Raw genomic sequence first — 56,907 nt, forward strand, 5'->3', positions numbered from 1 at the left:
CTCGACAACAGGTAGGGCCCGCCGCCGCGAGTCCCGCATCCCACCGCTGCGCCGCCGCACCCGCCACTCCCCACCAGAGTTGTGGCAAAGTGCGGCGCGCGCGCTCACGAACAGCACCGCGCCACAACTCTGCTCGGACTCCGGCGGCGGGATGCGGCGGCGCAGCGGTGGGATGCGGGACTCGCGGCGGCGGGCCCTACCTGTTGTCGAGCTTCCTGCGGGCGCTCGCGAGCATCACGGCGATGCCGATCGCGATCGCGAGGGCGCTGATCGCAGCCACGAGCGCAGGCGACGAGTCGACGCCGGTCTGCGCGAGCTCCCCGGTGGCCACTGGAGTCGAGGTCGCACTCGTCGCCACGGGAGTGTGGGTCTCGACTCCGGGAACCGGCACCGCCGTCGGCGTGACCGGGACGGCAGTCGACGTCCGGGTCGGCGTCGGAGTCGGCGTCGGCGTCGGCGTCGGCGTCGGCGCGGGCAGCGCTGCGAGGAACGCGGCCGCGTCGACGAGCCCGGACCCGGCCGAGTCCGCGACGCTGACGAACTCATGGATGCTGCCGATAGGTTCGGCAGTTGCCGTGATCGCGGCCCGCAGCTCCTGCTCCGTGATGCCCGGGCGGAGCTGCATCCCGAGCGCCGCAACTGCTGCCGCTGACGGTGCAGCAGCCGAGGTGCCGGTGAACGAGTAGACGCCCTCAGCGCCCTGGACTGCGCTTCCGAAGAAGTTCGTCCAGCCTCCGTCGAGCGAGGTGAGCGTCGGCGCACCAGAGATGGGCTCGGGCAGCGCGTCTGTGCTCGGGAACGCTTCGAAGTACAGCGTCATGGGCCCGGTGCCGCTGAAGTTCTCGAGCTCCGTCGGCGTGGCAGCGTTGGCGGCCGCGACGCTGAACGCTCGGGGCGTGCCGGCGTGTCCGTAGATCGAGGGCCCGACGATGTCGCCGCCGGTGCCCGCGGAGTACTCGGCGGCCCGGAGGTAGCTGCTCGGGAAGATCGTCTTCACCCGCGGGTTGAGAGCCGGTACACCATCGCTGGTGTCTCGAACGATCGTGTAGTTGTAGTCGCCGCCGGTGGGCTGGAAGCCCGCGAGCTGCACGGGCGAGCCTGCCGCGGGGAGGGGGCTGCCCGCGACGAGCTCGCCGGCGGCGTCGGTGACGGCGACCACGAGGCGGCTGGTGGCGGCCCCAGCGGGTTCAGCCCACTGCAACATGAACAGGGCGTTGACGTCGTAGGCGGCGAGGTCCGGGTAGGTCAGCGTGTTCGTGGGGTCCTCGCCCGCGCCCGGGTCGAAGTCCATGCAGTCGGCGCTGGTGATGTCGAACTGGTCGAGGTTCTCGGCGACAGCAGCCGGGCAGGCCGTCGGCCGGTAGGCGGGTGCCTCCCATGAGGAGATGACGCGACCTTCGCTCTCGCCGAGGCTGCCGACGATCGTGTCGTTGCCAGCGGCGGTGAAGAAGGGGATGCCGAGCGCAACCGCATCGTTGACGGAGTTGGCGGCGACTCCGTCCTGGAACATCGTCTCGTCGTAGTATCCGAGGTCGTCGACGATGATGTCGGCCCCGGCCTCTGAGAGACGTTCGACGGCGTTTGCGAAGCCAGCCTGCCCTCCGCTGCCGGACGCGAACAGCAGCGTCGAGCCGGGTGCGATGGAGTGGACCAGCTGGGCCATGCCGCGCCCCTCGTCGGTGCTCGGGGCCGCGCTCTCGACCACGACCTCAACGGGTTGCGTGTAGCCGCACGGGTTGCCGGCTCCCGGGAGCAGGCCCGCGGCCACATCCTCGTCCGGTGTCGACGGCAGCGTCACGGTCGCATGGTCGTACGAGTCGGAGATGATCCCGATGCGCACCCCCTCACCATCCACGCCATACAGGTCTCGCGCGAGGGGAACATTGAGGGGCTCGGTGAGGTTGGCCGGCACCGCGCGGCAGGTGTCAGCGGATGCGCTGGGGTCCGCATCCGGTTCGGTGGTGGGTTCCACAGCGGGTCCCGTCGTCGGCTCCGCCGTCGGCTCCGCCACCGTCAGAGCGTTGGCCGCATCCCACGCGGAACCGCTGGACACCGGCGAGAGAGTCTCCTGCACCGACTGCACGTTCGCAAGCCCTGCGACGGCTTCGAGATTGCCCGCCGGAACCGTCGCTCCAATCACGAGGTACTTCGCGGCGACCGCGTCGATGGTGCCGAGCGCAGCGAGTGCGTCGATATCGGCGGCCAGCGGGGGTGTCGAGTAGTAGACGGTGACCGCGACGCTGCCGCCGCTCAGCTGCAGGCTCGCCGGGCCAGACTCCGGCAGCGCGAGCTGCGTCGGCGTGGCCGCTGCGAGCTGCTGTTCCGCTGCCGCAGGGTCAGCGGACACGTCGACGGCCGCAAGGGCGGTCAGCCTTCCCGACAGCTTGTCGCTGTCATCGGTCGCCGGGGCAGCCGACGCTGCTCCTACCCCGAATCCGCCGAAGACGAGTCCGGCAGCGACGACAGCAGCTGTGAGGCGCGGGAGAGTACGAGCAGAATTCACCAAGTCACCTCAGGGAGTAGGCACTGAAACAGGAGCGGGGGCTGGAACAGGAACTGATGGTGCTGATGGAACTGGAGCCAAGAATGGCAGATGCGGCGGCACTTCCGCTACTGGAAGGCGCGGGCGAAAGCGCGCACGCCTCGCCGAGATCCGCGGGCTCGTCGCGGGCCGGGAAACGCTGGCCTCGGCGGTCGCTGTCGACGCCGCCCAAGAGCCGCGCTCCCCCTCTTCCCGACTTGACACCGACGTCCACACGAGCAAAAGTACAACTGGTACAGACCAGTGAGCAGGACCGAACAGACGGAGCGAGCAGAATGATCGTCAGCGCCGCGAACGTCATCACGCCGCACAGCCACCTCTCGCCCGGGTGGGTGCAGATCGAGGGAACCGTCGTGCAGCGTGTGGGCTCGGGGCGGCCCCCCTCGGACTCCGGCGACATCGTCGAACTCGGGGAAGCGACGATCGCGCCCGGCTTCGTCGATGGCCACGTGCACGGTGGAGGCGGCGCGGGGTTCGACGACGCCGGCGCGGGCGACGGACGCGGCGCACTCGCGGCGAAGACAGCGGTGCGCACGCATCTCGAGCAGGGCACCACCTCGCTCGTCGCGAGCCTCGTCACCGACGAGATCGGCGCGATGTGCGACTCGGTCGCGGCGCTCGCGACCCTCGTGGAGGAGGGCATCCTCGCGGGCATCCACCTCGAGGGGCCATGGCTGAGCCGCGAGCATCCAGGCGCCCACGCGCAGCAGCACCTCATCGAGCCGAACAGTCGCGATCTCGCTGCGCTGCTGGCGGCAGGGCGCGGGCAGGTGCGCATGGTCACGCTCGCACCTGAGCTGCCCGGTGGTCTCGACACCATCAAGGCGCTGACCGACGCCGGGGTCGTCGCCGCCATCGGACACACCGACGCCTCCTACGACATCGCCCGCGAAGCGCTCGACAACGGTGCAACGGTCGGCACGCACCTCTTCAATGCGATGCGCGGACTGCACCACCGCGAACCCGGCCCCGCCACAGCATTGCTCGAGCACCCGGATGCGGTGATCGAGCTCATCGCGGACGGCACCCACGTGCATCCTGCGGCCCTCCGCCTCGCCGCAGTCGCGAAACCGCACCAGTTCATGCTCGTCACCGACGCGATGTCGGCCGCGTGCATGCACGATGGCGACTACACGCTGGGCTCGCTCGACGTCGAGGTGCGCGGCGGGGTCGCCCGCCTCACGCAGGGTGGCGCGATTGCCGGATCGACGCTCACGATGGCGCGAGCGGTGCAGTACGCGGTGGCCGTGGCCGGACTGCCGCTCGTCGACGTGGTGCGGGCCGCGTCGACAACGCCGGCGACCGCCCTCGGCCTCGAGAAGGTCGGGTCGTTGCTGCCGGGATACTCGGCGGATCTCGTCGTACTGGACCAGTCGCTCGGCGTGCAGCGGGTCATGCGTCGCGGCGAGTGGATTCGCTGAGCGACGCCCGCCCCCACCCACGCAGCGGTGGCCGCCGGCGCTGCAGGCACCGCAGGCACCGCAAGCACCGCCCTGCCGCCCTGCCGCACCTGCCAGCGGTGATCCTGCCGTCCCTGCCACCTTCGCGCTGCGTCGGCGGCGACCCCCGTCATCCTGAGGCGCGTGATGGGTTTTGCCGACCGTGATGGGTTTCTACCCATCACCGGTCGGCAAAACCCATCACGCGCATCCGAGAAACCCATCAGCGTCGCGAAAACCCATCAGCGTCACTCGACCACGCGCGACCTGCCGCGTCAGAGCAGGCAACGGATGCACCGCAGCCGTTTCCCGCCCAGGGAGCGCAAGGCCGCGAATGTCCCCAGGCTCTCGCCCAGCCGAGGAAGCCGAATGCCGCAGCCGTCCCCGGATGTCCCCAGGCTCTCGCCCAGCCAGCCGAATCAGCCGAGTGCCGCAGCTGTCCCCGGATGTCGCCCCACCGAGGGAGCAGTGAAGGCCGCAGCTGCCACCCGAATGTCACCCGGTCGCAGCCGCCGAAAAGCCGAGGTTCCAACCCGTGCCACCTTCGCGCTGCGTCGGCGCGACCCCCGTCATCCTGAGGCGCGTGATGGGTTTCGGCGACCGTGATGGGTTTTTACCCATCACCGGTCGGCAAAACCCATCACGCGCATCCGAGAAACCCATCAGCGTCGCGAAAACCCATCAGCGTCACTCGACCACGCGCGCCAGAGCAAGCGACGGATGCGCCGCGGCCGCATCCCCGCCGAGAGGCCGATAGGCCGATAGGCCGACGATAAGCCGAGGTTTCCGCGACGCCACGTTCGCGACGCCGACGGCGAGCCTCGTCGCAGCGGACGATAGGGCGCGGCGGCCGCCTTCGAGGGCTACGCCTCGGGCTGGACGCCGGCTCGGTGCTCGACCGTGTACCGGTAGTAGTCGGCCATGGTGAGCTCGGCGGCCGCGGCCTCGTCGATGACGATCGTCGCCCGGCGGTGCAGCTGCAGCACGGAACCCGGCCACATCGAGGAGACGGGCCCCTCGACCATCGCGGCGACCGCGCGCGCCTTCGACGCACCCTGCGCGACGAGCACGACACTGCGCGCGTCGAGGATGGTGCCGAGCCCCTGCGTGAGGCAGTGCACCGGCACGTCCTCCGGCTTGTCGAAGAAGCGTGCGTTGTCGGTGCGCGTCTTGGGGGCGAGCGTCTTCACGCGTGTGCGGGAGGAGAGCGAGGACGTGGGCTCGTTGAATCCGATGTGCCCGTTCGCCCCGATGCCGAGGAGCTGCACGTCGACGCCTCCAGCGGCGGCGATCTTGGCCTCGTAGTCCTCGCAGGCGGCGTCGAGGTCGGCCGCGAGGCCATCCGGCACGTGCACCCGCGCGGGGTCGAGGCCGAGCGGCTCGACCACCTCACGGCCGACCACGGCGTGGTACGACTCGGCGTGCGACCTGGCGATGCCGACGTACTCGTCGAGGGCGAAGGCGCTCACTCGGCTGAAGTCGAGGCCTTCAGCGCGTCGGGCGGCGAGCGAGCGGTAGATCTCCAGGGGGCTGGAACCGGTAGCGACGCCGAGCACCGCTTCCGGATTGCCCGCGACGACGTCCGCGATTCGTCCAGCTGCAAAGGCGCCGACCTCTGCCGGCCCGGCCATGATGACAACTTCCATGCGCTGCTCCTAGAGATCGAAGGCGATCGGGGCGCCTCAGTCCAGTCTGGACGTGCGGCCGAATCGGCGAGACGTGTTGCGCATCACAATACCGGGAAACCGATGCGTGGTCTAGTCCACCAAGGGCAGCGGGGTGGGCTGCCGATCCGGCAGCCCACCCCGCTGATCAGAGCGCGAACTCAGTCCTGACGCAGCCTCAGCTCGACGTCGCCACCCCCGAGCACGATGACCGGAGTCACGGCAGGATGCCCAGCCGCGCGGATGGCGTCGAGGTCGAACCGCAGGAGTGGCGTGCCCTCCACGACCTCATCGCCGACAGCGACAAGCGTCTCGAATCCCTCACCCTTCATCTCCACGGTGTCCACACCGACGTGGACCAGCAGCTCGGTGCCATCACGGAGCTTCAACGCGACCGCGTGACTCGTCGGGAAGACGTGCGCGACGGTGCCGTCTGCCGGCGCCCACACGGTGTCGCCCGTGGGCTCGACCGCGACCCCAGAACCCATGATCCCCTGGGAGAACGTCGCATCCGGAACCTCGGAGAGCGGAACGACGCGACCGGCAACCGGCTGGCGCACGGTGAGCACGGTCTTCGTGGCGACGCCACCCTGCGACGGCGCGGCCACCGCGGCATCCGCCACCGCGACGGGCGCGGAAGGCGCCTCGACTCGGCCTGCGATGAGGTCCTCCATCGCATCCTTCACGAACTGCACCTCGAGGCCGTAGATGACCTGCACCGACTTTCCGCCCGGCTTCATGATGCCGGCAGCACCAGCACGGCGGATGGCCGCATCATCCACCTTCGACACGTCGGCGATCTCCATGCGGAGCCGCGTGGCGCAGTTGTCGAGCTCGAGCACGTTGTCCTTGCCACCGAGCCCCTTGAGGATCGCGGATGCCTGGTTGAGGAACTTCGACGACCCTGTCGATGTCTCATCCACTTCGACTTCCTCGTCTTCGCGACCCGGCGTCTTCAGGTCGAAGCGCTTGATGATGAAGTAGAACGAGACGAAGTAGATGACGAACCAGATGGCGCCGGCCAGGAAGATCGCCCACGGATTCTGCGCCAGGGGGTTGACCCAGCCGAGCATGAGGTCGATGAACCCGCCGGAGAACCCGAAGCCCATGCGCACCGGCAGCAGCGCCATGATGAACATCGAGATGCCGGTGAAGATCGCGTGGACCACGTACAGCGCTGGCGCGAGGAACATGAACGCGAACTCGAGCGGCTCGGTGACGCCGACGAAGAACGACGCGAAGGCGCCGGACAGCAGGATGCCGGCGGTGACCTTGCGGCGGTTGGTCTTGGCCGTGAGGTACATGGCGAGCGCCGCACCGGGCAGACCGAACATCATAATCGGGAAGTAGCCGGTCATGTACTGGCCGGTGACGCCTGCCGTGCCCGTGCCGTTCAGGAAGTTGCCGAGGTCGTTGATGCCGGCGACGTCGAACCAGAACACCGCGTTGAGCGCGTGGTGGAGGCCGAGCGGGATGAGCAGGCGGTTGAAGAAGCCGTAGAGGCCGGCGCCGACCGGGCCGAGCCCGACCATCCACTCACCGAACGAGACGAGGCCACCGAACAGCACCGGCCACACGAAGTAGAGCGCGAGTGCGACGACGAGGGATGCACCGGTCGTGACGATCGCGACGGAGCGCTTGCCCGAGAAGAACGACAGGGCGGCCGGCAGCTGGACGTCCTTGAACTTGTCGTAGCAGTACGCGCCGATGAGACCGCAGATGATGCCGACGAAGGCGTTCTCGATGCGCCCGAAGCCGATGTTGACATCCTCAACCGGGATGCCCTGCAGCGTCGCGACCGTCTCAGGACTGAGGAGCCGCGTGACGACGAGCCACGACACGAGCCCCGCGAGCGCGGCGGTACCGTCTGGCTTCGATGCCATTCCGATTGCCACGCCGAGCGCGAAGAGCAGGGGCAGGTTGTCGAGCAGCGCGCCACCTGCAGCGGTGAAGAAGGCCTGAACGAAGTTCTCGCCTGCCGTGTTGAGGATCCAGTACCCGATACCGGACAGGATCGCCGCTACCGGCAGGACAGCCACCGGCAGCATGAGCGACTTGCCGAGTTTCTGGAGATATTTCATGGCGTGACTCCATGGTCAAAGGAAAAGTTAGGGGGACTCTACTTGGAAAATCCGCCCTGGTATAGACCAGAGTTCGCCGGTGGTTCGGTTTGCGTCAGGAGAAGGGCAGCGTGAGGCGCTCCTGGAGCGGGAACGTGAGCTCGAAACGATCCGCGGGGAACGTCGCACGTGAGTACGACATGGGCAGGCCGCGGGCGATCGCGGCGCGAGTGAGACGCAGGACCGGGTAGCTCGCGGCGATGCCGAGCACCTCGATCTCCTCGGGGCTCGGCAGCGTGGCCGTGACGACCTCGACCCCCTCCGTCGGCAGCAGATCGAGCGTCTCGAGCATCTCGTAGAGGCTCCCCTTGGCCGTCTCCTCGTCGAGCTGCGGCACCAGGGCCGCGGGCAGCCACTCGTCCTCAAGCGCGAGCGGACGGTCATCGCCGAGTCGCAGCCTGCGCAGGTGGATGGTCTCAGCTTCCGGCGGGAGCTGCAGGTGCTCTTCCACCTCGTCCGGGCGCTCCGTGCTCCGAACGAACGAGAGCACCCGCGTCTCGGCGCGCATCCCGTGCTCGCGGACGGCGCTCGCGAACGACCGCAGCCGAACCTGCAGGGAGACGGGCGGGGCGAGCTTCTCGGTGCCGATACCGCGCTTCGTGCGGACGAGCCCCTCACGCTCGAGGACATCGATCGCCGCTCGGACGGTCATGCGAGCCACCCCCAGCTGTGCTGAGAGCGTGCGTTCCGACGGCAGCAACTCGCCCGGGGAGAGCGATGCGGCGAGGGCGCGAACGCCCTCGAGAGCTGTTGAACCACTGACGCGTGCCATCCCGCCAGTATCCCATCGCGTCCGGACCCGGGTACGACGACCGCAGCGCCTCGCCTCGGCACGCCCTCGGCACGCCTCGTGATCTCACCGCCCCGAAGAGGTCATTTTGCGCCCATCCCCAGCCCTCGGAAGGGCGGAAAGTGACCTTTTCGCGGGATGGCGGGATGAAGCGGCGGGGCGCGGCGGGGCTCGGCGGGGCTCGGCGGGTCGGCGGATGGGAACCAGCGCCGGATCGACCGACCCTAGGCACCACCGCCGACGAGGCCGGCGCGGTGCGCGAGGATCACGGCCTGGACGCGATCGCGGAGCTCGAGCTTCGCGAGGATGCGTCCGACGTGCGACTTCACGGTCGACTCGCTGAGGAACAGCTCGACCGCGATCTCGGGGTTGCTCAGGCCCTGGCCGATCGCGATGAGCACCTCGAGCTCTCGCGGCGAGAGCACACTCAGCTCGGGTGCCCCGCCGGGAGGAAGCGTGCGAGCGGCGTCGGGGTCTGTGAGCTCCCCGACGTCCCGCGCCAGCGCCGGGGGCAGCACGAAGTCGCCCGCGTGGACGTCGCGGATGGCCTGCATGAGCTCGGCCGGGCGCACATCCTTCAGCAGGAAGGCGCTCGCGCCGGCGTGCAGCGCCTGCGTGACCGAGGAGTCGCTGTTGAACGTGGTCAGGACGATCACTCGGACCGGGCTGTCACGGACGATCATTCGGGTCGCGGCGATGCCGTCGAGGTCGGGCATCCGCACATCCATCAGCACGACATCCGGCCGCGTTCGGGCGGCGAGCGCCACACCCGCGCGGCCACCGGACGCCTCGCCGACGACGGTGAAGTCGCCGTCCGCTTCGAGGACGAGGCGGAAGCCGGTTCGGACCAGGTCCTGGTCATCGACGAGAGCGACGCGGATCTTCACGACGGGAGCCCCTTCCCCGCAGAGGCGGCGACGGACGGGATCACGGCCCGAACGCGCCAGCCGGAATGATGCGCTCGGGGGCCCGCCTCGAGCATGCCTGCCACGATGTCCAGCCGCTGCCGCATCCCGATGAGGCCCGAGCCCGAGCCGCGGCTCGCTGCGCCGAGCGGCGCTCCGCTCGGCGGCCCGTCGTCGACGACCTCGAGAAACGAACCGGACGGCGAGTGGGTCAGCGTCACATCGACACGAGCGTCGCGACCGGCATGGCGGAGCGTGTTCGTGAGCGCTTCCTGCGTGACCCGGAAGGCGACGAGCTGGCGCGTGGCGTCGAGATCAGGAGTGCCCTCTTCCGTGAACCGCACGTCGAGCCCGGCGTCGCGGGAGCGATCGATGAACTCCGGCAGCGCGTCCAGCGACGGCTGCGGTGCAGGGGCGGCCGGAGTCTCGGCATCGTTGAGCAGCGAGAACACGGTGCGCGCCTCGCGCATCGAGCGTCGCCCCGTGTCGGAGATGGCGGCCAGCAGCCCTCGAGCCTGGTCAGGGTCGCGGTCCAGGACCGCCGAGGCGCCGTCGGCGCTGCTCACGATCACCTGGAGGCCGTGCGAGAAGATGTCGTGCACCTCGCGGGCGATGCGGGCTCGCTCGGCGTGCGTCGCGAGCTGAGCGGAGCGGTCCCGTTCGATAGTCAGCTCCTCGGCGAGCTGGATGAGGGAGGCGATGAACCTGCGGCGCATCCCGACCGCGAGACCGATGAGGAGGGCCGCGACCCCGACGCCGAGGATGAGGAGGAGGTCGACCTGCCAGCGTCCGACGAGCGGCGGATCGTCGACGACGAGCCGGAGGGTGGACGCGCTGATCGCGGCGACGAGGCTGAGGCCGACCCACGAGAAGATCCCCACGCGGGGCGTGCCGCCCGCCGCGATCGAGTAGGTCACGACGGCGAGCACGAAGAGGTCGGCGGGGAGCTGCAGCGGCACCGCCAGCGCGAAGGTGAGGGCCGCGGCGGAGATCGCGACGGCGGGCGCGGCGCGGCGCAGGGAGATGGCGATGCACCCCACCGCGAGCATGACGAGCTCGGGAGCGAGAGCACCCACGGGGATGCCGACGTACAGGGCCTGCCACCCGAGGATCGACCCGTTGAAGAGCACGTACACGGCCAGGAGCGCGGCGTCTCCGAGCGTGAATCGCGACGCCCTGGTCGGCTGCCCCTCGCTGGGCTCGGTCACGAAAGCACGCTCACGGGCAACACCGTAGCGCGGGCTCGTTCGGCGGGAATGAGAGCCTGTCGCACGAGGACGCCAGCCAGCCAGACGACCCCGACGGTCATGGCGACGAACTCGAGGGTCGCGCCGAGATCCGTCCGGAACCGCAGGAGCGAGAGGGATGCGCCCGCGGCCGCGACGAGGCCGGTCGCGCCCGCAGCTCCCCAGGCGACGAGCCGCGTCAGGCGCGGGAGCGAGCTCGTCGCGAGCTGCACCATGACGACAGCAGCCCCGGTGAAGCCCGTCGCGGCGAAGACGATGTGAACGAGGTCCTGCAGCGTCGAGCCCGGCGTGAACGGGATGGGGCAGCCGTACGTGCAGGTCACCTGGGATGCCCCCACGAACGCCAGCGCCGTGGCGACGAGGGTGCCGGATGCGCTCCAGCTCAACCAGCGCAGCCGTGATCGGATGCCGTGCAACGACGGGGCCCCGAGGAGCGCGCCAACGCCGATTCCGAGCAGAGCGGTGTTGAAGACGTCGGCCGTTGGCATGCCCGTGGCACCTAATCCGCTGACATACACCTGCTCCGTCACCTGCGATCTTGTGAACCAGATCGTCGCGACGCTCACGAGGAGGATCGCGGCCGCCAGCCACATCGCGGTCGGCGTCGTGGGGGTCCGCTCTGCTTCGGTGAGTCTGTGCGCAAGCATCCCCTCACGCTAGGAATTCGCGGGCGGGAATTGAGCGAAGGCTCGATTTCTCATACCTGGGTACGAGCAGCGGGCCCGCGGGCTGAAGGCCGCAGGCGGACGCGGCCCGGCGGTCACGCGGGCCGGGGCTCACCTCGCGGTCCCACCGCCCCGAAAAAGGTCACTTTCCGCCCATCCGCAGCCCTCCGGAGGGCCCAAAGCGACCTTCTCGCGGAGGCCGAGGCGCGTCCGGAGGCGGATGGGGATCCGAGTTCGGACGCGGACGCGCATGCGGGTGCGGACGCAGAGGCGGACTCGGACGCGGACAGGCAGGCGGGTGCGGACGCGGAGACGGGTGCGGAGACGGACGCGGGCACGCAGGCGGACGCGACCCGGCGGTCCCACCGCCCCGAAAAGGTCACTTTCCGCCCATCCTCAGCCCTCCGATGGGTCGAAAGTGACCTTGTCGCGGGGCGCGAGGCGGGGCGCGGGGCGCGCGGGCGCGGCGCGGTCAGCCGAGGCTGACCTGCGACTTATCGAAGGCGACGTAGCCGGCGAAGTCGTGGCCGACGCGTTCGGTCGAGCCGTCGAACGGCTCCGGGTAGCTCCAGGCCGCGTCACGGTGCGTGGCGCCGTCGACGACGACGTCCCAGTACTGCGCGTGTCCCTTCCACGGGCACGTGTACTGCGTGTCGCTCTTCGTGAACGACTCGGAGTGCAACGACGACGGCGGGAAGTAGTGGTTGCCTTCGATGCCGACGAGCTCCGACTCGGGCGCTTCGGCGATGACGGTTCCGTTGACAGTTGCCTTCATGGTGGTCTTCCTTCGACGAATAGCGAGTGGGTAGACGGGAAGCGTCGCCCCGTCAGCTGGGAGAAGGGTGATGTGCGTGGATGCGCGTCGCTCGTACCTGGGAGAACGTCGGCAGCGACGCCGATCGCCTGCCCTACTCTCAGCGGCGGGGATCCGTGCCGGGCCCCAGCTCCCCCGCCATTGGAAGGTCCCCCGTTGTCGAACTCCGCACCCTCCCGCCCGTATCCGCTCGGCTTCAGCACCGTCGACGGCAGATCGAACTTCGCGGTGTACTCCGAGACCGCAGATTCTGTGGATGTGTGCACCTTCGACGAGTCCGGGGCCGAGACCCGGACGCGCCTCGAGCACCGCACGGGCCACGTCTTCCACGGCTTCGTCGACGAGTTGCAGGTCGGCTCCCGCTACGGGCTGCGCGCCGATGGTCCATGGGACCCGGAGCGTGGCCTCCGCCACAACGTGAACAAGCTGCTGCTCGACCCGCACGCCACGGCGATCGAGGGCCAGTACGCGTGGTCGCAGTCGGTGTTCGGCCACGACATGAACGAGCCGGAGCGGCGCGACGACACCGACTCGGCAGGCTCGGTCCCCCTGAGCGTCGTCGCCGATCCCAGCTTCGACTGGGGCGACGACGTTTCGCCGCGTGTCCCCCTCGACAAGACGGTCGTCTACGAGGTGCACGTCAAGGGCTTCACGCAGCTGCACCCGGAGGTGCCTGAGGAGATCCGCGGAACGTACGCGGGCCTCGCGCACCCGGCGGCCATCAAGCACCTCGTCGACCTCGGCGTGACCTCGGTCGAGCTGCTGCCCGTGCAGCAGTTCGTGCAGGACAGCCACCTCGAGGAGAAGGGGCTGCGCAACTACTGGGGCTACAACTCGATCGGCTTCTTCGCCCCGCACGGCGACTACGCGGCGGCTGGCGACGGCGGCGGCCAGGTCGCCGAGTTCAAGGAGCTCGTGAAGGCCCTCCACGCCGCTGGCCTCGAGGTAATCCTCGACGTGGTCTACAACCACACGGCTGAGGGCAACCACCTGGGGCCGACGCTGTCGTTCAAGGGCATCGACAACGCCGCCTACTACCGCCTGGTGGAGGGCGATGAGAGCCACTACTTCGACACCACCGGAACGGGCAACAGCGTGAACGTGGGCCACCCGGCGGCGCTCGGGCTCATCATGGACTCGCTGCGGTACTGGGTGAGCGAGATGCACGTCGATGGGTTCCGCTTCGACCTGGCCACGACCCTCACACGTCAGGGCGGCGACGCGGAGCTGCACAGCGCCTTCCTCACGCTCATCCAGCAGGATCCGGTGCTCGCGCCGGTCAAGATGATCGCCGAGCCGTGGGACACGGCCGGGTACCAGGTGGGCGGGTTCCCCGCGGACTGGTCGGAGTGGAACGGCAAGTTCCGCGACGACGCCCGCGACTACTGGAACGGCAGCGACGCGACCCTCGGCACGACGGCGCAGCGCATCCTCGGCTCACCTGACGTGTACGAGGCGAGCCGCCGCTCGCCGCTGTCGAGCGTGAACTTCATCACCGCGCACGACGGGTTCACGCTCGCCGACCTCACCGCGTACAACGACAAGCACAACGCGGCGAACGGCGAGGACAACCAGGATGGCGAGAGCGACAACCGCTCGGCGAACGGCGGTGCGGAGGGCCCCACCGAGGACGAGGCGGTGAACGAGCGCCGCGCCCGCAAGCGCCGCAACCTGCTCGCGACGCTGCTCCTCTCGGCGGGTGTGCCCATGATCCTCGGCGGCGACGAGCTCGGCCGCACGCAGGGCGGCAACAACAACGCCTACTGCCAGGACAACGAGATCTCCTGGTTCGATTGGGAGGCGGTCGACACCGAGCTGCTCGAGTTCACGCGGACGCTGCTCTCGCTGCGTGCTGAGCATCCCGCACTGCGGCCGGTCTGGTTCCGCCAGGCACCGGACACGGGTGCCGATGACACCGTGGACGTACTGCGCTCCGACGCGCGTGGCTTCGACGACGCGGACTGGGAGAACCCGGATGCGCGTTCCATCGCGTTCGTGTTCTCGCACGTCGGCGCCGACTCGTTCGCCCTGCTGCTGAACGCGGCGGAGAACGCCGTCGAGTTCACGGTTCCAGAGGCACCTCACGGCACCTGGGAGCTGGCGCTCTCGAGCGACGACGAGCAGCGAGTCAGCGACCCGGTGACCACGCTCATGGTCAAGGAGGGCTCGTTCACACTGCTGCGTTCGCCGGCCGAGCGCTGACGGTCCCCGCGTCTTCGGTGCTCCCTGCGTCCGTGCTGACCGGGGAGCGCCGAGTGCTCAGTCTTCGACCCAGGGGCGCGCGAGGACGGCGTCCATCTCTCCACGGACGACCTCGGTGAAGATCACGAGGGCCTCATCCCTGGGTACATCGGAGAGCACGAGTTCCGGATCGTGCGGTCGTGCAGCATGCGACAGCACCACGGTTCCGGATGCGAAGGCGGTGACGAACCAGCCGTACGGGTCGCCGGCGCCGACGTCCGGCTCCTCATCACTCGCATCGTCGAGCTCGGCAAGCAGCGCAAGCAGGTCCTCGACTCGGGCGGGATCCGACGAGCCATCGAGGTGCATCACGTCCATGGCGTGCACACTACGAGGCCTCCCTGGGCCCCTTCTCCGCGAACGCCCCGGCGAGATCGACGGCGGTCCAGCAAGCGACGACGAGCAGCACGTCAGCGACCCGGTGACCCGGTGACCCGGTGACCCGGTGACCACGCTCATGGTCGAGGAGCGCTCGTCCACGCTGCTGTGTCCGCCCGCTCAGCACTGCGTTCCGTGACGCGCATGTCGCCTCTCCGAACCGAGTCTCGCCGGAGGGGCCCGCGCGTACCCCACGTGCCCCAACGCCAGAGCCATTCGAGCGGTCCTTGCGTGAAGGCACGCAGCCAGAGCGTGCTCGCGATCCACTGCAGCACGAGGATGCCGACGACGATGCTGAGCAGCAGCGTCCACGAGGTGCTGTTGGGCAGGTCGAAGAGCGCACCTGCGGCGAGCATCAGCGGGGCTGCAGCGACGTAGTTCGTGAGCGCCATCTTTCCGAGCGGCGTGAAGACGGCCTGCAGGACACGCGCGGCGCGGGTCGTCATGAGCAGTGAGAGCAGCGCGATGTATGCGCCGGCCATCGCGAATCCGGCGAGCCCGGAGGCGAGGTCGAAGCCGGACATCCGGATGTCCCCCGCCTGCCAGATCGCGAGCGGGATCGAGGCCGCGGTGAAGGCGAGGAGCGCGACGACGGAGCCGCCACGCGAGCGGCCGATCGACTGCACGATGCCGTACCGAGTGAGGGTGGCGCCGAGGAGAAAGACGCCCGGGATGAGGGTGATGCCGCCACCCGTCAGCGCGAGACTCGCGACGATGAGCACGGCGGCGCCGACGGCGACGGCCCAGCGCGGCAGCCAGGTGCTCGGAAGCAGCACGAGCAGGCCGGCGATGGCGTACGGCCAGAGCGCGGAGCCGCTCTGCAGGAACTCGAAGGGGATGCCGATGGCGAGGAGGAGCAGGAGGCGCCTGAGCAGCACGAGCCTCGGTCGGCGCGAGCGTCGCGCGGCGGAATTGAAGAAGAGCGCGAAGCCGATTCCGAAGAGCAGCGAGAAGATCGGGAAGAAGCGCTGCTGCACGAACAGCTGCAGCCAGCCGCTCGGGTCGCCGAGATCGGCGGGCTGGAGCACGCCGGTGTCGGAGCCGAAGTGCACGAGCGGGGCGATGTTGACGAAGAGGATGCCGCAGAGTGCGGCACCACGGATGACGTCGAGGGCGGCGATTCGGCCACGGGCGGATGCAGATGCAGGTGCAGCGGGTGCGCGTTCTGGGGAAGAGGGGGAAGTCAAGACATGCCTTTCGCGGCGCGGCCCGGATCTCGGGAATGACGCGACGACCCATCATCTGGCGGGGGCGTGACGGCTCGCGTCCGCCGCCGGATGGACCCGCGTCCGCCGCCGGATGGACCCGCGTCCGCCGCCGGATGGACCCGCGTCAGCCTCTGGGGTGACCTGGACGGCCCGCCGGGTTGGAGAATGGCAGCAGACACTCGGCTACGGACAGGACGACCTGCATGAACTCGCGGACATCACGTGCACCGACTCGCTGGGCGAGCTCTGCGCTGCTTCGCCTCGGCGCCCTCTCTGCCCTGAATGCGGTGGTCGCTCTGGCCCTGGCACCCGTGACGACGGTGTTGGCCACGGTGAACCCGCCCGCCTACGCGGTCGTCGCGTCGATGACGATGATGCTGCCGATGCTCGCAGCGCTGCTCGTGCCCCGTTTCGGGAGCGCGATCATCGTCGCGTTCTGTACCGGCATCTTCCTCATGATCACCCCGCTCGGGGCCATCGCCATCGTCGCCCTCTCCCTGCCCGCGCTGGTGATGGAGCTCGTCCTGCTCCTCGGACGCCTCGTCCTTCGGAGGTCCCGCCCAGGTGCCGAGGCGACGACGACCGACGTGCCGTGGACGACGTGGCTGCTCGCGTGCGCTGCCGGCGGGACCGCGATCGCCGCGATGTCGCTCCTGGTCCTCGCCCCTGGCGCAGCGACGCCCGGGCTCGTGGCGCTGCTCTTCTGCATCCGCGTGCTCACGTACACGACTCTCGGCGCGCTGATGCGACGCTTGCGCTCACAACTGCGTTCGGCCGGCCTGGTCTGATCGCCCTCCGGGGCGCGGCTGGTCGTCGAGCAGATGGATGGTGAGCGCGGCGTTGATCGCCTCTTCGCGTGAACGCACCTCGAGCTTGCTGTACAGCGAACGCACCTGCGTGCGCACGGTGTTGATGCTGACGTCGAGGCGCGCGCTGACTTCTGCGTAGCTTGCGTTGTCCATCAGCTCCCGCAGCACGGCGATCTCCCTCGGCGTGAGCTTCGGCGGCGCGGCGTGCTGGGACTCTTCCGGCGCGGTGAGGCTGTCCGGCAGGCTCGGGAGGAGGATGCCGGTCTCCATCGCGAGCGACGTGAGCTCGGCGTGTCCGATCGAGCGATGGCCGAGGAGCGGGAGCGTCAGCCCGGCGTTCGTGAGGCTCGCCGCGGCGCTCCGGAGCAGGGTGACCGCGGAGTCGCGGTGTCCGGTCCGCTGGTGGGCAGTTGCGAGGGTGAGCTCGTGATCGATGCGGTCGCGCAGGGTCGTGTCGCGCACGGGCGGATAGCGCAGCAGCACGCCGAGGGCATCGGTGTCCGACTGGCGAGCGAGGTCGACCTTCGCGCGAAGGGTGGCTGCCGGCACACGCCCGAGCACGTCGACGCCGCGGGAGTACTGCGCGGCGAGGGCGACGCGATGGGTGGCGAGCGCGACGTGCGCCGTCGAACGGTCGAGGTGCGCGGTCACGTAGCTCGGGAGTCGGCGCTGGCGCTCCGCGAGCTTCCTGATCTCCAGGATGCGGTCGAGCCCTTGGGCGGGGTCCAGTCCGATGTGCGCCCAGGTCTCGGCTTCGAGGAGGAGGTGGATGTTCTCGATGGTGCCGTAGTGGGGGTGGAGCCGCGCGAGCACCTCCAGGGCTGCTTCGTAGCGGCCCGCCTCCAGGTGCAGGTAGGCCTCAGCGAGGCGAGCGGGCGAGCCGCTGTAGTCATCGTGCCGATGCTCCTGGCCGGGGACGCTGTCCGATTCCACGATCGCCAGCTGCGCTTCGGCGAGCTCCCCCGCGATCGCGTGGGCGCCCGCGCGCAGGGAGAGCGGGAAGTACTGGGCGCGGAGCGGTGCGCGCAGGCGGCGCGCGGTCGCCGTGCCGGAGATGAGCGTCTGGAGCGCGTCCTGGGTCGCCCCGGTGAAGAGCTGCGTGGCGGCGAGCTGGGAGATCGCGTGCGGGATGACGCGGTGGGCGTGCTCGTACTCGGCTGCGGGGAACTCGGAGAGCATCCTCGAGAGGCGATCTGCGTGGTGCCTGGCTTGCTTGTACGACCCGAACACGGTTCTGGCGGCGACCATCTCGAGGAGCACGTACATGAGCTGCTCGGTGGCAGATGCGGTTCCCCGTCGAAGCCCGATTCCGGTCAGGCTGAGCGCGAAGACCTCCGCGGCTCGCCACTGGTGGTCCTTCATCGCGAGGTAGCAGAGGGCGAGTTCCACTCCGAGGAGCGGCCATCGCGCGATCGTCACGCGCGGAAGCCGTTCGAGCGCTGCGACAACCTGGGGACGGTCGTCACCCAGCTCGAACCAGTGGTCCATGACGATGCTCGAGGCAAGCGCGTAGTCGGATCCATCGACCGCGGCGGTCAGCGCCGCGTGCGGTTGGCCTCGCTCCTTGGCCCAGGCGGCGAAGGATCGGCGCTGGCCGAAGAGGGCTTTCGCGTCCTTGGCCCGCAGCGACGCACGACCTGCCCGCGCGGTGGTCGGTGTGAAGCGGAACACCGCTTGGCTCTGGCCGTCCTCCAGCACGAGTCGCTCTCGTGCGCCGAGTCCACGGCGCTCGAACTCGTCCAGCACCTGGGCTCCGGGTCGGGCGGTGAGCTGACCCGCCAGGGTCTCGTCGAGGAGGTCCGCGCCGATGGCGAGCGCGGCGAGGTCGTCGTCACCGCGGAGGATCGTCGCAGCGACGTAGTCGCCGAGCCGCTGGGTCAGCCATCGCTCGAGCACGTCGACCGTGTTCGGATGGCCCCCTCCGGAGAGCTCGAGCAGGCTGAGCTTCACGAGCGCTGGCACGCGCCCCGAAGCGCGTTCGACGACGGCGGTCAGAGCTGGGGCGCCCATTCCGGCGCTTCGCAGCTCGGCTTCGATCTCTTCGGTCGTGAACAGCAGCTCCTCGGCCGCGATGACCTGCACATCCAACGACATGCGCGTGCGAGCGTCCTCGAAGCTCGTCTCCCGTCGACTGGCGATCACGACCCGGACACCGGGCGCGCGCGTCAGCAGCGAGATGAGATCCGCCTCCACGCTCGGCTGCTCGTCGAGATACTCGAACCCGTTGACGACCAGCGTCAGGGGGTGCGCCACGAGGACGTCCTCGACAAGCGCCTCGGCCGGACGGGCGTCGCCAAGCGAGGAACGCTCGGACCCGTGCCCGGGGAGGGCCGCTGCGACGTCATGCCAGAAGCTCTCGCGGGTCGCGCCCCCTGGGTCGATGACGACGCGGACGACGTGGCGACCGTCGCCCTCATCCCACCCGTCGAGCACCCTCGACTTCCCGAAGCCCCATGGGGCGCGGATCACGACAGCCCGCGACGTGCTGGCGGAACCGAGCAGTGCTCGGAGTCGGTCACTGCGCGGTTCCTGCTGGGGGGACGGGTTCACGGTGTTCGGACGCTTCCGGGGATGGACGCTCGTGTCGGCTGGGGTCGCGCCGGTGCTGGGGGCAGCGAGCGCGAGTGCTGCGTGAGCATGATCGCACAGCTGTGGAGCACACTGATCGCGCGCGACGGCGAAGCCGCCGCTCTCGAGGCGCCCTCGGAGGGCCTAGTCCCCGCCGAGCGCTAGCAGGGGTTCACGGCGAGGTTGCCGAGTCCGATGACCATGTTCTGCGAGTTGGTCGAGTCGCCTGGCTGGAAGTAGCGGAACTCGACGGCTGAGACGGGCGCTGCCCAGGTGAGCTGCACGTTGCCCTGGTTGGACGTCGGTGCGATGTTGCCGTACGGCGTATCCATCCGGAAGGGATCCCCCGCCGTGCCGGCGCCGATGACGCGCGCCTGGCGCGCGGCGCTGAACCCTGTCGTCAGGACCTCGACGTTGTCGCGGTAGCCGTTTGTCGTGGCGTCGATGTCGAGGAGGGAGAAGCTGAGGCCGGTCACCGGGCGGTTGAAGGCGATGCGGACCGTCGCCGAGTTGTTCGGGATCGGGTTCGAGAACTCGATGCGGTAGTAGTTGCCGGTGACGCCGCCCTGGGGGCCCGCCGCAACCCGACCGCTGGCCGCCGACGGAGTGGACCCAGACGAGTACGTGATCGAGAAGGTCGCGGTGGTGGTGGGGGCGGTGCCGGGAACGGTCACCGTCGTGACGTTCGCGCCAGCCGCGAGTGCTGCCCAGTCGAGGGTTCCGGCCGTGCACTGCGATGCGGAGGCGAGGGGGGTGGCCGTGGCGGCCGCGATGATCGGCACGGACCACACTGCACCGGTGACCAGCGAACGACGAGTCAAGCCGGACTTGGCTTCGGTTTCGAGCGCGCTCATAGGGGACTCCTTGTCGAGGCGGGGGCCTCGGAAAATTCGAGAAGAGCACCGGGCGGGGGCTGCGGTGCCACACGAGTCGCGATGCCGCTGGACTCGGTGAGACCTCACTGTAGGTACGGACGAAGCCCTGTCCGGATGCCCTTAACATCGGCCTTCGCATCCGCGAGATCTCCCCGATCCCCGGGGAAAAACGTAGGTAAAACGCGACCTCGTGCGCCGAACCTGTACGCAAGCTGAGAGCCGAAAACGAGTTTGTGACACATCAGGGGTCGTCTGCGTCTCACCTGTACAAGCCCACACGGTGCATCTGCACCGGGGCAGAGACCAGAAAGACAGAAGGAAGAGCATCATGGCGAACACCACACCCAACACGACTTCCGCCCACGGCACGGCTCAGACGTCCAGCAGCGTCGTCCCGACGACTTCGAACGGACGCGGCACGACGACGATCGTCGACAGCGTCGTCGCTCGCGTCGCTGGCATCGCGGCCCGCGACGCCCGTGGTGTCTACGACCTCGGTGGCGGTGCGGCCCGCGCGATCGGCGCCATCCGCAACGCCATCAACGCCACCGACCAGAGCCAGGGCATCAGCGTCGAGGTCGGCGAGAAGCAGGTCGCCGTCGACGTGACCATCGTCGCCGAGTACCCCGTCTCCCTCCAGGACGTCGCGGACGGCGTCCGCGCCGACGTGATCCGCGCCGTCGAGACGATCGTCGGCCTCGAGGTCACCGAAGTCAACGTGACCGTCAACGACGTGCACCTCCCCTCCGAAGACAACGACACCAACACGACGGAAGAAGCGCGAGTCCAGTGAACACCGCATCCCTCACCCGAACCGGCATCCTCATCGGCGCAGTCCTCGCGCTCACCTGGATCATCCTCGGCTTCTGGGCGTTCTTCTTCGTCGCGATCGCGATGATCATCGGCGGCGTCATCGGTCGGATCCTCGAAGGAAAGCTCGACGCCAGCGCTCTCGTCGACGTCATCCGAGGACGGAACACCTCCTCATGAGCATCGCCGCGACGACACACCACGGCGCGGCGCAGCGAGGCACAACACGACTCACCGCGAAGGCCCTGACTCGTGTCGCGTCAGCTGTCGCCGGTGACGCCCTCGGGGTCGACGCAGGCAACGTCAACGTCGACCTCGACGATCACAACGGCAAACTCGCGCTCCGTGTGCGGACCGCCATCCGAGTTCCGTCGCTCGCCCGAATCCGTGAGCAGCCGAATGCGCTCGCGCGCAGCGGCGGTCCACTTCTGGAGCGAGTCGAGAACGCCAAGACAACCATCCGAGACCGCGTGCAGAGCCTCACCGGCTCCCACGTGGACCAGGTCACCGTGCGGGTGACCGGGCTCGACATCAAACCAGAGGAGCGAGTCAGATGAGCAGCCACACGTCGCTCTACTCCCGCGTCTCCCGACGCGAGACGCACTCGCCTCGGTCGGCGCTCGCGATCGTCCTCGCCGTGCTGCTCATCGTCGTCGCAGCCTGGGGCGGCACCGAGGTGGTGCTCGCGCTCCTCGCCCTCCCGGCGCTCCTCGTGGCACCGGCTGACATGTTCACCTCCACGCTCGGGGTGCTCGAGCAGCCCGCCCAGTACGTCGGCCCAGCCGGCGTCATCGTGGCCATCATCGGGCTGATCCTGCTCATCGCAGGCCTCGCCCCCGGTCGCCGTTCCCGCCACGCGCTGCGCTCCTCGCGGACCGCGACCGTCGCGGACAACGCGGTCATCGCCTCGGCGCTCGCCCGGCACGCGGCCCTCGCCGGCAGCGTCAGCCCCGACAACGTCACCGTCTCGGTGTCCCACCGCCGCGCCGACGTACGCCTCACCCCCGCATCCGGGATGCCCGTCGACGCCGCCTCCATCGAAGCGGCCGTCACACAGCAGCTCGAGCAGTACGAACTCACCCCCCGCGTCACCGCCAAGGTCCGCGTCGCAGAGAACGGGAAGGTCGGCGCATGAACAGCACGAACCGAGGCCTGAACCGGCTCCTCATCGTCGCCACAGGTCTGCTCCTGCTCACCGTCGGAGCAGCTGCGGCACTCGGCGCCTGGCTGCCCGGGGCGAAGGACACCTGGACCCCCATCTCCGAGACCGTGAACACGCAGGTCGGGAGCTGGCTCCAGCAGACACCCTTCCCCGGCACGGACTTCAGCTGGCTGATGATCGCCGTCGTCGCCGTCCTCGTGGTGGGCATCATCCTGCTCCTCGCCTTCGCCCTTCGACAGGGCCAGGGTCGGACGGGAACACTCATCCACGACCGCAGCTCGGACACGGGACGCACCGTCGTCGACGTGTCCGTCGCACGCGACGCCCTCGCTGACGCACTCGGCGAACGTGACGAGTTCCTCTCGACCAGCGTCTCCGCGTACGACGTGAAACGCACCCCAACACTCAAGGTCTCGGCGACCTGCCGACGTGGTGTCTCGCCCAGGGACGCGACGGCGATCGTCGAGCAGAACCTCGAGGCGCTCGATGCGCTCCTCGGCCAGAAGGTGCCAGTCCTGCTGCAGTTGAGCGGCGGATTCCGCGCCAAGGTGCAGCAATCGACGCGCCTCCAGTAACCACGACTCCCCACCGCGGCACCCCGATTCCGAGGAACCGCACCCCCAACAGAAAGGAACTGCCATGAGCGCAGGAGACAAGATCAAGAACGCAGCAGAAGAGTTCGGCGGCAAGGCCAAGGAAGCCCTCGGCAAGGCCACCGACAACGACAAGCTCGTCGCAGAGGGCCAGGCCGACCAGGCCAAGGCCAACGTGAAGCAGGCGGGCGAAGACGTCAAGGACGCCTTCAAGAAGTAGAGCTCACCAACACGCAGAAGCGGCAGCCGACCGAGTCGGCTGCCGCTTCGCCGTGCCCCGGCGACTCGCAGACCTGCAAACTCCGCGTCGTCCGGCGGCTCGAGCAACGCCCGCCTAGGCGACCCGCGGGTCCTGACCGTACTGCGCAGGGGCCCCAAGGTGCTCTCGGAGCGTGGCGCCCGCGTAGTCGTCGGGGTAGATGCCCCGCTCTTGCAAAAGCGGGACCACCTGGTCGACGAACGCATCGATGCCGTCCTCGTTCACGTCGACCGATACCCAGAAGCCGTCGCAGGCCCCGGCCTCGAACCACTCCTGCATGTGGTCGGCGACCACACTCGCCGGGCCGACAGGCGTCGGGTGATAGTCGATGACGCCGTGCGCCAGGATGTCGCGGATCGTCCACCCCTCCCGGGCGATCTCGAGAGCCCTCGCCGAGCGCGGGTCGTACGGGTTCGGACTCGCGGCGGCCAGCTGGCCCGCGGTCAGCGGCTTGTCGATCTGTGCCGGATCCAGGGCCGATGGCAGGTTCAGCATCTGGCCCAGGTAGCCGACGCGCGCAGGTGCGGAGAGCTCACCAAGGGCAACGCGGCGATCGAGCGCCTCACGCTTGGTCTTGCCGAGTGCTGGCATCACCCCGGCGAAGAACTTCACGTCGTCGGGGTCGCGACCGGCTGCTTGAGCGACTTCCCGGAGGGCGTTTCGCTGTTCCCGCGCATCATCGATCGTGAACACGGCCCCGATGACGCCGCTGGCGTGACGACCGGCGATCTCTGCCCCGTTGGCTCCACCGCCGGCTGAGAAGATGACGGGCTGCCCCTGCTCCGAGGGTGGGATGTTGAGCGGCCCCCGGGACGCGACGTACTGGCCCTGCAGGTTGATCGGCCGAATCTTGTCGCGGTCGGCGAACTGCCCCGTCGCCGTGTCCTTGACCCAGGCGTCCTGCTGCCAGCTGCCCCAGAGCGCCTCGACGATCTGGATCGTCTCGTGGGCTCGCTGATACCGCTCGGGCCTCGGCGCGACGAGCTGCCCGAAGTTGGCGGCCGCCCCTGGGTCGCTCGTCGTGACCGCGTTCCACCCCGCGCGACCGTGGCTCATGATGTCGAGTGCCTTGAACTGGCGCGCGATGGTGAATGGCTCGTTGAAGGTCGTGGATGCGGTGGCGACCAGGCCGATCCGGTTGGTCTCGCGGGCGATCGCGGCGAGCGTCATGAGCGGATCGATGGAGATCATGAAGGATTCACGGGACAGATCGACCTGCTCGCCCGGGAAGTCGGGGAAGAACAGGAACGCGAACTTGCCGCGCTCCGCGGCCTGGGCATACCGGACCTGCGCGTCGAAGCTCGTGTAGTTGGCCGGGTCCACGCCGGGAGCACGCCATGCTGAGCTCTGCGAGCCGTATCCGCTGCCGATGTGCAGCCCGAGGATCATCTGGCTCTTGGCCGTCATTCGCTTCGCTTCCTGTCGATATCCGTGTGCGTGCGAGGACGTCTGCGCGCCTTTCGTGCTGGTGCGAGGCCTGGCACCCACAGCGAAAAGGAGATACTCTCCACTTCAGAAGGACGATACGGAGAAGCTCTCCTCTTTGTCAACCGAGGTGCCATATGACTGAAGCAACGGCGGGAAGACCCCGCGCCCCACGAGCCGACGCTCGTCGCAACCGCGACCACATCCTCGACACCGCAGAGCAGTACTTCTCAGAGCACGGGGTCACTGGCTCGCTCGACGCGATCGCGAAGCGCGCTGGCATCGGCGCCGGCACTCTCTACCGCCACTTCCCAAACCGCGAGGCCCTGCTCGCCGCCTTGCTCACCGCACGCGACGAAACGCTTGTGGCCCGCCGCGACGAGCTCGGCGCTTCCGCCGAGAACGCAGCCGAGGCCCTGGACGGCTGGCTGAACGCGGTCACCGAATGGGCGTGCGCCTTCGATGGGCTCCCCGAACCGCTGCGCGTCGCGACGACCACCGAGCTGTCCCCCCTAGCGCTGACCTGCCAGGGCTTCATCACGACGACCGAGGAATTCCTCCTCGCCGCGCAGCGCGAGGGAAGCGCGCGCACCGACATCCGCGCGCTCGACCTCTTCCTCGCGGCGCTCGCAGCCAGCTGGGTGCGAGGCGCCGCGATGGCAGACGAGGCATCTGGCGCTGCGCTGGCGGCGCTCACGAGGAGCGGCTGGGAACTGCGAGCCGATCATTCAACCCCGAGGAGAGCAGCATGAAGCGCATCGGAATCATCGGCAGCGGATCCATCGGAGCAGCGGTCGCCCGCCTGGCGGTCGCCGCGGATTGGGAGGTGCTGATCGCGAACTCGCGCGGGCCCGCATCGCTCGCCGAGCTGATCAGGGAGCTCGGCCCACGAGCGCGGGCTGGCACTGTGAACGAGGCCGTGCAGTTTGGTGACATCCCTGTGCTGGCCGTGCCGCTGGCGGCCTACCCCAAGCTCCCCCAGGCCACCTTCGCGGGGAAGACGGTCCTGTCAACAGGGAACTACTACCCCCACCGCGACGGCCGCATCGAGCAGCTCGATACCCTCGCAACCACAACCGCCGAATACGAGCAGTCTCTGCTTCCGGATGCACGCATCGTCAAGGCGTTCAACAGCATCCTCTTCACCCACATCCCGAATCTCGCCAACTCGACGCCACGCACCGCGCTGCCGATCGCCGGCGATGACGACGCCGCCAAGGCGGGAGTCTCCGAACTCGTGAACGCTCTCGGCTTCGACACCGTCGATGCCGGCACGCTTGCCGAGTCGTGGCGCTTCGAACCGGAGTCCGGTGCCTACACGCAGGTCTACGTGGCAGATCTTGACGCGTTCCACGCGGACTACCTCAGCGACCCAGGCGCGCCACTGCCTGCCAACCGGCTCCAGACACTCCTGGAGAAGTCGACTCGAGCGGATGTGGCCGCGCGGGAGTTCTGAGCAGGGCGCGCCACCTCAGCCCTGCTGCCTACCCCGCCTGCCCGCCGGATCTCGGACGCCACTTGTCCACCGCGTGAGCTCAGCCGCGAGCGCTGCGGGAGCGTCCAGCTGGATCAGGTGGCCTGCGCCGTCGATGAGGGTGACCGAGGCGTTCGGGATGAGCGCGCCGAGCCGCTGTGCTCGGTCGCTCGGGATCCAGGTGTCCTCGCGCCCCCACACGATGTGCACGGGTTCCGTGAGGGTGCCGTAGCGCGGTTCGACCTCCGCCGTGAAGCGCTCGTCGGCCTGCGCGATCTGCCGGTAGAACGCCGCCTGCCCCTCCGCATCCGCCCACGGATCCACGAGCATGGCGAGGTCATCCGCGCTCAGGCCCTTGTGGCTGGCTCCGCGGATGTACGCCTCCACGGCGCCGCGATGCACCGCGGCCGGCAGCTGCTCGAACACCGGCGCGTGCTCTTTCACGAGGTTGAAGAACGGCGACCCCCACGGCGAGAGGGCGACGACGTCGACGAGTGCCAGCGACGCGTACGCGGCCCCGTGGAGCAGTCGAGCACGCAGTGCCACCGCGCCGCCGAAGTCGTGGGCGACGACGTGCGGCCGGTCGAGGCCCCAGGAGTCGAGCAGCTCGGCGAACAGCTCGCCCTGCACGCCGAGGTCGACGGCATGCGACGGGTCCTTCGACGAGGAGCCGTAACCGGGCATGTCCCACAGGTAGACGGTGAACTGCGCGGAGAGGGCCTCCGCGATCGGCCGCCACAGCGCCGACGACCACGGGGTGCCGTGCAGGAAGACGAGGGCTGACCCTTCCCCGAAGCTGTCCCAGCGCACGGTCCTCCCGCGCCAGGAGAACACGTTGGGCAGGCTCTCGTCGCTCATCATCCAACGATTGTGTCAGCCGCGCGGGCGGCCCCGGTTGTGACGGCGAGCTGGCGTCCCGCTCGAAGGCGGCACGCCAGCCCTCCGCCTCAGAGGTTCGCGGCGAGCCTCGTCCACGTCTCCACGACGCTGTCCGGGTTGAGCGACAGCGAGGAGATGCCACGGTCGAACAGGTACTGGGCGAGTTCGGGATGGTCGCTCGGCGCCTGCCCGCAGATGCCGACGTAGCGTCCGTGCTTCGCGCAGGCGTCGATCGCGAGGTCGATGAGGCGAAGCACCGCGGGGTTGCGCTCGTCGAAGCTGTCCGAGATGAGGCCGGAGTCGCGGTCGATGCCGAGCGTCAGCTGCGTGAGGTCGTTCGAGCCGATGGAGAAGCCGTCGACGAGCTCCAGGAATTGCTCTGCGAGGAGCGCGTTGGAGGGCACCTCGCACATCATGATCACCTCGAGGCCGTTCTGGCCGCGGCGCAGCCCGTTCTCCGCGAGGCGCTCGACAACCGCGCGGGCCTCCTCGACCGTGCGCACGAATGGGATCATGACCTTCACGTTCGTGAGCCCCATGTCGTCCCGGACGACCCTGATCGCCTCGCACTCGAGCGCGAACGCCTCGGCGAAGTCGTCGGAGATGTACCTCGCGGCACCGCGGAAGCCGAGCATCGGGTTCTCCTCGACGGGCTCGTAGCGGGCACCCCCGAGCAGCCCCGCGTACTCGTTCGACTTGAAGTCGGAGAGCCGCACGATGACGGGCTTCCCGTCGAACGCGGCGGCGAGCGTCGCGACGCCCTCGGCGAGGCGGCGCACGAAGAAGTCGGCGGGAGAGTCGTAGGCGGCGATGCGCTCGTCGATGGCGGCGCGGATGCTCGCCTCCTGGTCGTCGAGCTCGAGCAGCGCACGGGGGTGCACGCCGATCTGGCGCGAGATGACGAACTCCATGCGCGCGAGCCCCACGCCGTCGTTCGGCAGGGCGGCGAGCGTGAACGCGGCGTCCGGGTTGCCGACGTTGAGCATGATCTTGCCCGGCAGCTCCGGGAAGGAGTCGAGCTCGATGCGCTCGACCTCGATGGGGAGGATGCCGGCGAGCACAGCCCCCGTCTCGCCCTCGGCGCAGGTCACGGTGACCTCGTCGCCGTCCGAGAGGCGCTCGGTCGCGTCGCCGGCCCCGACCACGGCGGGCACGCCGAGCTCGCGGGCGATGATCGCGGCGTGACAGGTGCGGCCGCCGCGGTTCGTGACGATCGCGGAGGCGCGCTTCATGATCGGCTCCCAGTCGGGGTCGGTCATGTCGGCGACCAGCACGTCACCCTGGCGGAACTCGCTCATCTGCGAGGGGGAGGTGAGCAGGCGCACGACGCCAGCGCCGATGCGCTGCCCGATCGCCCGACCTTCGACGAGCGTCGCGCTGCGCTCCAGCAGGCTGTGCCGCTCGAGAGTGCCGGCAGCTCGCCGCGAGACGACGGTCTCCGGGCGGGCCTGCAGGATGTAGATGCGCCCGTCGATGCCGTCCTTGCCCCACTCGATGTCCATGGGCCGCCCGTAGTGCTCCTCGATCGCGAGCGCCGCCTCGGCCAGCTCGGTGACCTCGGCGTCGGTGACGGAGAACTGGCGCTGCGCATCCGGTGCCGTCTCGACGAACTCGGTGGTGCGCCCGACGCGGGTGTCGTCCGTGAAGACCATGCGGGTCGCCTTGCTGCCGACTCGGCGCGACAGCACGGCGGGCCGCCCCTCGCGGAGGGTGCGCTTGTGCACCGTGAACTCGTCGGGGTTGACCGCGCCCTGCACGACCCCCTCGCCCAGCCCGTAGGCGCTCGTCACGAACACCGCGCCGTCGTAACCCGACTCGGTGTCGACGCTGAACATGACCCCGGCTGCGCCCTCGTCGGAGCGCACCATGCGCTGCACGCCGACGGAGATCGCGATGCCGGTGTGCGCGAAGCCCTGGTGCACGCGGTAGGCGATGGCGCGGTCGGTGAACAGCGACGCGAAGACCTTGCGGGTGGCGGCGAGCACGTTCTCGATGCCCGCGATGTTGAGGAACGTCTCCTGCTGCCCCGCGAACGACGCGTCCGGCAGGTCCTCCGCGGTGGCGCTCGAGCGCACCGCGACGAGCAGCTGGGCGTCGGTCTCCGCGTCCAGACGGGCGAAGGCTTCGCGCATGGCTGCTTCGAGCTCCGCGGCGAGCGGGGCGGCCTCGATGCGAGCGCGGATGCGGGCGCCGACGATCGCGAGGCGCGCCACGTCGTCGACGTCGAGGCCCACGATCTCACCGCGGATCCACGCGTCGATGCCCGTCTCGCGCAGGTGCCGGTTGAAGGCGCTCGCCGTCGTGGCGAAGCCGTCCGGCACACGCACTCCGGCGTCCGTGAGGTTCGCGATGAGCTCGCCGAGCGAGGCGTTCTTGCCGCCAACCTCGGGGATGTCCGAGAGGCGCACCGCGCTGAAGGGGAGGACGTACGCCTCGTTGCTCGCGGATGCGTCTGCGGAGGTCGGGGGTTCGTGGAGCAGCGTCATGGTGAGTCCTTGGGTGTCGTCGTTGACGGTTGTTGACGGGATGAACTCAGTATTCGTCGCGAACTAAGCACTCTTTCGTGAAAATGCGTGTAAAGAAGTGCTGTTCTTGCGCTAGCGTCATGCTATGCCCGCCGACGTGTACACCGCCTCCGTGCTCGGAGCCCGCATCCGCCACTACCGCTCGCTCGCGAAGCTCACTCTCGACGACCTCGCGGCACAGCTCGAGACGAGCCCCAGCCGCATCTCGCTCATCGAGAACGGACGCCGCGAGCCGAAGCCCTCGGAGCTCCCCTCCTTCGCGAGGGCCCTCGGGGTGACGGTCGAGGACCTCGTGCGCGCCGAAGCGCCGAACAGCCGCGCCGCGCTCGAGCTCGAGCTGAAGCGCGCCCAGTCGTCCCCGCTGTTTGCGGGCCTCGGGCTCCCCAAGCTGCGCGGGGGCAAGGGCATGCCAGACGACACCCTGGAGACACTCGTCGGCCTGCACCGGGAACTCGAGCGACGCGCACAGGCCGCCTCTGCGACGCCCGAGGAGGCGCGCATCCGCAACACACAGCAGCGGGCGTGGATGCGGGAACGCAACAACTACCTGCCGGAGATCGAGGCGGTCGCCGAGGAGCGCCTCCGCCAGGTCGGGCACGTCGCGGGGGCGCTCACGCACCGCGAGGTGCACCTCATGGTCGAGCAGCTCGGCCTCGAAATCGTCTATGCCGACGACCTCCCCCGTTCCACGCGCAGCATCACCGACCTCGAGAACGGGCGCATCTACCTGCCGCCGGAGTCGATCCCGGGCGGGCACGGGCTGCGATCCATCGCCCTCCAGGCCGTCGCCCACCGCATCCTTGGCCATACGCCTCCCGATTCGTACGCCGACTTCCTGCGCCAGCGGCTCGAGATCAACTACTTCGCGGCCGCCTGCCTCATCCCGCGCACGCAGGCCGTCGACTTCCTGAGCGCCCGCAAGAAGGACCGCGACCTCGCCGTGGAGGACTTCCGCGATGCGTTCGGCGTCACCCACGAGGCGGCCGCCCTGCGCATGACGAACCTCATGACCGAGCACCTCGGGATGCGCGTGCACTTCCTGCGCGTCGGCGCCGTCGGGGAGGTCTACAAGGCCTACGAGAACGACGATCTCCCCCTGCCGCTCGACGTGACCGGCGCCGTCGAGGGGCAGATCGTCTGCCGCCGCTGGGGGGCGAGGCGTGCGACGGAGATCGAGCACCGCACGACCGAGTTCTGGCAGTACACGGACACGCCCGCCGGCACGTTCTGGAGCACCATCCAGACGGGCAGGTCCGCCGAGGGCGCCTTCTCGATCACCTTCGGGGTGCCCTTCGACGACGCGAAGTACTTCCGCGGCCGCGACACCGAGAACCGCCAGGTGTCGCGCTGCCCCGACGAGACCTGCTGCCGGCGGCCCGACCCGACCCTCGCGGCACGCTGGTCCGGGCGCGCCTGGCCGAGCGCCCGCCTGCACGCGCAGATCCTCGCATCCCTCCCCGCTGGCCGGTTCCCAGGCGTCGACGACAGCGAGATCTACGCTTATCTGGAACGCCACGCGCCCTGATCTCCGGGCCGCGAGCACTCCCCCGCACGACAGATCGGAGCACGACGATGACCCACGCTGAGCACCTCGACGACCTCACCCTCGAAGAGAAGGCGTCCCTGACGAGCGGCGGGAGCTTCTGGTCGACGAAGTCGGTCGAGCGTGTCGGCATCCCGGTGGTGACGCTGACGGATGGGCCGCACGGGGTGCGCCTGCAGCGGGAGGGCGGCGACCACCTCGGCCTCGCCGACAGCGTCCCGGCCACGTGCTTCCCGCCCGCCGTCGCGCTCGGCTCGAGCTGGGACGCGGACCTCGTGCGCCGCGTGGGTGTCGCGCTCGGCGAGGAGGCCAAGGCGGAGGGTGTCGGCGTGCTGCTCGGCCCCGGCATCAACATCAAGCGGTCCCCGCTGTGCGGGCGCAACTTCGAGTACTTCTCCGAGGACCCGCTCGTGAGCGGCGTCATGGGCTCTGCCCTCGTCGGCGGCCTGCAGAGCCAGGGCGTCGGGTCGTCGCTCAAGCACTTCGCCGCGAACAACCAGGAGACCGACCGGCTGCGGATCAGCGCCGACGTCGACGAGCGCCCCCTCCGCGAGATCTACCTGCGCGCCTTCCAGCGCGTCGTCACCGAGCAGCAGCCGTGGACCGTCATGTGCTCCTACAACAAGATCAACGGCGTCTACGCGTCCGAGAACCACTGGCTGCTCACCACCGTCCTCCGCGAGGAGTGGGGCTACGAGGGCCTCGTCGTCTCCGACTGGGGCGCCGTCGACGACCGCGTCACCGGCATCGCGGCCGGGCTCGACCTCGAGATGCCGGCCAGCGGCGGGCGCACCGATGCTCAGCTCGTGGATGCGGTGCGCTCCGGCGACCTCGACGAGCAGCACGTGACCACCGCCGCCCGCCGCTCGCTGGAGCTCGTCGACAAGATCGTCGCGGGCGCAGACGCATCCGCAAGCTACGACGCGGAGGCACACCACGCGCTTGCCCGCGAGGCCGCCGGGCACAGCATCGTGCTACTGAAGAACGAGGGCGAGCTTCTCCCGCTCGCCCCCGCCTCGAGCGAGAGCATCGCGGTGATCGGCGAGTTCGCGCGCACTCCCCGCTACCAGGGCGCCGGCAGCTCGCTCATCAACCCGACCCGGCTCGACGACGCCCTCACGGAGCTGAGCCGGGTTGCCGGCGACCGGGTCCGATTCGCGCCCGGCTTCACGCTCGACGACTCCGGCGACGCCGACGCGCTGCGAGCGGATGCGGTCGAGGCCGCCGCGAGCGCATCCGTCGCCGTCCTCTTCCTCGGCCTGCCAGCGCACGAGGAGTCCGAGGGCTTCGACCGCGCGCACATCGACCTCCCCGCCGAGCAGCTCGAGCTGCTCGAGGCCGTGCACGCGGCGAACGAGCACGTCATCGTCGTGCTCTCCAACGGCGGTGTCGTCCGCACCTCGACGTGGCAGGACCTCGCCCCGTCGATCGTCGAGGGCTGGCTCCTCGGGCAGGCCGGCGGCGGGGCGATCGCCGACGTGCTCTTCGGCCTCGTCAACCCGTCCGGGCGCCTCGCCGAGACGGTTCCCGTGCGCCTCGAGGATTCCCCGGCGCACGTCGGGTTCCCCGGCGCGTTCGGCCACGTGCGCTACGGCGAGGACATCTTCGTCGGCTACCGCGGCTACGACGCGCGTGCAAGCGAGGTCTCGTTCCCGTTCGGCCACGGCCTGTCGTACACGAGCTTCGCCTACGAGAACCTCGCCGTCGAGGTCGACGACAGCGGTCTGCGCATCCAAGTGGATCTCACCAACACGGGGAGCAGGGACGGCCGCGAGGTCGTGCAGGTCTACACGGGCCTCCCCGGCTCCGCCGTACCCCGCGCGACGCGCTCGCTCGCTGCGTTCGCTGTCGTCGAGGTGGCTGCCGGCTCGACGGTCCCCGTCACCATCGAGGTGCCGCGCTCCGAGCTCGCCTACTTCCACCCGATCGCCGGGCAGTGGACGGTCGAGGGCGGCGAGTACCTCGTCGAGGTTGGTGCCTCGAGCCGCGACCTCCGCGCCTCGACGCAGGTAGCGGTCGCGGGTGACGAGCTCGCGCTCCCCCTCGACGAGACCTCGACGATCGCCGAGTGGCTCGACGACGAGCGGGGTGGCCCACTGCTGCGCACCGCACTGCTCGAGGGCGACAGCGGCCTGGCCGGAATGCTGGCCGACCCGGAGATGCTCAAGATGCTCGGCTCCATGCCGCTCGGGCGAGTAGCTGCGTTCCCCGGCAGCCCACTCGATGAGGCGGCGCTCGGCGGGCTCGTGCAGAACGCGAAGGGGTAACAGAGAGCGCAAAGGGCGAGCGGAGCGCCGGCGACGTGCCGGTTCGGGGATCCCGGACCGGCACATCGATTCAGGCGGGCAGCACCGCCCGAACCTGCGCGCGCACCTGCTCGACGAGGTCGTCGTCGGACAACGAGGCGTTGATCGACGCGGCCATGGTCGTGAACATGATGGCGGAGACGACCTGCGCAAGCGTGCGCGCGGTGTCGTTCGTGGCAGCGGTCTCCCGCTCGATGACGTCGGCGACCAGGTCCTGGGTCTGGCTCGTCAGTGCCAGCGCCTCTGCATGCCGAGGCTCTTCCGGGTCGCCGAAGACCATCTCCCGCAGGTAGGTTCGCCCGTTCTCGATCTGCTTGCGGTTGCACGCGACGACGGGGCGAAGCACGGCAAGCACGCCGTCGAGCGCGCCGGTCGTCTCGGCCACAGCCGCCCGACCCTCCTCGAGCGCAGCCTCGTACATGGAGTTCTGCACGAGCAGCAGCAGCTCGCCCTTGGTCTTGGCGTAGAGGAACAGCGTTCCGGTGCCGATGTCGGCGCGGTCCGCGATCTCCTGCGTGGTGACGTCATCGACCCCGCGCTCGGCGAAGAGCTCGCCAGCAGCCGCCGTGATGCGCTCGAGCTTGTCGAGCTTGTTTCGCTCGCGGCGACCCATCGGACGGACGTCGGTGGTCATCCAGATCTCCTCCGGGAATAATTCGTGAGCATGCTCAGTTATGAGTTTAGTCGCTAAGGTGTGGGTTCGGTACCCGTGCCGATTCTTCCACGCCGCCGCAGCGCCCATCCGCTGCCCGGAGGTCCGCGACAACCCACCGACTAGAAAGAGCCCCACATGCCTTCACTCAACGGAGCAGTTGTCCTCGTCACCGGCGCGAACGGGGGCATCGGCACGAACTTCGTCCGCGAGGCCCTCGCCCGCGGCGCCGCCAAGGTCTACGCCACGGCCCGCACGCCACGAACCTGGGACGACGAGCGGGTCGTGCCCCTCGCCCTCGACGTCACCGACTCGGCATCCATCGCCGCCGTCGTCGAGGCGGCACCCGACGTGACCGTGCTCATCAACAACGCCGGGGCCTCGGTCTCGTCCCCGGGCATCCTGTCGCACAGCGACGAGGAGATCCGGGCGAACGTCGCGACCAACTTCCTCGGCCCCGTCTTCCTCGCGCGCGCCTACGCGCCGCTCCTCTCGAACCGTGAGGGCGCAGCCATCATCGACGTGCACTCGGCACTCAGCTGGTACGCGGTCAACGGCATCTACAGCGCCACGAAGGCCGCACTCTGGTCGGCGACGAACTCGCTGCGCCTCGAACTCCAGCCGGCAGGCGTGCACGTCGTGGGCGTCCACGTCGGCTGGGTCGACACGGCCATGGCCGCGCACACCGATGACCCGAAGACCGACCCGGCCGTGCTCGTCTCGAAGGTCTTCGACGCGACCGAGGCAGGCGAGTACGAGGTGCTCGCCGACGAGACGTCGGTGCAGCTGAGGGCAGGCCTCAGTGCCCCGCTCGAAGCGGTCTACCCGCAGCTCAGCCGCGCGACCAGCTAGCGGCAGAACCGCAGAGTGGTGTGACGTTCGAGCCCAGCGGACATGCCAATCTCCAAGATTCAGTGGAGCACTGGCCGTAGCAGCCGCCGGAAGGAGGAGTCGTTCGCGCAGGCTCCGCCCCGAAAAGGCCTGATCCACGAGCGGCGGTCACACCTCGGGATCGGGGGGTGATTTTCCGGCGAGTGCGTTTCGCATGCGCCTGACGGTTCCGAAACCGGACCCTCTAGCAGCCATCTCAGCGGCGACGCCATCTGCGATCAACCGCTCAGCGAGGCGCACTCTTGCGCGTCGAAGATAGACCGACGGGGTCTCGCCAGTTGCCGCGAAAGCGCGATAGAGGTGCGGCTGCGAGACCCCGAGCGCGGTCGCCATCGAATACACCGTGGTCGCCGCATCTCCCGCGAACAGGGCCACATACTTCACGGCCTCGTTGTAGACACGAGCGAGTTCACTGCTCGCGCTCGACATCGTTCGAAGTTCGGTATGGGTAGCGAGCGCCCAAATCAACGCCTCAACGGCCAGCCCAACCCGCTTGAAGGCGGCGTCCTGCACGCTCGCTCGACTGCTGAGAATGGAAGCGGAGGCATCGATCAAGATCTGCAGGTACGTCGCCGATGCAGCGGCAGCGCTCACATAATTGTCCGTGACCGGTTGGGGGCGAGGGAAGATCACGAGCAGATTACTGACCGGCACGTCGGCACTCTTGCCGACGAGGTCTTCGGGGTTCGCGAAGAGCACGCGACCGGGCGTGAGTCTCTCCTTGACCCCCGCAACCTCGACCTCGACCTCACCCTCGAGACATGCCAGGAGCAACCGAGCGGCTCCCCCCGCAAACACCCGCGGGACCACGTAGCGGAACGACGCTGCCGTGTGTCGATATCGACTCAGCGCGAAGGTCTCACTCTTCACCACGTCACCATGCAGTTCGAAGCCCTCACCGGGCGATTGAATGTGCCAACCCCAGGCTCGCGCCGTCTCCACCGCAGCCTGACCAACCTCATCGACGGAGAGGGACATCGTCCGCGCGAGCCCTGCGCACCCTGCACCCTGGTGCGCGTCGAATCCGGGGCTGTTGGGCTGTCGAGACACAAACACTCCATCCGTCGGACGTCAAAGGAAGAGCTCACAACTGAAAGCGACGCATCGGGCAGCAGCGTTCGTGGCGGTTGCTCGGCTCAAAGATGAGACGAACGTGCGGGCTCATTCGTCACGTTATGGGACATCGGCCAGTGCCAATGCCACGAAACACCCGGATAAATCCTGCTTCGGCCCTGGAAATAGCGGATCACAACAGATCGAAGCACCCGACAGAATGATTTCGGTCAACGCTCAGAACGGAAATGGCATTGAGCACCAACTGGCCACAGTTGAACATCAAAAAACCTGATCAAAAGGCATTTATTGACCGGCCCATTCAATGAGAAGGACCGACCCTCACACTGCACCGAGAAAGCGGTCTATGCCTATGCTCACTCCGCGGCTGTGAGTTCACTTCAACATGTGCGCCGCACGTCAACTGCCTTGCCCCCGCACTGAAGAAAGTAGTCCTCCATGCCTTCCCCCGAACAGCAATCCACCGTCACCCGCCGATCAATCGTCCAAGGCGCTGCCTGGTCCCTCCCAGTGATCGCGACGGCGGTCGCCGCACCTGCGTACGCCGCGTCGAACTGCATCCCGGCCGCGAATGCTGGCCAGTACGCCTACACGATCTCCAGCACCGGTGCTCGCAACTTCCCTCGCGACAACGGCCTCGGCTCAGGTGAGTACTACCGCGTTCCCACCAACACCAACATCGCCATCACGACCACCTTCTCGTACACCGGCCCGCAGCCACTCCCGGTCGGATCACGAATCACCGTGAGCTACGCGGATGGCGCGCGCCAGATCACCCTCGGCCAGACATCCATCAGCGGAGCTCCCGCCGGAAGCCTCACGGCACCCGCTTCGCAGACTGCGACCTCTCCCTCGATGGTCTACACGACGACGCAGCCGATTCCGGCGAACACCACGATCACGATCACGAGCTTCGCTCGATCTGCGAACTCCATCAACGGCAACGCGGACTACCCGCTCGCACGGGTTGCCCTGCCCAACTCGTGCGATGGCACATCGCTCAACTCCCGCCTCGTCGTCAACGGACGCTCGCAGAGCTCCTCCGCGACCCAGGGCTCCGGCACCCCGCTCTGGTACTACAACATCTTCAACGGCTAACCACCCTTCAACCAGCGCCGCACCCACGCGGAATGCTGGCCACTGCCCACCTCACTCAGCGGCACCGGTTGGGGAACCTCGTGCGGACCGTCGCATGCGGCACACGCGTCAGGGGACAAAGTGCGCGCAACGTCCAGCTCAGTGAGGTGTCCCGCGGTGGCTTCCGACAACGCACTCGTTGGAAGCCACCGCCATCCTTACTCCCCTCTCGATGAGCGAGAACGCCCCTCGCTTGAGCCGCGCGCAACGAAGCAGACGACTCGAAGGCGTCTCGACGACTAGCAGGTCCACTAGCCGCAGGCCTCGGCCGCAAGATCCGGCACCTACCTATAAATGCCTCGCGTCCAATGTTCCCCGCATCGGGACGGTCGAGGGTTCGCGTGCTGTTGTTCTGCGGGTCTAGGACTGTCCACCCGCTGCAATCAGCGGGTGAGGAACTCGACGGCGACCGGGGCGAACTGGTGGTGGTACTGGAAGATGCCGCCGTGGCCCGAGTCGGAGTACATGACGAGCTCGGAGCCGGAGATGCGCCTGTGCAGGTCGTTGGAGAGCACCGACGGCACCATGCGGTCGTTGTCGCCGTTGGCGATGAGGGTCGGCTGCGTGAGGGTCGAGAGGTCGGAGGGCGCGGAGCGGCCGTAGCGCTGGATGGCCCCCAGCTGCGTCTGGAACGCCTTCAAGCTGATCGACTTGTCGCGGTCGACCGTGCGCTCGGACAACCGGGCGACGAACGCCTTCGCAGCCCGCTTGCCACGGTCGTCACGGTTGAAGAAGAGGAACTCCTTGATGTCGGAGCGGGTGAGGATGGAGCGCACGAGGTCGAGGTAGGTGACGCCGACGACCTTGTCCATGTCCTTGCCGCCGCGCGGACCGGTGCCCGTGAGCACGAGCCGGCGCACCAGGTCCGGGTGCTTGACGACGAGGTCCTGCGCGATCATCCCGCCCATGGAGAACGAGAAGATGTCGACCTTGTCGTAACCGAGCGCGGTGATGAACTCGTACGCGTGGTCGGCGGCTTCCTCGATGGTGCCGGGGACGACGCCCGTCGAGGCGCCGACGCCGCGCTGGTCGAAGGTGATGACGTGGCGCTTCTCGGCGATGGGGTCGACGATGCGGGGGTCCCAGTTGTCGAGCGTGGCCGCGAGGTGCACGAAGAAGATGACGGGGATTTCCTCCTTCGGGCCCAGCTCCCGGTAGGCGTAGCTGATGCCGCCCACGGTGATGCTCTTCGCCGGGGCGAGCGTGTAGGAGGTGACGACGGGCTCATTGGATGCAGTGCTCATGATGTTCTCTCTTGGAACTTTGAGGGGGTTGGTGGGGTGTGGCCGCCGATGGTCAGCGGCTGCTGATGACTGCCTTGCCGCGAAGGCCGCCGTCCCTCAGCGACTCGAGCGCGCGCACGGTCTCGTCGAAGGGGAAGACTCGCCCCACTATCGGCTTGATCGCTCGACGCTCGATGAGCGCGGAGATCTCACGCAGCTGCTCGCCGCTCGCGCGCATAAAGAGGAAGCGGTAGTCGACGCCGAGTCGTTTCGCCTGCTTGCGGATCTTGCCGCTGAGCCCGGCGATCGCGAGGCGCAGCACGGGGTTCAGGCCGGCACTCCGGGCGAAGTCGGGGGTGGGGGGACCGGAGATGCCGACGGCGATTCCGCAGGGCCCCAGGATGCGGAGCGACTTCTCGAGGTTCTCGCCGCCGAGGCTGTCGAGCACGAAGTCGTAGCCGCTGAGGAGCTGCTCGAAATCCTCGTTGCGGTAGTCGATCGTGTGGTCGGCGCCGAGCTCGCGAGCAAACGCCGCGTTGGATGCGCTGACGGTGGTGGCGACCTCTGCTCCGAGGTGCTTCGCGAGCTGGATCGCGATCGACCCGACACCACCCGATCCGGCGTGGATGAGGACCTTCTGCCCACGCTGCACGTTGCCGATCTCGACGAGCGCCTGCCAGGCGGTGAGGGCGACGAGCGGGAGCGAGCCCGCCTCTTCCATGGAGATGGAGGACGGCTTGGGCGCCACATCCGCTTCGTCGACCGCGATGCGCTCGGCGAACGTGCCGATGCGGTGGTCGCGGGGCCTCGCGTAGACCTCGTCTCCCGGACGGAACCCGCGAACCGCGGCGCCGACCCGAAGCACCGTACCGGCGACATCGTGCCCGAGGGTCAGCGGCAGCTTGTACGGCAGGATCTGCTTGAACTCGCCGATGCGGATCTTCTCGTCGAGCTGGTTCACCCCCGCGGCCTGCACCTGGACAAGCACGTCGTGCTCTCCCATGATCGGCTCCGGGATATCGGCCTCTCGCAGGGACGTCTTGTACGTGGAGAAGGTGAACGCTCGCATGGGTGAGGCTCCGGATTCGGGGATCGAGTTGCTGAATCGCTCCGCATTTGCCGAGCTTACTCAATTCTGAGTTAACTCAGTAATTCTGTCAACCAGCCTTACCCAGGGACCACCGATCCCTGGATGAGCGAGCCCTGAATCGAAGAAGATCAACCCAGCAGAGTGGTTCCAGCAGCCAGACTGCACCTTCGCCTCACCGGTGAAGCGATCTCGACACCGACACCACTCAGGAGCATCCCGTGCCCAAGAACCGCGACATCCCAGTCCCCTCCCTCACCGGCAAGCTCGCCCTCGTCACGGGTGCGAGCGACGGCATCGGCATCAACATCGCCGCCAGGCTCGCCCGTGCCGGCGCGACGGTCATCATGCCGGTCCGCAACCGCGCCAAGGGCGAGAAGGCGGCGGCGCGCATTCGAGGAGCGAACCCGGATGCGAAGCTCGAGCTGCGCCAGCTGGACCTCTCCTCGCTGGCATCGGTCTCGGCCCTCACCGAGGAGCTCGTCGAAGACGGGCGCCCCATCAACATCCTGATCAACAACGCCGGGGTGATGACACCACCAGAGCGCCGCACCACGAGCGACGGCTTCGAGCTGCAGTTCGGCACCAACCACCTCGGCCACTTCGCCCTCACGACCGGCCTGCTCCCCCTCCTCACGGAGGGCAAGGCGCACGTCACGACGCAGATCAGCATCGCCGCCAACCAGGGCGCCGTGAACTGGGACGACCTGAACTGGGAGCGCAGCTACAGCAACATGGGCTCGTACAGCTCGTCGAAGATCGCGACCGGCCTGCTCGGGATGCACCTGCACCGCCTCAGCGAGGCGAACGACTGGGGCATCCAGAGCAACCTCTCGCACCCTGGCGTCTCACCCACGAATCTCCTCGCCGCGCAGCCGGGCATGGGGCGAGCCAGCGACACCACCGAGGTCAAGATCATCCGCCTCCTCTCGCGGGTCGGCATCACCGGCACCCCGCAGAGCGCCGCCCTCCCCGCCGTCCTCGCTGCCACGAGCCCCGACGCGAAGGGTGGCCGCCTCTACGGCCCGAAGGGCCCAGGCCACATCGGCGGCCGCCCGGCCGAGCAGACGCTCTACTCGCGCGTCGCGAGCGAAGCGGATGCACGCCGCCTGTGGGAGCTCTCCGAACAGCTCGTCGCCGAGCACGTCGCCCGCTAGCCTCGCCTCATGGACAGAGCCCAGCTCGCCGACTTCCTCCGCAGCCGCCGCGAGGCGCTCCAACCCGAGGACGTCGGCCTGACGAAGGGACCCCGCCGACGCACGCAGGGGCTGCGGCGCGAGGAGGTCGCAGCACTCAGCGACATGTCGGTCGACTACTACAGTCGCCTCGAGCAGAGCCGCGGCCCCCAGCCGTCGGAGCAGATGCTCGCCGCCATGGCCCGTGGCCTGCGGCTGACGGCCGCGGAACGCGACCACCTCTTCCACCTCGCCGGCCACCAGGCACCGCGGCGCGCCATCAGCGGCGAGCACGTGGCCCCCGGCCTCATGCGCATCCTCGACCGCCTGGCCGACACCCCGGCGCAGGTCATGACGGCCATGGGCGAGACGCTCGTGCAGACACCGGCCGCGCGTGCCCTCTTCGGCGACGAGACCCGCTTCGTCGGCAACGCCCGCAGCGTCGTCTACCGCTGGTTCACGGCGCCCAGCGCCCGCGACGTCTACCCGTCGACCGACCACGAGAAGCTGTCTCGAGCGTTCGCCGCGGATGCTCGCAGCTTCGCCGCCCAGCAGGGTCCAGGCTCTCGAGCGCAGCGGGTCGTGGATGCGCTCCTCGCCGAGAGCCCGGAGTTCGCCGCAATCTGGGCCGACCACGAGATCAACGCGACGCACGAGCTCGAGAAGCGAGTGCAGCATCCCGAGCTCGGGGCCATGGAGGTGCACTGCCAGTTCCTCATCGACCCCGCGCAGCACCAGACGCTGCTCGTGCTGACGGCCACGCCTGGCACAGAGAGCTACGACCGACTGCAGCTGCTCTCGATCATCGGCACGCAGCGCCTCACCGCCGACGCCTGACTCAGGCGCCCGGCGTCCGGCGTCCGGCACCCGACGACTGGCGTCCGACGTCCGACATCCGGCGTCCGGCGTCCGGCGTCCGAACACCCGCGCCCGTCGTCCGGCGTCCGAACACCCGCGCCCGGCGCCCTGCACCCGAACGCGCGCGCCCAGGCCGTGGAGTTGTGGCTTGTTGCTGCTGCGCGACGTCGCCACGACGTCACGCCACAACTCTGCGGTGGCCGTGCCTCTGCTCGGGGCGGGGGCGGGGCGGGGCGCATGTTTTCGTTGCATTCGCTGTGTCGGTACACAGTGGATGCGCATGCGTGGCACCTAACCTGGCGGCGCCGTCGGAGATACAGCTCCGGCGGCCGACGACTGCCGCGGGCGAGCGACGTCACGCGGACAACCAGACGACAAAGGAGTTGCGACATGACAGATTTCACCGGACGCTCAGTGGTCATCACCGGCGGCGCGGGCGGCATCGGCGCGGCGACAGCTGAGGAGTTCCTCAAGCTGGGCGCACGCGTGGCCCTGGTCGACCTCTTCCCGGAGCCCCTCGAGGCCGCGCGCGAACGCCTCTCGGCGCACGGCGAGGTCATCGCGATCGCCGCGGATGTCACCGACGAGGCCGACGTCGAGCGCTACGTCGCCGAGACCATCGAGGCGTTCGGGACGATCGACGTGTTCTTCAACAACGCGGGCATCGAAGGCGCCGTCGGCCCGCTCACGGAAGCGAGCGTCGACAACTACGAGAAGGTCTTCGCCGTCAACGTGCGCGGCGTCTTCCTCGGTATGAAGCATGTCCTCAAGGTCATGACCGAGCGCGGCGGCGGCAGCATCATCAATACGTCCTCGGAGGCGGGCCTCGACGGGGCGCCAGGCGTCTCCGCCTACGTCGCGTCGAAGCACGCCGTGGTCGGCTTCACGAAGTCCGCCGCGCTCGAGGTCGCCCCGACCGGGGTGCGAGTCAACAGCATCCACCCGTCCGGCGTGAACACGCAGATGGTGCGGCGGCTGGAGGAGGGCTTCGGCGGCGGCGACACGGAGGCCGCGAAGGCCGGGTTCCAGGCCGCTATCCCGATGGGCCGCTACGCCGAGCCGCTGGACATCGCTCGAGTCGTCGTGTTCCTGGGCTCCGACGAGGCGTCGTTCGTGACCGGCGCGCAGTGGCGCGTCGACGGCGGCAACGGAGCCCGCTAACCCCGCGCTCCCACCCCGCGCGCCGCACCCGCGCCCGCGCCCCGCACCCCGCGCACCCACCCCGACGCGAAGAGGTCAGTTTCGCCCCATCCTGGGCCTCAGGATGGGGCGAAACTGACCTCTTCGGCGCTTGAGACGCGGGTAGCGCGGGGGTTCGGCGGGATGCGGCGCGGCGCGGAAGGTGGCGGTCGCGAAGCGGGCTCGGGAGCGGCGCGGAAGCCAGCGCGGCTCGGGAGCGGCGCGCGCGCGGCGCACGAAGCGGCGCGAACGCCGAAAAGGTCAGTTTGGCCCCATCCTGGGCCTCAGGATGGGGCGAAACTGACCTCTTCGGCGCTCGAGACGCGGGTGGTTCGGCGGAAGGCGCGGCGCGGGCTTACGCGTCAGGCGGGCGCTTGGCGCGGGAAGCGCGCGTACGCGGTGCCGAGGCTTTCGCGCGGGTTCGCTTCGGGCGCCGCTCGTCGGCGTCGGCGTCGGCTTCGTCCTCGGCATCGTGGATGCGCGCCGGCCGCCACACGACGACCTCGGTGCGGCGGGCCGTGCGGCGGCCGTGGGCGAGGGGCACGACATCGCCGCGCTCCCCGGCCGCGAAGATGCGACCACCGAGCCTCGTGAGACGCTCGTCGGCGAGTTCCGCCTCGAGCGCCCGGACGCGGCGGCGCAGTCCCAGCACCTCGCGCTGCAGCTCGAGCACGCGGGCGATGCCCTCGAGACTCACGCCCTCGTTCGAGAGCACCGCGATCTCACGCAGCTGCGCGACGTCGCGAAGCGAGTACCGCCGCACGCGCCCGGCCGTGCGCCGAGGCGTGACGAGGCCCATCCGGTCGTACTGGCGAAGCGTCTGCGGGTGCATGTTCGCGAGCTCCGCCGCCATGGCGATCGCGAAGATGGGGGCGTCCTCGTCGAGGTCGGAGGGGAATGCCATGGGCGTCCCCTACCTGCCTTGGCGCGCGAGACGCAGCAGGTCCTCGCGGGGGCTCTCGTCTCCGGATGCGGCGACGAAGTCGGCGAGCGCCTTCTCCTGCGCGCTCGACAGGTGATTCGGCACGGCCACCTCGAGGTGCACGAGCAGGTCGCCCTTGCCCTTCTTCGACTCGATACCCCTGCCCTTCACGCGGAGCGTCTTCCCGTTCGGCGTGCCCGGCGCGACCTTGACGCGCACGGTCTTGCCGTCGACGGTCGGCACCTCGATGGTGGCGCCGAGGACTGCCTCAGCGAAGGAGACCGGCACGGTCACCTCCAGGTTGAGGCCCGAGCGCGTGAAGACGGGGTCGGGTCGCACGGCGACGGTGAGGATGAGGTCTCCGGCTTCGCCGCCGTTCGGGCTCTGCCCGCCCTTGCCGCGGAGGCGGATCTTCTGCCCGTCCTCGACGCCGGCGGGAACGCGGACCTTCACGACCCGCCCATCCTGCCCCTGCAGCTCGACCGTGTCGCCGTGGATGGCGGTCATGAAGCTGAGCGTCGTGGATGCGCTCTGGTCGCGCCCCTTCTGCGGTCCGGTCTGGAACCCGGCAGGCCCGCCGGCACCGCCGCCGAAGCTGCCTGCTCCGAAGCCACCGCCACCACCGCCGAACATGGAACCGAGGAGGTCCTCGAAGTCAGCGTTCGACGCGCCGCGGCGTCCGCCGCCGCCGTTGAACATGCCGCCGAAGACGTCCTCGAAGCCCGCGCCACCTGGACCGCCTGGCCCCTGCTGGAAGCGGGCGCCCGAGCCCATGGCGCGCATCTGGTCGTACTCGGCGCGGTGCTCTGGGTCGGAGATGACCGAGTAGGCCTCGGAGATCTCCTTGAACTTCGCCTCTGCGGCAGTGTCGCCCGGGTGCGAGTCAGGGTGATACTGACGCGCGAGCTTCCGGTACTGCTTCTTGAGGTCTTTTTCGTCTACGTCCTTCGATACGCCGAGCACCGCGTAGAAGTCCTTGTCAAACCAATCCTGACTGGCCATATGGTCCTTCTGTTCCTAGGGATGAGCACGTGTCTTCCGGATGAAGACAGGAGGGGGCCCGCAGCTGCGGTGCCCCCTCCCGTGTTCGATCGGGCGGATGCGCCGATCGCGGTGCTTATGAAGCGGGTACGAAGACTGCTGCCTTCGCGACGCGGACGACGCGCTCGCCGATGGTGTAGCCGCGTTCGACGACGTCAGCGATCGTGTCGCTCGTGACCTCGGGGTTCGGCAGCTGTGCGATGGCCTCGTACCGCTGGGGGTCGAAGGCCTCTCCGGCTTCACCGTAGGCGGTGAGGCCGAGGCGCTCGACTGCGGTGCGCAGCTTGTTCGCGATGACGGCGACCGGGGTGTCTTCGATGAGGTCGCCGTGCTTCTGGGCACGGTCGAGGTCGTCGAGGACGGGGAGGAGGGACCGGAGCACTTCCGCCTTGGTGGCGTCGTGGGCCTCGGTCTTCTCGCGGTCGGTGCGGCGGCGGTAGTTGGCGTACTCCGCCTGGACGCGCTGCAGGTCGTGGAGGCGCTCCACTGCGAGATCGCTCTCGCCGGGGGTGCCTTCCGTTGGCGCGTCTTCTGCACCTTCGCCGCTGAGGAGCTTCTCGAGATCCTCGACGCTCAGGCCTTCAGCCGCGGCTTCAGCAGCCTGGCCGGCGGCCGGGTCGGCGTCGTCCGGTGTGGACTCCGCCGACTCGGCCCCAGCAGCCGTGCCGAGGTCGCGAACTTCGCCAGTCTCCGGGTCGATCCGACGCTTGTCGTTGATGATCGGCTCGTTTGCTTCTCCCGAGTTCTCGGGGCCGCGTGCTTCTGACTCGTTTCGCTCTTCAGCCATGGTTACTTCTTGTCCTTGTCGTCCTCGTCGTCCACGACCTCGGCGTCGACGATGTCATCGTCGGCTGCCTGGTCTCCGGCGGGTGCGTCGGCCGCGGGGGCCTCTGCTGCCTGCTCAGCCTGGGCGGCGGCGTAGATGGCCTCGCCGAGCTTCGTCTGGCTGGTGTTGAGCTTGTCGAGCGCCGACTTCACGGCCGCGTCGTCGTCGCCTGCGAGGGCCGTCTTGAGCGCGTCGACATCGCCCTGGACCTCGTTCTTGACGTCGGCGGGGAGCTTGTCGTCGTTCTCGGTGAGCACCTTCTCGACCTGGTAGACCGTGGTCTCGGCGATGTTGCGCTGCTCGGCGCCTTCGCGGCGCTTCTTGTCTTCTTCCGCGTGCTCTTCAGCCTCGCGGACCATGCGCTCGATGTCTTCCTTGCCGAGGCTGGAGCCGCCGGTGATCGTCATCGACTGCTCCTTGCCCGTGCCCTTGTCCTTTGCGGAGACGTGCACGATGCCGTTGGCGTCGATGTCGAACGTGACCTCGATCTGCGGCATGCCACGGGGGGCCGGTGCGATGCCGGTGAGCTCGAAGGTGCCGAGGTTCTTGTTGTCGCGGGTGAACTCGCGCTCGCCCTGGAAGACCTGGATCTGCACGGACGGCTGGTTGTCGTCGGCCGTCGTGAAGGTCTCGCTGCGCTTGGTCGGGATGGCCGTGTTGCGCTCGATGAGCTTGGTCATGATGCCGCCCTTGGTCTCGATGCCGAGGGAGAGGGGCGTGACGTCGATGAGGAGGACGTCCTTGCGCTCGCCCTTCAGCACACCAGCCTGGAGTGCGGCGCCGACCGCGACGACCTCATCCGGGTTGACGCCCTTGTTGGCCTCCTTGCCGCTGAGCTTCTTGACGAGCTCGGCGACTGCGGGCATGCGGGTGGAGCCACCGACGAGGACGACGTGGTCGATCTCGTCGACCTTGATGCCGGCTTCGCGGATGACGTCTTCGAACGGCTTGCGGGTGCGCTCGAGGAGGTCCTTCGTGAGGTCCTCGAACTTCGCACGCGTGATGCTCGTGTCGAGGTTCGCGGGGCCGTTCTCCGTGAGGGAGAGGTAGGGCAGCTGGATGCTGGCGCTGGTGGAGCTGGAGAGCTCCTTCTTCGCCTGCTCAGCGGCTTCCTTGAGGCGCTGGAGCGCGATCTTGTCGTTCGCGACGTCGACGCCGGTCTGCGACTTGAACTCGGTGATGAGGTACTTGACGAGACGGTCGTCCCAGTCGTCGCCGCCGAGGCGGTTGTCACCTGCGGTGGAGCGCACCTGGATGGTGGAGAAGTCGTCGTCCTTGCCCACTTCGAGGAGGGAGACGTCGAACGTTCCGCCACCGAGGTCGAAGACGAGGATGAGCTCGTCTTCCTTGCCCTTGTCGAGGCCGTACGCGAGTGCGGCGGCGGTGGGCTCGTTGATGATGCGGAGCACGTTGAGGCCAGCGATCTCGCCGGCTTCCTTCGTGGCCTGGCGCTCGGCGTCGTTGAAGTACGCGGGGACGGTGATGACAGCGTCGGTCACCTTGTCGCCGAGGTACTGCTCAGCGTCGCGCTTGAGCTTGCCGAGGATGCGCGCGGAGATCTCCTGCGCGGTGTACTTCTTGTCGTCGATGGCCTGGGTCCAGGTGGTGCCCATGTGGCGCTTGACGGATCCGATGGTGCGGTCGACGTTCGTGACGGCCTGGCGCTTGGCGGTCTCGCCGACGAGGACGTCGCCGTCCTTCGTGAATGCGACGATCGACGGGGTGGTGCGGAAGCCCTCGGCGTTTGCGATGACCTTCGGCTCGCCACCTTCGAGGACTGCGACGCAGGAGTTCGTTGTTCCGAGGTCGATTCCAACAGCACGTGACATGTGTGGTTCTCCTTTTGTAGTGCTTGTCTGTTCTGAGTCTTCGTCGGCTCTGGTTCTGTGCTCCGAATCGGAGGCATGAAGACCTGAGCCGTCTGCGCTCAAGTTTACTCAGCACGGTGCACGCGTCAAGCTGGGCGGCTGAGAGTTGAGTGGGAACGACTCAAGTCTGCGCACACAGGCCAGCACCATCAGGCGACCCGGATGACCAGCCGTTCGAACGTGAAGGCGTTCGAGACCTCTCGGCGCCAGCGAACGATGTCGGTGCGACCGCGGAACGTGGGGCGCAGGTGCCGCCGTGGTTCGGCGGCCGGCCGCCTCACGGCTCCTGGAACTCCACCGGGAAGTCGGCGATGTGCAGACCTGATGCGCCGATCGCGGACTCGATCGCCGAGTGCTGCGAGGCGGGTGCGGTGATGTTGACGCGCTCGACGCCGTCGATGGGCGTGCCGCCGCCGTCTGCCCTGAAGAAGCTGACCTCGTGACGCTCGGCGAGGTCGGTGAGCAGCGCGAGGTAGGGCTCCTGTTGACCGGGAAGGATCGAGGCGCCGAGCGTCGTGGAGTTGATCTCGAGCTCCTGGTCGTGCGCCAGGCCCGCTGCGGCGAGCAGCGCCTCGGTGTTCTCGACGAGCGGCAGGAGATGGAGGTACCCGTTCGGCGCCTCCGCTATCGACACCAGGGCGAAGCGGCCGTTCTCCCAGATCGACGGCTGCACGGCAAGGCCGGGCACGAGCGCGTCGAGCGCGTCGACAAGCGGCACGGCGTCGAACCCGAAGCTCGGACAGACACCTCCCGACAGCGATCGTCTCGATGAGTCGGTCTGGCTGTGCAGTGACGTTTCGCCCCCAGCGGCCGCCGCGACGTCGATCGACCAGCTGATCGCCTCGGGATGGGCCGACGCGCAGAGCTCGGCCAGGAGGCCGGGCAGGTGCTCCTGTTCGACGTCCACCCCAACCCACGAGATCGGGTCGACGAAGAGCGGCGCCTCGACCCACCGCTCGTGCTGGACGTCGCTGACGCCCGGCAGCGCCTCGACGCGGTCCGCGAACTCGTCGAACTGCGCGGTCGGGCGATCGAAGTGGGTCTCGTTCACCATCCAGCTGAACAGCGTCGCGGCACCGAGCGCGATGCCGATCAGGACGAGCACGACGGCGGCCAGCGACACTCTCGTTGTGATCCGCATGCGCCAACCTCTCCCTTTCTCCCAACGGTGCCACGCGCAGGTCACGGGCCGGTTCACTGCAGACGAACTCCGGGCGAACTCCGCCGGCGGCGCGCCTGCACGCAGGCACTGCACTGGCCAACTTCCGTGATGCTTCGGCCCGGCTGACGTCCATCCGGGCGGGCAGCCCCGCACCATCACGGAAGTTGGCCGGACCGGGCCGGGCCGGGCCGGGCCGGGATGGGCCGACGTCCACGCGGACCCCACCGTCCGCGCGTTCGCCTGCGCGCCGCCTCCCGCGCATAGAATCCGCGCATGGCACTCCCCGGCCGCGCCGACGATGGCGCCCCCTCCTCCAGCGACCCGACCCCGAGCGGGCGAGTCGAGACCGTCGACGGCGGGGCGGCGGTCACGCCCAAGGAGCTGAAGAGGCGCGCGACGGCGTGGGCGCTGTGGGACGTCGGCAATTCCGCCTTCCAGGCCGTTGTCGTCACGTTCGTCTTCGCGACCTACCTCGCGAGCGACCTCTTCATCGACCCGCAGGTCGCGGCGCTGGGCGACGCGAACCCGCTCGACCCGCAGTACCTGGCGGCTCAGGCCGCATCCACGAACGTCATCGCGAACCTGAGCACCGTCGCTGGACTGCTCGTCGCGCTCATCGCGCCGGTCCTCGGACAGCGCTCGGACGGCTCAGGCAAGCGCAAGCTGTGGCTCGGCATCTTCACGGGCATCACCGTGCTCATCATGCTCGCCATGTTCTTCATCCAGCCGGGCGAGGAGTACCTCTTCTGGGGCGCGCTGCTGCTCGCGGTCGGCACGATCTTCGCCGAGCTGAGCGGCGTCAACTACAACGCCATGCTCTCGCAGGTCTCGACGCCCAAGAACGTGGGCCGCATCTCCGGCATCGGCTGGGGCCTCGGCTACCTGGGCAGCATCGTGCTGCTCGTGCTGCTGCTCGTGCTGTTCATCCAGTCGTTCGGCGCGGAGGGCAGGAACGGGGTGCTCGGGGTGCCGAGCGGGGTGGATGGGGGCGCGCTCGACATCCGCTTCGCCATCGTGCTCGCGGCCGTCTGGTACGTCGTCTTCGCGCTCCCCGTCATGTTCAAGGTGCCGGAGATCGCGAAGGACGAGAACCGCCCGAAGGTGGGCTTCCTCGCCTCCTACGGCGTCCTCTTCCGCGTGATCGGGAAGCTCGCGAAGAGCGACCCGAAGCTCCTCCTTTTCCTCGCCGCGAGCGCCGTCTTCCGCGACGGCCTGCAGGCGATCTTCGCGTTCGGGGCGATCCTCGCGGCGCAGGTGTACGGCTTCGCGCCGAGCGAGGTCATCTACTTCGCGGTCGCCGCGAACCTCGTCGCCGGCCTCGGCACGCTCGCTGCCGGCTGGTTCGACGACCGCTTCGGCCCGAAGCTCGTCATCATGGCGTCGCTCGTGTCGCTCACCGCGTTCTCCGTAGTGCTCCTCTTCCTGCCGTCCGAGCAGACCGTGTTCTGGATCTTCGGCCTCGCCCTGTGCCTCTTCGTGGGTCCCGCGCAGGCGGCGAGTCGCTCCTACCTGTCGCGCGCGACGCCTCCCGGGCGCGAGGGCGAGCTGTTCGGCCTCTACGCGACCACGAACCGCGTCGCGAGCTTCATCACCCCCGCCCTGTTCAGCCTCTTCGTGTTCCTCTCCGGCAACCCGAAGATGGGCATCATCGGCATCGGCATCGTGCTCGCCATCGGCTTCCTCATGATGCTGCCCGTGCCGAGCAAGGTGAAGCAGGCGAGCGCGTAGCAGCGGACTCCGCGTCACTCCGGCGGCGCCTCAGGGAACGCCGAATCGGACACTCGATGAACGGCACGTGAACGTGCAGGACTTGCACCCATTGCAAGTTCTTTTGCACTTAGCGTTCCTCGCGTGCTCATCATCAGCCTCGCCAAGCAGCAGGGTCACCTGCTCACGCCGACCGACCGTCGGCTCGTCTCGGCCCTGCAGTCGCAGCCGCTCGAGGCCACCTTCTGGAGCGCGGCCGAGCTGACCGGTCCGCTCCAGCTGCACCAGTCCGCGGCGACCCGGCTCGCGCAGCGCCTCGGGTTCGAGGGCTACCCGCAGCTTCGGGATGCGCTGCGCGCCGACTACCACGGCGGCGACGGCCCCTCGCAGCGCATCAGGGGTCGCCTCGAGCGGCATCAGGCGAGCGACGTGCTCGGTGGATTCGTCGACGACGAGCTCGCTGCGCTCTCCGACCTCCCCCGCCACGTCCAGCAGGGCGAGCTGGATGCGCTCGCCGAGCAGGTGCTGCGCGCCGGCGAGGTGCACCTCTTCGCGCAGGGCAACGCGACCGTGCTCGTCGACCTCATGAGCCGCCGCCTGCAGCGGTTCGGGATGCGCACCGTGCAGCTCACGGGGTCGCGCCGCGACATCGCCGAGCGGATCGCGCGGCTCTCGGCGGGCGACCTCCTCCTGGCCTTCGCCTTCCGCCGGGCGCCCGCCGTGCTCGGGCCGCTGCTCGACGTGGCGGCGGAGGCGGGCGCGCACAGCGCCCTCATCACCGACACCGTCGTGTGGCCTGCCCCGCGCCCGTCGACCATCATCGCCGCGCCCCGCGGCGGCAGCGACGACTACCTCTCCCTGACCGTGCCGATGGCGATCAGCAACGCACTCATCCTCACCATCGCCCGCCGTGCCGAGCCCTCCCTGCGCTCCCTCGACCGCCTCGGCACGCTCCTCGACCGCCTCGACTCCTGACCTGCACCACGACCAGCCTCACCTCGCACCCGGATGCGCCTCGACGCATCCACCCCTCACCGCTCTGCGCTCCACAGACAACGAAGGAACACCCATGCGCTTCCCCGCCCGCCCTCTCGTGACGTCCGCCGCGGCGCTCACCGCCCTCGCGCTCCTCGCCGGATGCTCCACCACCCCGACCACCGGCGACGACGCGGCATCCGCAGTCGACTGGGACTCCCTCAGCCACGACGAGCTCGTCGCGATGGCCGAAGAGGAGGGCACGGTCTCCGTGTACGCCTTCACGAGTCGCGTCGCGAGTATCGAGGAGAGCTTCGAGGCCGCTTACCCCGGCATAGACGTCGTCTCGAGCGACCTCTCCTCGACCGAGCTCATCCAGCGACTCGCGAGCGAGCACACCGCGGGCAGCACGACCGCGGATGTCGCCTACGTGAGCGACGCCCCGGTCGTCGTCACCGAGCTGCTCGCCGACGGCGTGCTGACCCCCTACGTGCCGCCGCGCGTCGCCGAGTCGCTGCCCGCCGAGTTCCAGGCGCCCCTCGTCGCGAATCGCCTCTCGACGAAGGTGCTCATGTACAACGAGGAGGCGCATCCGGATGGCGCCCCGGTCGACAACCTGTGGGAGCTGACCGAGCCGGCGTGGGCGGGCAAGGTCGTCATGGTCGACCCGAACGTGCGCGGAGACTACCTCGACCTCGTGACCGAGATGTCGCTGCGCGCCGACGAGATGGCCGCCGCCTACGAGGAGCACTTCGGCACGCCGGTCGTGCTCGACGAGGGCGTGGACGACGCGGGCCTGCAGTTCATCTCCCAGCTCTACGCGAACGACGTCGTGCTCGTCGACGACACCGACACGGTCAACGCCGCGATCGGCGCCACCGGCCAGGCGAACCCTCCCGTCGGCTTCACCTCGTACTCCGACCGCCGCGACAACGAGGACGAGGGATGGGCGCTGCAGGTGGCCGCGAACGTCGCCCCGTCGCCCGGCATCGCGTTCCCCGCGATGCTCGGCGTCACCGCGAACGCCCAGAACCCGGCAGCCGCGCGACTCCTCATCGACTACATGATGGGCGACGACACCGAGACGGGCGGAGAGGGCTTCGAGCCGTTCTACGTCGCAGGCGACTACCCGACGCGCAGCGACGTGGTCGCGCCAGCCGACGCCGTCTCGCTCGACGAGCTCGGCGCGTGGCGCATCGAGCCGGAGTCGTCCGCCGAGCGTCGCGACGAGATCGCCGACTTCCTCCTCAGCATCCAGTGACGCTCCTCACCAGGTCCGTCAGCCGCGGCCCCGCCCCCGCGCGGGGCGGCGGCTGGCGGACGGTCGCATCGCGAGGCCGCATCGGCGTGCTCGCGGCGGTCGTCATCGCCATCCTCGTGGTCCTCGTGGCGCTCCCCCTCGGCGGCCTCGTCGCTGCAACCGTCGGCGAACGGGGTGCCGGCGCGTGGGGCGACGTGTTCGTGGGGCGCATCGCGGGCAACCTCTTCTGGCAGCCGCTCGGGAACTCGCTGCTCGTCGGCCTCGGAACGGGACTCCTCTCGACCGTGATCGGCGCGTTCCTCGCCTGGGTCGTCGTCATGAGCGACGTGCCCGGCCGGAAGATCATCGGCGCGCTCGCCGCCGTGCCCTTCGCCCTGCCGAGCTTCGCCATCGCGCTCGCCTGGGAGACGGTCTTCCGCAACGACCGCATCGGCGGCTCCCCCGGCCTGCTCCAGTCGTTCGGTATCGCGGTTCCGGATGCGCTGTCCTGGGGAGCCGTGCCGATCACGCTCACGCTCGTCGCGCACTACTTCTCGCTGTCCTTCCTCGTCGTCGCCGCAGCCCTCGCGAACGTCGGCGGGGACCTGCTCGCGGCTGCCGAGCTGACCGGAGCCTCCAGGCTGCGCATCGCCCTGCGCGTGACCCTGCCCTCGGTCGCCCCCGCGCTCCTCTCAGGGTTCCTGCTCGCCTTCGCCGAAGGGGTCAGCAACTTCGCCGTGCCCGCCCTGCTCGGCCTGCCCGTCCGCTTCCAGACCCTGAGCACCCGCCTCTACGGGTCCATCTCGACGGGCGACGTCGAGCGCGGCTACGTGCTCTCGATCCTCCTCGTCGTCATCGCGGCGGCCGTGCTCTTCCTCGGCACGAAGGCCACGGGGCGCGGCTCGTTCGCGACGCTCACCGGCAAGGCGACGCGGGCCCGAGCCGTGCGGACCGGCGTCTGGCGCATCCCGCTGCTCGTCGCCGCATCCACGCTGGTGCTGGTCACGGCGATCGTCCCCGGCATCGTGCTCGCCGTGAGCACCGTGCTGCGGCGCACAGGGCGCGTCGACGGCGGCTTCACGCTGCACTTCTGGACCGGCGGGTCCGACCCCGGCATCGCGCAGGGCGTGCGGGGCATCCTCACCGACCCGACCGTCATCACCGCGCTCGGCGGCACCCTCGCGCTCGGGGCCTCCGTCGCGGTCGGGGCGATCGTGCTCGGCGTGCTCGGCGCCTACGTGCTGCGTCGCCTCCCGCGAGCGCGCGTCACGTCCGGGACGATCTCGTTCCTGTCGTACGTGCCCTTCCTCATCCCCGGCGTCGCGTTCGGGGCCGCGTTCATCGCGCAGTTCGGAACGCCGATCGGCCCGCTCCCCTCGCTCTACGGCACCTTCTGGATCCTGATCCTCGCCGGCGTCGCGGCGAGCGTCCCGTTCGCGTTCCAGACCTCACGGGCCGCACTCGGCCAGGTCTCGAGCGAGCTCGAGGAGGCAGCGACCGTCGCCGGGGCCCGTGGACCGCGACGGCTGGCGCGCATCCTGCTGCCCCTCTCGGCCAGGGGCGTGGTGGGCGGAGGCGTGCTCGTCTTCGTGACCATGGTGCGCGACCTGTCGCTTGTCGTGCTGCTCGTCACGCCAGCCACCCCGCTGCTCTCGACCATGACCTTCCGGTATGCCTCAGAGGGGTTCACCCAGCACGCCAACGCCATCACCCTCATCATCGCCGCCATCTCGGTGGCCGCCACCCTCCTCGCCCGCAGACTGCAGGGCGACCGAAACGCCGGGAGCACCACGTGACCGCCATCACCCTCGACCGCCTCGCGAAGGCGTTCGGCCGCCAGAGCGCGGTGCGCGACATCGATCTCGATATCCCGGACGGCGCCTTCGTCGTGCTGCTCGGACCCTCCGGATGCGGGAAGACCACGACGCTGCGCATGCTCGCGGGGCTCGAGGAGCCGACGGCGGGGCGCATCCGCTTCGGCGACCGGGTCGTCGCCGACGGCGACACGGGCGCGTCCGTGCCGGCGAGCAAGCGCGGGCTCGGCATGGTGTTCCAGAGCTACGCGCTGTGGCCGCACATGCGCGTGCGCGACAACATCGGCTGGCCACTCAAGGTCGCCGGTTGGGGGTCCGCCGAGCGTGACGCTCGAGTCGCCGAGGTGCTCGGCATGCTCGAGCTCGACGGCCTCGCCGATCGCTTCCCGGCCGAGCTCTCCGGCGGCCAGCAGCAGCGCGTCGCCATCGCCCGCACCGTCGCGCCGAAGCCCGGCGTGCTCCTCTTCGACGAGCCCCTCTCCAATCTGGACGCGCGCCTGCGGCTCGACACGCGGGCCGAGCTCGTGAAGGTGCACCGGCTGAGCGGTGCGACGAGCGTGTACGTCACGCACGACCAGGTGGAGGCGCTTGCCATGGCGACCCACATCGCGGTGATGCGCGATGGGGCGATCGAGCAGTTCGGCACGCCGCAGGAGCTGCTCGATCGGCCCGCGACCGCGTTCGTCGCCTCCTTCCTGGGGAGTCCCGCGAAGGTCATGCTCCGCGGGGAGGTCGGGCGGGGGCGCCTCTTCCGGGGCGTGGCCCCGCTCGCCGAGGTGCCCGGCGTCCCGGACGGGGCGACGCTGCACGCCATGTACGCGCCGGAGTCGATCTCGGTCGGGCCCGGCGGGCTCCTCGAGTTCGAGGTGCTCGAGTCGACCCCGGTCGCAGGACGATGGATCACGACGGGCCTCGCGGGCGACGACCGCCTCTCGGTCGTCACCGACCGGGCCCACCAGCCTGGCGAGGCGACGCGCCTGCAGCCGCCGGAGCATCCGGACGCGATCTTCTCGGCGGACGGCTCGCGGCTCGCGGCCGCCGGGGACGCGGCGGGGACCGAGCTCGCGGGGGCGGCCCGATGACCGCGCTGTTGCTGGTCCGCCACGGCGCGACCTCGTGGACCGCCGAGCGCCGCCTGCAGGGGCGCACCGACATCGACCTCACCGCCAAGGGCCGGGCGGATGCGGTGGCGCTGCGGGATGCCGTCTCGGTGTGGGCCCCCTCCAGCGTGGTCGCCTCGCCGCTGCTCCGTGCTCGCTCCACAGCGTCGGCCCTCAGCGACCTCGAGCCGTCGATCGACGAGCGCTGGGCGGAGGCGACGCTCGGCGAATGGGAGGGGCGCGTGCCAGCGGAGATCGGGCCGGACTACGCCGAGTGGCGTGCGGGGCGGCTCGTGCCACCTGGCGGCGAGTCGGCGCCGGCGCTTCGAGCCCGCATCGAGGGCGCCGTCGCCGATGCCGCCAGGCGGCCAGGACCCGTGCTGGTCGTCACCCACGGTGGCACGATCCGCGCGGTCCTCGCGCGCTACATCGGTCTCACCGCGGACCTCATCGAGCCTGTCGCCGCGCCGAGCCTCACGGCGATCGACGTGCAGCACGACGGCTCGGCTCGGCTCGTCGCCTTCAACGTGGCGAGGTAGCGAGCCGCGCCCCGAGTGTTACCCCCGGGGCGCGGCTCGGTGGCGAAATGTCGGTGGTCGGCACAAGACTTGACGCCATGACGAACAGCTCGGCAGGCCAGCTCCCCACGACACTCCTCGGCGACGGCCTCGTGACGACCGTCCAGGGCTACGGCGCGATGAGCCTCAGCGATGCCTACGGGCCCATCGACGACGCGCAGGCGCTGCGCACGCTGCAGCATTCGGTGGATGCGGGCATCACGTTCCTCGACACCGCCAACATCTACGGCGACGGCCGCAGCGAGAGCACCATCGCGAAGATCTTCCCGGCGCAGCGGGAGCGCATCCAGCTCGCCACGAAGTTCGGCATCACGAAGGGCGACGGCGTCGGCAAGCGCGGAGTGCGCGGCGACCGCGAGCACGTCCGCGAGCAGGTCGAGCTCTCCCTCTCGCGCCTCGGCACCGACCACATCGACCTCTACTACCAGCACCGCGTCGACCCGAACGTGCCGATCGAGGACACGGTCGGGTTCGTCTCCGAGCTCGTCGCCGAAGGCAAGGTCCGCCACATCGGGCTGAGCGAGCCGACGGGCGCCGAGATCATCCGCGCGGCCGCCATCCACCCGATCGCCGCGGTGCAGAGCGAGTACAGCATCTTCAGCCGCGACCTGGAGGCGCACGTCATCCCCGCCATCCGCGAGGTCGGAGCCGGGTTCGTGCCCTACTCGCCCGTCAGCCGCGGCCTACTCACCGACTCGTGGGCGGAGCTCGACGCCGTCTCCCCCAATGTGCGTGCCAACTTCCCCCGCTTCTTCCCCGAGAACCTGCCCGTGAACCGCGCGCTTGCCGGCGAGGTCGCCGCTGTCGCCCAGCAGCTCAGCGAAGTGCACGACCGCCACGTCTCCGTCGCCGAGGTCGCCCTCGCCTGGGTCTACGCGAAGTCGGCGGAGTTCGGCGTGCGCGTCTCCCCCATCCCCGGAACCCGCAGCCCGCAGCGCGTCGACGAGAACCTGCGTGCCATCGGCCTCGAGCTGAACGTCAAGCAGCTGCAGCAGCTGGACGCGCTCGCCGACCAGGTCGTCGGCCACCGCTCCGCCGACCCCGCCTGGACCTCCCAGGGCCGCGAAGAGGCCCAGCTCGCTCGCTCCTGACCCGGCGGATCCCCAGCTTGGCGAGTTGCGGGCAAACGAAGGGCAACTAGAATCTCTCCTCATGGA

The 56,907-nt window shown here is 69.2% G+C and carries 49 protein-coding genes; 25 read left to right on the top strand and 24 right to left on the bottom strand.

Translation table 11 applies throughout. From position 1 onward, the window contains the following. Positions 1 to 196: 196 nt before the first annotated feature. Positions 197 to 2,503: a S8 family serine peptidase gene (locus C5E05_RS11750; protein ID WP_104342027.1), complete on the bottom strand. Its 2,307-nt coding sequence runs from the start codon at positions 2,501 to 2,503 to the stop codon at positions 197 to 199. A gap of 314 nt (positions 2,504 to 2,817) precedes the next feature. Here C5E05_RS11750 and nagA point away from each other — a divergent pair, with 314 nt between their 5' ends. Further along, positions 2,818 to 3,963, top strand: coding sequence for an N-acetylglucosamine-6-phosphate deacetylase (gene nagA, locus C5E05_RS11755; RefSeq protein WP_104342028.1), 1,146 nt, complete (start codon positions 2,818 to 2,820; stop codon positions 3,961 to 3,963). An 881-nt stretch (positions 3,964 to 4,844) separates the two neighbouring features. Here the strand turns inward: nagA and nagB are convergent. The 7 genes from nagB to C5E05_RS11790 form a co-directional block, all read right to left on the bottom strand. Further along, positions 4,845 to 5,627 (bottom strand): glucosamine-6-phosphate deaminase, encoded by a 783-nt coding sequence (gene nagB / locus C5E05_RS11760; protein WP_104342029.1) that lies wholly within the window; start codon positions 5,625 to 5,627, stop codon positions 4,845 to 4,847. Between the two features lie 179 nt (positions 5,628 to 5,806). Then, positions 5,807 to 7,726: an N-acetylglucosamine-specific PTS transporter subunit IIBC gene (gene nagE / locus C5E05_RS11765; RefSeq protein WP_104342030.1), complete on the bottom strand. Its 1,920-nt coding sequence runs from the start codon at positions 7,724 to 7,726 to the stop codon at positions 5,807 to 5,809. Positions 7,727 to 7,820: 94 nt separating this feature from the next. Continuing rightward, positions 7,821 to 8,537 (bottom strand): GntR family transcriptional regulator, encoded by a 717-nt coding sequence (locus C5E05_RS11770; RefSeq protein WP_104299998.1) that lies wholly within the window; start codon positions 8,535 to 8,537, stop codon positions 7,821 to 7,823. Between the two features lie 242 nt (positions 8,538 to 8,779). Continuing rightward, on the bottom strand, positions 8,780 to 9,442 hold the full coding sequence (locus tag C5E05_RS11775; protein WP_104342031.1) for a response regulator transcription factor: 663 nt from the start codon (positions 9,440 to 9,442) through the stop codon (positions 8,780 to 8,782). Beyond that, positions 9,439 to 10,668: a sensor histidine kinase gene (locus tag C5E05_RS11780; RefSeq protein WP_104342032.1), complete on the bottom strand. Its 1,230-nt coding sequence runs from the start codon at positions 10,666 to 10,668 to the stop codon at positions 9,439 to 9,441. The genes C5E05_RS11775 and C5E05_RS11780 overlap by 4 nt, the downstream gene beginning before the upstream one ends. After that, a complete protein-coding gene (locus C5E05_RS11785; RefSeq protein WP_104342033.1) occupies positions 10,665 to 11,354 on the bottom strand; it encodes a DUF998 domain-containing protein in 690 nt (229 codons plus the stop codon). The genes C5E05_RS11780 and C5E05_RS11785 overlap by 4 nt, the downstream gene beginning before the upstream one ends. A 490-nt stretch (positions 11,355 to 11,844) precedes the next feature. Further along, on the bottom strand, positions 11,845 to 12,147 hold the full coding sequence (locus tag C5E05_RS11790; RefSeq protein WP_104243600.1) for a DUF427 domain-containing protein: 303 nt from the start codon (positions 12,145 to 12,147) through the stop codon (positions 11,845 to 11,847). A 195-nt stretch (positions 12,148 to 12,342) separates the two neighbouring features. Between C5E05_RS11790 and glgX the strand changes: the two genes are divergently transcribed. Beyond that, positions 12,343 to 14,388 (top strand): glycogen debranching protein GlgX, encoded by a 2,046-nt coding sequence (gene glgX, locus C5E05_RS11795; protein ID WP_104342034.1) that lies wholly within the window; start codon positions 12,343 to 12,345, stop codon positions 14,386 to 14,388. A gap of 57 nt (positions 14,389 to 14,445) precedes the next feature. Here the strand turns inward: glgX and C5E05_RS11800 are convergent, their stop codons facing one another. Both C5E05_RS11800 and C5E05_RS11805 read right to left on the bottom strand, forming a co-directional pair. After that, positions 14,446 to 14,745: a hypothetical protein gene (locus C5E05_RS11800; RefSeq protein ID WP_104342035.1), complete on the bottom strand. Its 300-nt coding sequence runs from the start codon at positions 14,743 to 14,745 to the stop codon at positions 14,446 to 14,448. A gap of 137 nt (positions 14,746 to 14,882) precedes the next feature. After that, positions 14,883 to 15,992, bottom strand: a complete 1,110-nt coding sequence (locus tag C5E05_RS11805) for a DUF418 domain-containing protein (RefSeq protein ID WP_104342036.1) — start codon at positions 15,990 to 15,992, stop codon at positions 14,883 to 14,885. 224 nt (positions 15,993 to 16,216) lie between these two features. On the opposite strand from C5E05_RS11805, the gene C5E05_RS11810 reads away from it, so the two are divergent. Next, positions 16,217 to 16,801, top strand: a complete 585-nt coding sequence (locus C5E05_RS11810) for a hypothetical protein (protein WP_104342037.1) — start codon at positions 16,217 to 16,219, stop codon at positions 16,799 to 16,801. On the opposite strand, the gene C5E05_RS11815 is transcribed toward C5E05_RS11810, so the two are convergent. Further along, positions 16,772 to 19,372 carry a LuxR C-terminal-related transcriptional regulator gene (locus C5E05_RS11815; protein WP_104342038.1) on the bottom strand — a complete coding sequence of 867 codons (2,601 nt, stop codon included), beginning with the start codon at positions 19,370 to 19,372 and terminating at the stop codon, positions 16,772 to 16,774. The two genes, C5E05_RS11810 and C5E05_RS11815, sit on opposite strands and share 30 nt — an antisense overlap. 179 nt (positions 19,373 to 19,551) lie before the next feature. After that, positions 19,552 to 20,244, bottom strand: coding sequence for a hypothetical protein (locus tag C5E05_RS11820; RefSeq protein WP_104342039.1), 693 nt, complete (start codon positions 20,242 to 20,244; stop codon positions 19,552 to 19,554). 349 nt (positions 20,245 to 20,593) lie between these two features. On the opposite strand from C5E05_RS11820, the gene C5E05_RS11825 reads away from it, so the two are divergent. The 6 genes from C5E05_RS11825 (at position 20,594) to C5E05_RS11850 (ending at position 23,050) form a co-directional block, all read left to right on the top strand. Then, positions 20,594 to 21,058, top strand: a complete 465-nt coding sequence (locus C5E05_RS11825; protein ID WP_104342040.1) for an Asp23/Gls24 family envelope stress response protein — start codon at positions 20,594 to 20,596, stop codon at positions 21,056 to 21,058. Then, on the top strand, positions 21,055 to 21,255 hold the full coding sequence (locus tag C5E05_RS11830) for a DUF2273 domain-containing protein (RefSeq protein WP_104243617.1): 201 nt from the start codon (positions 21,055 to 21,057) through the stop codon (positions 21,253 to 21,255). Before C5E05_RS11825 ends, C5E05_RS11830 begins: the two co-directional genes overlap by 4 nt. Next, complete coding sequence (locus C5E05_RS11835; RefSeq protein ID WP_104342041.1) at positions 21,252 to 21,632, top strand: hypothetical protein; 381 nt, start codon at positions 21,252 to 21,254, stop codon at positions 21,630 to 21,632. Before C5E05_RS11830 ends, C5E05_RS11835 begins: the two co-directional genes overlap by 4 nt. Beyond that, positions 21,629 to 22,210 carry a DUF6286 domain-containing protein gene (locus C5E05_RS11840; RefSeq protein ID WP_104342042.1) on the top strand — a complete coding sequence of 194 codons (582 nt, stop codon included), beginning with the start codon at positions 21,629 to 21,631 and terminating at the stop codon, positions 22,208 to 22,210. Before C5E05_RS11835 ends, C5E05_RS11840 begins: the two co-directional genes overlap by 4 nt. Beyond that, complete coding sequence (locus C5E05_RS11845) at positions 22,207 to 22,812, top strand: hypothetical protein (RefSeq protein ID WP_104342043.1); 606 nt, start codon at positions 22,207 to 22,209, stop codon at positions 22,810 to 22,812. The genes C5E05_RS11840 and C5E05_RS11845 overlap by 4 nt, the downstream gene beginning before the upstream one ends. A gap of 64 nt (positions 22,813 to 22,876) precedes the next feature. Then, positions 22,877 to 23,050, top strand: a complete 174-nt coding sequence (locus C5E05_RS11850; RefSeq protein WP_104243312.1) for a CsbD family protein — start codon at positions 22,877 to 22,879, stop codon at positions 23,048 to 23,050. Positions 23,051 to 23,164: 114 nt separating this feature from the next. Here C5E05_RS11850 and C5E05_RS11855 read toward each other — a convergent pair whose 3' ends face one another. Continuing rightward, positions 23,165 to 24,496 (bottom strand): NtaA/DmoA family FMN-dependent monooxygenase, encoded by a 1,332-nt coding sequence (locus C5E05_RS11855; RefSeq protein WP_104342044.1) that lies wholly within the window; start codon positions 24,494 to 24,496, stop codon positions 23,165 to 23,167. Between the two features lie 155 nt (positions 24,497 to 24,651). Between C5E05_RS11855 and C5E05_RS20530 the strand changes: the two genes are divergently transcribed. Next, positions 24,652 to 25,266, top strand: coding sequence for a TetR/AcrR family transcriptional regulator (locus C5E05_RS20530; RefSeq protein WP_104342045.1), 615 nt, complete (start codon positions 24,652 to 24,654; stop codon positions 25,264 to 25,266). Continuing rightward, on the top strand, positions 25,263 to 25,970 hold the full coding sequence (locus C5E05_RS11865; RefSeq protein WP_104243630.1) for an NADPH-dependent F420 reductase: 708 nt from the start codon (positions 25,263 to 25,265) through the stop codon (positions 25,968 to 25,970). Before C5E05_RS20530 ends, C5E05_RS11865 begins: the two co-directional genes overlap by 4 nt. Before the next feature lie 15 nt (positions 25,971 to 25,985). Here C5E05_RS11865 and C5E05_RS11870 read toward each other — a convergent pair whose 3' ends face one another. Together C5E05_RS11870 and ppsA are read right to left on the bottom strand one after the other, a co-directional pair. Next, the gene (locus tag C5E05_RS11870; RefSeq protein WP_258064855.1) at positions 25,986 to 26,849 is read right to left on the bottom strand and encodes an alpha/beta fold hydrolase; all 864 of its coding nucleotides are present in this window, start codon (positions 26,847 to 26,849) and stop codon (positions 25,986 to 25,988) included. An 86-nt stretch (positions 26,850 to 26,935) separates the two neighbouring features. Next, positions 26,936 to 29,353, bottom strand: a complete 2,418-nt coding sequence (gene ppsA, locus C5E05_RS11875; protein ID WP_104342047.1) for a phosphoenolpyruvate synthase — start codon at positions 29,351 to 29,353, stop codon at positions 26,936 to 26,938. A gap of 124 nt (positions 29,354 to 29,477) precedes the next feature. Here ppsA and C5E05_RS11880 point away from each other — a divergent pair, with 124 nt between their 5' ends. Both C5E05_RS11880 and C5E05_RS11885 read left to right on the top strand, forming a co-directional pair. Continuing rightward, complete coding sequence (locus tag C5E05_RS11880; protein ID WP_104300036.1) at positions 29,478 to 30,917, top strand: helix-turn-helix domain-containing protein; 1,440 nt, start codon at positions 29,478 to 29,480, stop codon at positions 30,915 to 30,917. A 47-nt stretch (positions 30,918 to 30,964) separates the two neighbouring features. Beyond that, complete coding sequence (locus C5E05_RS11885) at positions 30,965 to 33,202, top strand: beta-glucosidase (RefSeq protein WP_104342048.1); 2,238 nt, start codon at positions 30,965 to 30,967, stop codon at positions 33,200 to 33,202. A gap of 70 nt (positions 33,203 to 33,272) precedes the next feature. Here the strand turns inward: C5E05_RS11885 and C5E05_RS11890 are convergent, their stop codons facing one another. Further along, the gene (locus C5E05_RS11890; protein ID WP_104307455.1) at positions 33,273 to 33,875 is read right to left on the bottom strand and encodes a TetR/AcrR family transcriptional regulator; all 603 of its coding nucleotides are present in this window, start codon (positions 33,873 to 33,875) and stop codon (positions 33,273 to 33,275) included. A gap of 156 nt (positions 33,876 to 34,031) precedes the next feature. Between C5E05_RS11890 and C5E05_RS11895 the strand changes: the two genes are divergently transcribed. Further along, positions 34,032 to 34,745 carry an SDR family oxidoreductase gene (locus C5E05_RS11895; protein WP_104300042.1) on the top strand — a complete coding sequence of 238 codons (714 nt, stop codon included), beginning with the start codon at positions 34,032 to 34,034 and terminating at the stop codon, positions 34,743 to 34,745. Positions 34,746 to 34,892: 147 nt separating this feature from the next. Here the strand turns inward: C5E05_RS11895 and C5E05_RS11900 are convergent, their stop codons facing one another. Then, entirely contained in the window at positions 34,893 to 35,762 is an 870-nt protein-coding gene (locus C5E05_RS11900; RefSeq protein ID WP_146081104.1) for a helix-turn-helix domain-containing protein, read from the bottom strand. A 534-nt stretch (positions 35,763 to 36,296) separates the two neighbouring features. On the opposite strand from C5E05_RS11900, the gene C5E05_RS11905 reads away from it, so the two are divergent. Beyond that, positions 36,297 to 36,956, top strand: a complete 660-nt coding sequence (locus C5E05_RS11905) for a hypothetical protein (RefSeq protein WP_146081105.1) — start codon at positions 36,297 to 36,299, stop codon at positions 36,954 to 36,956. A gap of 422 nt (positions 36,957 to 37,378) precedes the next feature. Here C5E05_RS11905 and C5E05_RS11910 read toward each other — a convergent pair whose 3' ends face one another. Next, positions 37,379 to 38,239: an alpha/beta fold hydrolase gene (locus C5E05_RS11910; RefSeq protein WP_104342050.1), complete on the bottom strand. Its 861-nt coding sequence runs from the start codon at positions 38,237 to 38,239 to the stop codon at positions 37,379 to 37,381. A gap of 52 nt (positions 38,240 to 38,291) precedes the next feature. Next, positions 38,292 to 39,287, bottom strand: coding sequence for an NADP-dependent oxidoreductase (locus tag C5E05_RS11915; protein WP_104342051.1), 996 nt, complete (start codon positions 39,285 to 39,287; stop codon positions 38,292 to 38,294). 239 nt (positions 39,288 to 39,526) lie between these two features. Between C5E05_RS11915 and C5E05_RS11920 the strand changes: the two genes are divergently transcribed. The 3 genes from C5E05_RS11920 (at position 39,527) to C5E05_RS11930 (ending at position 42,499) form a co-directional block, all read left to right on the top strand. Next, the gene (locus C5E05_RS11920) at positions 39,527 to 40,462 is read left to right on the top strand and encodes an SDR family oxidoreductase (protein WP_104342052.1); all 936 of its coding nucleotides are present in this window, start codon (positions 39,527 to 39,529) and stop codon (positions 40,460 to 40,462) included. Between the two features lie 9 nt (positions 40,463 to 40,471). Further along, positions 40,472 to 41,317, top strand: a complete 846-nt coding sequence (locus C5E05_RS11925) for a helix-turn-helix transcriptional regulator (RefSeq protein WP_104342053.1) — start codon at positions 40,472 to 40,474, stop codon at positions 41,315 to 41,317. A gap of 411 nt (positions 41,318 to 41,728) precedes the next feature. After that, the gene (locus tag C5E05_RS11930) at positions 41,729 to 42,499 is read left to right on the top strand and encodes an SDR family NAD(P)-dependent oxidoreductase (protein WP_104342054.1); all 771 of its coding nucleotides are present in this window, start codon (positions 41,729 to 41,731) and stop codon (positions 42,497 to 42,499) included. Between the two features lie 373 nt (positions 42,500 to 42,872). On the opposite strand, the gene C5E05_RS11935 is transcribed toward C5E05_RS11930, so the two are convergent. The 5 genes from C5E05_RS11935 to C5E05_RS11955 all read right to left on the bottom strand — a co-directional run bounded on the left by C5E05_RS11935 (position 42,873) and on the right by C5E05_RS11955 (position 48,315). Next, the gene (locus C5E05_RS11935) at positions 42,873 to 43,421 is read right to left on the bottom strand and encodes a heat shock protein transcriptional repressor HspR (protein WP_104307463.1); all 549 of its coding nucleotides are present in this window, start codon (positions 43,419 to 43,421) and stop codon (positions 42,873 to 42,875) included. Positions 43,422 to 43,430: 9 nt separating this feature from the next. Continuing rightward, complete coding sequence (locus C5E05_RS11940) at positions 43,431 to 44,441, bottom strand: DnaJ C-terminal domain-containing protein (RefSeq protein ID WP_104243659.1); 1,011 nt, start codon at positions 44,439 to 44,441, stop codon at positions 43,431 to 43,433. A 115-nt stretch (positions 44,442 to 44,556) separates the two neighbouring features. After that, on the bottom strand, positions 44,557 to 45,267 hold the full coding sequence (locus tag C5E05_RS11945; RefSeq protein ID WP_104342055.1) for a nucleotide exchange factor GrpE: 711 nt from the start codon (positions 45,265 to 45,267) through the stop codon (positions 44,557 to 44,559). Positions 45,268 to 45,269: 2 nt separating this feature from the next. Continuing rightward, positions 45,270 to 47,135, bottom strand: coding sequence for a molecular chaperone DnaK (gene dnaK / locus C5E05_RS11950; RefSeq protein WP_104307464.1), 1,866 nt, complete (start codon positions 47,133 to 47,135; stop codon positions 45,270 to 45,272). A gap of 316 nt (positions 47,136 to 47,451) precedes the next feature. Beyond that, positions 47,452 to 48,315: a hypothetical protein gene (locus C5E05_RS11955; RefSeq protein ID WP_146081106.1), complete on the bottom strand. Its 864-nt coding sequence runs from the start codon at positions 48,313 to 48,315 to the stop codon at positions 47,452 to 47,454. Positions 48,316 to 48,609: 294 nt separating this feature from the next. On the opposite strand from C5E05_RS11955, the gene C5E05_RS11960 reads away from it, so the two are divergent. The 7 genes from C5E05_RS11960 (at position 48,610) to C5E05_RS11990 (ending at position 56,841) form a co-directional block, all read left to right on the top strand. After that, entirely contained in the window at positions 48,610 to 50,064 is a 1,455-nt protein-coding gene (locus C5E05_RS11960; protein ID WP_104342057.1) for an MFS transporter, read from the top strand. Between the two features lie 123 nt (positions 50,065 to 50,187). After that, the gene (locus C5E05_RS11965) at positions 50,188 to 51,018 is read left to right on the top strand and encodes a MurR/RpiR family transcriptional regulator (RefSeq protein WP_104243669.1); all 831 of its coding nucleotides are present in this window, start codon (positions 50,188 to 50,190) and stop codon (positions 51,016 to 51,018) included. Positions 51,019 to 51,112: 94 nt separating this feature from the next. Further along, positions 51,113 to 52,279 (top strand): ABC transporter substrate-binding protein, encoded by a 1,167-nt coding sequence (locus C5E05_RS11970; protein ID WP_104342058.1) that lies wholly within the window; start codon positions 51,113 to 51,115, stop codon positions 52,277 to 52,279. Beyond that, positions 52,276 to 54,054, top strand: a complete 1,779-nt coding sequence (locus C5E05_RS11975; protein ID WP_104342059.1) for an iron ABC transporter permease — start codon at positions 52,276 to 52,278, stop codon at positions 54,052 to 54,054. Before C5E05_RS11970 ends, C5E05_RS11975 begins: the two co-directional genes overlap by 4 nt. Then, positions 54,051 to 55,154, top strand: coding sequence for an ABC transporter ATP-binding protein (locus tag C5E05_RS11980; protein WP_104342060.1), 1,104 nt, complete (start codon positions 54,051 to 54,053; stop codon positions 55,152 to 55,154). Before C5E05_RS11975 ends, C5E05_RS11980 begins: the two co-directional genes overlap by 4 nt. Further along, positions 55,151 to 55,711 carry a histidine phosphatase family protein gene (locus C5E05_RS11985; RefSeq protein WP_104342061.1) on the top strand — a complete coding sequence of 187 codons (561 nt, stop codon included), beginning with the start codon at positions 55,151 to 55,153 and terminating at the stop codon, positions 55,709 to 55,711. Before C5E05_RS11980 ends, C5E05_RS11985 begins: the two co-directional genes overlap by 4 nt. A 77-nt stretch (positions 55,712 to 55,788) precedes the next feature. Next, positions 55,789 to 56,841: an aldo/keto reductase gene (locus C5E05_RS11990; RefSeq protein WP_104342062.1), complete on the top strand. Its 1,053-nt coding sequence runs from the start codon at positions 55,789 to 55,791 to the stop codon at positions 56,839 to 56,841. Positions 56,842 to 56,907: the final 66 nt, after the last annotated feature.

The organism is Pseudoclavibacter sp. AY1H1, from assembly GCF_002931055.1.
In the GTDB taxonomy this organism is placed as follows: Bacteria; Actinomycetota; Actinomycetes; order Actinomycetales; family Microbacteriaceae; genus Pseudoclavibacter.

What these genes read in the sequence shown, in the direction of transcription:
- nagA (WP_104342028.1), top strand. Translation starts at nt 2,818, where the DNA reads ATGATCGTCAGCGCCGCGAACGTCATCACGCCGCACAGCCACCTCTCG.
- nagB (WP_104342029.1), bottom strand. Translation starts at nt 5,627, where the DNA reads ATGGAAGTTGTCATCATGGCCGGGCCGGCAGAGGTCGGCGCCTTTGCA.
- nagE (WP_104342030.1), bottom strand. Translation starts at nt 7,726, where the DNA reads ATGAAATATCTCCAGAAACTCGGCAAGTCGCTCATGCTGCCGGTGGCT.
- C5E05_RS11770 (WP_104299998.1), bottom strand. Translation starts at nt 8,537, where the DNA reads ATGGCACGCGTCAGTGGTTCAACAGCTCTCGAGGGCGTTCGCGCCCTC.
- C5E05_RS11785 (WP_104342033.1), bottom strand. Translation starts at nt 11,354, where the DNA reads ATGCTTGCGCACAGACTCACCGAAGCAGAGCGGACCCCCACGACGCCG.
- C5E05_RS11790 (WP_104243600.1), bottom strand. Translation starts at nt 12,147, where the DNA reads ATGAAGGCAACTGTCAACGGAACCGTCATCGCCGAAGCGCCCGAGTCG.
- C5E05_RS11800 (WP_104342035.1), bottom strand. Translation starts at nt 14,745, where the DNA reads ATGGACGTGATGCACCTCGATGGCTCGTCGGATCCCGCCCGAGTCGAG.
- C5E05_RS11810 (WP_104342037.1), top strand. Translation starts at nt 16,217, where the DNA reads ATGAACTCGCGGACATCACGTGCACCGACTCGCTGGGCGAGCTCTGCG.
- C5E05_RS11820 (WP_104342039.1), bottom strand. Translation starts at nt 20,244, where the DNA reads ATGAGCGCGCTCGAAACCGAAGCCAAGTCCGGCTTGACTCGTCGTTCG.
- C5E05_RS11825 (WP_104342040.1), top strand. Translation starts at nt 20,594, where the DNA reads ATGGCGAACACCACACCCAACACGACTTCCGCCCACGGCACGGCTCAG.
- C5E05_RS11835 (WP_104342041.1), top strand. Translation starts at nt 21,252, where the DNA reads ATGAGCATCGCCGCGACGACACACCACGGCGCGGCGCAGCGAGGCACA.
- C5E05_RS11840 (WP_104342042.1), top strand. Translation starts at nt 21,629, where the DNA reads ATGAGCAGCCACACGTCGCTCTACTCCCGCGTCTCCCGACGCGAGACG.
- C5E05_RS11845 (WP_104342043.1), top strand. Translation starts at nt 22,207, where the DNA reads ATGAACAGCACGAACCGAGGCCTGAACCGGCTCCTCATCGTCGCCACA.
- C5E05_RS11850 (WP_104243312.1), top strand. Translation starts at nt 22,877, where the DNA reads ATGAGCGCAGGAGACAAGATCAAGAACGCAGCAGAAGAGTTCGGCGGC.
- C5E05_RS11855 (WP_104342044.1), bottom strand. Translation starts at nt 24,496, where the DNA reads ATGACGGCCAAGAGCCAGATGATCCTCGGGCTGCACATCGGCAGCGGA.
- C5E05_RS20530 (WP_104342045.1), top strand. Translation starts at nt 24,652, where the DNA reads ATGACTGAAGCAACGGCGGGAAGACCCCGCGCCCCACGAGCCGACGCT.
- C5E05_RS11865 (WP_104243630.1), top strand. Translation starts at nt 25,263, where the DNA reads ATGAAGCGCATCGGAATCATCGGCAGCGGATCCATCGGAGCAGCGGTC.
- C5E05_RS11870 (WP_258064855.1), bottom strand. Translation starts at nt 26,849, where the DNA reads ATGATGAGCGACGAGAGCCTGCCCAACGTGTTCTCCTGGCGCGGGAGG.
- ppsA (WP_104342047.1), bottom strand. Translation starts at nt 29,353, where the DNA reads ATGACGCTGCTCCACGAACCCCCGACCTCCGCAGACGCATCCGCGAGC.
- C5E05_RS11880 (WP_104300036.1), top strand. Translation starts at nt 29,478, where the DNA reads ATGCCCGCCGACGTGTACACCGCCTCCGTGCTCGGAGCCCGCATCCGC.
- C5E05_RS11885 (WP_104342048.1), top strand. Translation starts at nt 30,965, where the DNA reads ATGACCCACGCTGAGCACCTCGACGACCTCACCCTCGAAGAGAAGGCG.
- C5E05_RS11890 (WP_104307455.1), bottom strand. Translation starts at nt 33,875, where the DNA reads ATGACCACCGACGTCCGTCCGATGGGTCGCCGCGAGCGAAACAAGCTC.
- C5E05_RS11895 (WP_104300042.1), top strand. Translation starts at nt 34,032, where the DNA reads ATGCCTTCACTCAACGGAGCAGTTGTCCTCGTCACCGGCGCGAACGGG.
- C5E05_RS11900 (WP_146081104.1), bottom strand. Translation starts at nt 35,762, where the DNA reads ATGTCCCTCTCCGTCGATGAGGTTGGTCAGGCTGCGGTGGAGACGGCG.
- C5E05_RS11905 (WP_146081105.1), top strand. Translation starts at nt 36,297, where the DNA reads ATGCCTTCCCCCGAACAGCAATCCACCGTCACCCGCCGATCAATCGTC.
- C5E05_RS11910 (WP_104342050.1), bottom strand. Translation starts at nt 38,239, where the DNA reads ATGAGCACTGCATCCAATGAGCCCGTCGTCACCTCCTACACGCTCGCC.
- C5E05_RS11915 (WP_104342051.1), bottom strand. Translation starts at nt 39,287, where the DNA reads ATGCGAGCGTTCACCTTCTCCACGTACAAGACGTCCCTGCGAGAGGCC.
- C5E05_RS11925 (WP_104342053.1), top strand. Translation starts at nt 40,472, where the DNA reads ATGGACAGAGCCCAGCTCGCCGACTTCCTCCGCAGCCGCCGCGAGGCG.
- C5E05_RS11930 (WP_104342054.1), top strand. Translation starts at nt 41,729, where the DNA reads ATGACAGATTTCACCGGACGCTCAGTGGTCATCACCGGCGGCGCGGGC.
- C5E05_RS11935 (WP_104307463.1), bottom strand. Translation starts at nt 43,421, where the DNA reads ATGGCATTCCCCTCCGACCTCGACGAGGACGCCCCCATCTTCGCGATC.
- C5E05_RS11940 (WP_104243659.1), bottom strand. Translation starts at nt 44,441, where the DNA reads ATGGCCAGTCAGGATTGGTTTGACAAGGACTTCTACGCGGTGCTCGGC.
- C5E05_RS11945 (WP_104342055.1), bottom strand. Translation starts at nt 45,267, where the DNA reads ATGGCTGAAGAGCGAAACGAGTCAGAAGCACGCGGCCCCGAGAACTCG.
- dnaK (WP_104307464.1), bottom strand. Translation starts at nt 47,135, where the DNA reads ATGTCACGTGCTGTTGGAATCGACCTCGGAACAACGAACTCCTGCGTC.
- C5E05_RS11955 (WP_146081106.1), bottom strand. Translation starts at nt 48,315, where the DNA reads ATGCGGATCACAACGAGAGTGTCGCTGGCCGCCGTCGTGCTCGTCCTG.
- C5E05_RS11960 (WP_104342057.1), top strand. Translation starts at nt 48,610, where the DNA reads ATGGCACTCCCCGGCCGCGCCGACGATGGCGCCCCCTCCTCCAGCGAC.
- C5E05_RS11970 (WP_104342058.1), top strand. Translation starts at nt 51,113, where the DNA reads ATGCGCTTCCCCGCCCGCCCTCTCGTGACGTCCGCCGCGGCGCTCACC.
- C5E05_RS11985 (WP_104342061.1), top strand. Translation starts at nt 55,151, where the DNA reads ATGACCGCGCTGTTGCTGGTCCGCCACGGCGCGACCTCGTGGACCGCC.
- C5E05_RS11990 (WP_104342062.1), top strand. Translation starts at nt 55,789, where the DNA reads ATGACGAACAGCTCGGCAGGCCAGCTCCCCACGACACTCCTCGGCGAC.